Consider the following 57,671-nt stretch of genomic DNA (forward strand, 5'->3'; position numbering starts at 1 on the left):
TTCACGGACAATGGCATCAAGCTGTTCGGTCCGGACGGGTTCAAGCTGTCCGATGCCGTGGAGGAAGAGATCGAGGCCCTGATGATGGAAGACCTGACTGGCCAGCTGGCATCGCCTTCTGCCATAGGTCGTGCCTCCCGCCTGAATGATGCTGCCGGACGTTATGTCGAAAGTGTCAAGTCGTCCTTTCCCCGGGGCCTGCGTCTGGATGGCCTGAAGATCGTGCTCGACTGTGCACATGGCTCGGCCTACCGTGTGGCTCCGGCGGCCCTGTGGGAGCTGGGGGCGGAGGTCATCACCATCGGGGCCTCACCAGACGGGCTGAACATCAATGATGGCGTTGGTTCCACCCATCCTCAGGCTCTCTGTGAGGCGGTACGGACCCACGGAGCGGATTGCGGCATTGCCCTGGATGGTGATGCGGACCGTGTTCTGGTGGCCAACGAGCGGGGAGAGCTGGTGGATGGCGACCAGATACTGGCCCTCATCGCCACCCTGTGGAAGCGGATGGGCTGGCTCAAAGGGACCGAGGTCGTGGCGACCGTCATGTCCAACATCGGGCTGGAGAAATATCTCGAGACACAGGGGCTGAGCCTGTATCGCACGGCGGTCGGAGACCGGTATGTCGTGGAGCGGATGCGTCAGACCGGGGGCAATCTTGGTGGCGAGCAGTCCGGGCACATGGTGCTGTCGGATCATGCCACGACGGGAGACGGGCTTCTGGCTGCCCTGCAGGTTCTGGCCGTGCTCGTGGAAACGGGGAAACCCGCCAGCGAGCTGTGCCATCTTTTTGATCCCTACCCCCAGACCCTGAAGAACGTGCCCTATGGCGGCACGAATCCCATGAAGAATCCTGCTCTGGCTGAGAGTGTCCGCTGGGCGGAAGAACGGCTGGCCGGGCGGGGGAGGCTGGTCCTGCGGGCAAGCGGGACGGAACCGCTGATCCGTGTGATGGTCGAGGCGCAGGACGAGGCCCTAGTTGCTGAGGTTGTCGGGCGGGTCAGCAGCCATATCCGGGAACTGGCCGCCGGATAGTTTTTCCGTCTTTCAGGGAGTATGGAAAAGGCCCCGAAGGCTCCGCCTGTCAAGGGAGGGAGAGCCTCTGGGGCCTTGTCTGTCCGGGGCGGGGCGATACCCGGGGATGGTACGCCCCGTTCCGGCTGCCGTCTGTTAGCCTGCCTGACGTAGGGGAGCTGAGGGACCGTCAGGAAAGCTCTGTGTCGTGGAGTGGTGGGACGCAGCCGACGTGGCGGCAGGATCCTGAAGAATGTAGCCACGGCCCCAGACGGTCGTGATCATGTGCTCCGCACCAAAACGCTGGAGCTTGCGACGCAGCTTGCAGATGAACACGTCGATGATCTTCATCTCCGGCTCGTCAATGCCACCATACAGATGGTTCAGGAACATGTCCTTGGTCAGCACCGCACCCTTGCGCAGCAGGAGCAGCTCCAGGATGGCGTATTCCTTGCTTGTCAGGTGCAGGAAGTGGCCGTTGACGCTGACCATCCGGCTCTCGAGGTCCAGCTCCAGCGGGCCGACACGCAGACGAGGTTCCGAGATGCCATAGGCGCGGCGTGTCAGGGCCTGGATGCGGGCCTGTGCCTCGCTGATGTCGAACGGCTTGGTGACATAGTCATCGGCCCCGGCAGAAAAAGCGGCAACTTTTGTCTGGGAATCTGTTCGGGAGGACAGCACCATGATGGGCGTGGAAACCCGGGAGCGGCGGAGCTGGCGGATGAGTTCCTCACCCGGCAGATCGGTAAGCCCCAGTTCGGTTATGAAAAGATCATAATCATAGTGCTTGAACAGGTTGAGGGCTTCATCAGCGGTTTTCACATGGTCAACCGTATAAGAGGACTTCCCCAGTACCTTTATCAGATGGCCTACAGCGACGCTGTCGCTATCAGCGATGAGAATACGCATAATTTCAACTCCCTTGAACTGGTTGTATTATGAGAGTGCATTTTTATAAAATGCAACCATTGATTGTTTTTATGGTAATTCACACAACTAAAAGCATGTTTACCTATGTGGCTTACGTGTGGCTTTTTTATGTTAAGTGGGTGATTTTTTGGTGTCATACTTGCTCATATGGTGAGGTATAGGTGATCCTATACTTGATAATTATTGTAATGTTAATTTTCTACTACAGAAAATTTTTTTTGTACTTATATAAGTAAACTCTATATCTGTGATTTTTTTTGCGAAAAATATTAAGTTAAAGCAACCTTGGTATAGAATTAAATTGTTTTGTTTTAGATATATTTAATCATGTCAGAAGGGTTCTATATTATGACAATTACTTCTCATTATTTCTGAGAAGTTAATGGGAGTGTTTTTATCCTGTTTAGAAAGAATGAGGCAGCCGCAGGGGCGATTCCGGGTCACGAATCGTCCCTGCTCCGGTTTCCGCCGGGTGGAGTCAGGCCTGTCCGCTTTCCGTTCCGCTGGAAGCCAGAAGCTGCGTGATCTGTTCTGGCGTGCCAATCAGGGCACAGGCGACGGGATGGGTCCTGTCCGCCACCAGAACGATGCGTGTCTCTGATGAGCTGGGGAAAAGGTCGGTCTCGACCGTGAAGACGGAAGCATCCTGCTTCCGCTGGGTTTCCGCCTCACGGGCGGCCTCGCCAAGAAGACGGCTGCTGATGCGTTCCAGCGCAGGGAGCAGGCGGCTGGCCGTCTGCTCCTCCGTTTCTGCCGGGCCATTTCCGTCATGGGCGGGGCGGCGGTGATGGGCGATCAGTTCATTCCATCCCGCACGGGTCAGGAAGCTGGGGATGCCCGTTTCTGGCGTTTCCCGTTCGGCCCGGAGGATGAGTCCATCCCGGGCCATGGTGAGAATGTCCAGCCTCGGCAGGCGGGAGGGATCAAGAGTTATGGCCATCAGATCCATTCACCGGAGCGCATGAGTGGCGTGCGCTGGCCATCCTTCAGGCCGTCAATGTCGATCCTGTCGGACCCGATCATCCAGTCGATGTGAATGATGGAATGGTTGGCGCCACGGGCGGCCAGCTCTTCTTCGCTCAGCCCTTCGGGGTTGGTCATGCACTTCGTGTAGGCCTGGCCGAGGGCGATGTGGCAGGCGGCATTCTCGTCGAACAGGGTGTTCTGGTACAGGATGCCACTCTGGGAGATGGGGGACGAGTGGGGCACGAGGGCGACCTCGCCGATGCGGCGGGCCCCTTCGTCACTGCCCAGAATACGCTGGAGCACATCCTCGCCCTTGCTGGCGTGGGCTTCCACGATGCGGCCCTTCTCGAAGCGGACCTGGATGCCGTCGATGAGTGACCCCTGATGGAAGAGCGGCTTGGTGCTGGAGACGGTTCCCTCCACACGGGCACGGTGCGGCGTGGTGAAGACTTCTTCCGTCGGAATGTTCGGATTGCAGACGACGCCGTTTCTGGCTTCTTCGGAGCCACCGGCCCAGAGGTGTCCATCCGCCAGCCCGACCGTCAGGTCCGTGCCCGGCCCGGTGAAGTGCAGGGCGTCGAAGCGGCGGTCATTCAGCATGGCGGCCCGGGCGTGGAGGGTCCTGTTATGGTCCGCCCAGGCCGCCACCGGGTCGGCCACGTCCACACGGGAGGCGTGGAAGATTCCGTTCCACAGAGCTGTCATGGCCTCGTCTTCCGGCAGGTCGGGGAAGACCTGCCGGGCCCAGGCTGGCGTGGCGCAGGCGATGATGTTCCAGTTGATGTCAAAGTTTGTGATCCGCTCCATGGCCGGGCGATAGGCCGTGGAGTTTGCCCGGCTGACACGGGAGATGTGATCCGGATTCTGGTCCTTCAGCAGGGTCGGGTTGCCCCCCGTGATGGCCATGCGGGCGGCTCCTCTGCCAAAGGCGTCCGCCATGCCGCTGGCCAGCCAGTCCGCTGCCGTGTCGAAGCTGTCTTCATGACCGTGCCGGAAGCGGGCCAGCGTGGTTTCATCGTCCTGATACAGGGTGGTGACCAGCGAGGCTCCGGCCCTGTACGCATGGGCCGTGATGTGCCGGATGAGGGGCACGGCCTCCAGCCCCGCCGTGATGATGAGCTGCTGGCCGGGCGTGATGTTCAGCCCCGTGCGGACGGAGACTTCGGCCAGACGGTCCAGAAGCCGGTCATGTGTGAAAGAGGATGTGGGCATGGGTCTGTCCTGTTAATTTGTAAAATGATGAGGGGGCTGACGTTTCAGTGGGGCAGGAGGTCATCCAGTGCGGCCAGCAGGGCGTCCATCTCTTCATCCGTGCCGATGGTGATGCGGAGCCAGTCGCTGATGCGGGGGCTGCCGCCCTGATGGCGGACGATGATGGCCCGTTCCCGCAGGCCGGTGAAAAGCGTGTCAGCCGGGCAGGACGGGTGATGGGCCAGAATGAAATTGGCCGTGGAGGGCAGGACCGTCATGCCACGTTCCCGCAGGGCTGTCACGGTGCGCTCCCGTGTGGCGATGATGCGGGTGGTGGTCCGTTCCAGCCACGCCGTGTCCCGTATGGAGGCTTCCGCCCCGGCCTGCGCTGGACGGGACAGCGGATAGGAGTTGAAGCTGTCCTTCACCCGTGTCAGCCCTTCCACCAGCTCCGCCGAGCCGATGGCATAGCCCACGCGCAGTCCCGCCAGACCGGAGGACTTGGAGAAGGTGCGGACGATGAGGAGGTTCGGATGACGCTGTGTCAGGGCCACGGCACTGGTCCCACCGAAATCGACATAGGCTTCATCAATGATGACGGTCTGGGTGGTGAAGCGTTCCAGAAGCCCCTCGATGGCTGACAGGGGCAGGCTGATGCCGGTATTGGCATTGGGGTTGGCGATTATGACACCGCCCGCCGGGCCGTCATAATCGTCCGGTGCGATGGTGAAATCATCCCGCAGGGGAATGGTACGGTAATCCAGCCCGAACATCTGGCAGTAGATCGGATAGAAGCCATAGGTCACGTCGCTGAACAGGACCGGTGCATCGTCACGGAAGAGGGCCCGGAAGGCATGGGCCAGGACCTCGTCGGAGCCGTTCCCGGTGAAGACGCATTCGACCGGAACTCCTTCCCGTTCGGCAATGGCCGTGCGCAGGGCCAGGGCCGTCGGGTCCGGATAGAGGCGCAGGTCATCATTCACGCTGGCCCTCATCGCTCCCAGCGCACGGGGAGACGGGCCGTAGGGGGACTCATTGGTGTTCAGCTTGACCAGATTGGTCATGCGGGGCTGCTCGCCAGGGATGTAGGGCTGGAGGTCGTGGACCTGCCGGTTCCAGAAGCGGCTCATGGGGCGGGGGTCTCCGCAAGGAGGCTGCCGAGGCCCTGCCGGTGGGCGAGGTCCCGGGCCGAAAGACCCTCGGCATCCCGTAGGTCGGGGTCGGCCCCACGGTCCAGCAGCAGGCGGGCCATGCCCTGTCGGCCGAACATGATGGCGAACATGAGCGGCGTGCGCCCGGCATGGTTGGCCCGGTCGATCTCCGCCCCACGGTCCAGCAGCATGCGGGCGATGGCTTCATAACCCTTGAAGGCGACACCGGAGAGGGCGGTGGCCCCCTTGGCGTCCGTTCCGTTCGGGTCAGCCCCGCTGTCCAGCAGCAGGCAGGCCGTGTCGAGCTGGTCGTTGTAGGTGGCGACGATCAGCGGGGTGTAGCCCCGGCTGTCGGCACAGTCCGCCGGCATCCCGGCCTCAAGAAACTGCTTGACCAGATCATTCTCACCATTGCGGGCCGCATCGATGAAGAGAACGGTGATCTGCTCCGGGGTGAAGGACATTTCGGGCTGCGTCATGGATGGGCTGCCTTTACGGTAAAGGAATGGTGTCAGAAGAGGCCACCGAATGTCCTGCCTGATGACGGTCAGGTCAAGGGGCGGTTTCCTGTGGTCTGCTGGATATGTGGTGCGGGGAGGGTGGATGGAAGAGGCCCTGCTGGCCGGAACTGGCTCCGGACTCTGACAGGTGTGGCCTGTCTGTGGAAGGGGCGCAGGAATTTTGCCCTTTTTGTCTGTTGAGCATTGCGTTCTTTCACAGGATAAGGCCAGTTGTGAAACATCCGGACCATTCCGGGCCGTGTTAAGGGGCACGGGCCTGGGCTGGGAGACCGGATGATTGTTTGAAGCGAGGACGTTAGATCAGTGAACAGTATGCTGTCGAAAATTAGCATAGACACGATCCGTACATTGGTGATGGATAGTGTAGAGCGCGCAAAGTCCGGTCATCCGGGTACCGCAATGGCTCTGGCTCCGGCCATGTATGCTTACTGGCAGTTTACGATGTATTATAACCCGGCCGATCCCTTTTGGCCGGGGCGTGACCGATTTATTCTGTCGGGTGGGCATGCGTCCATCCTTCTTTACGCCACGGTTTTTCTGGCCGGGGTGAAGGATGTGGAGAACGGGCAGGTGGTGGACCGCCCCGCCCTGACGCTAGAAGACCTGAAAAATTTCCGCCGTTTTGAGTCCCGCACGCCGGGTCATCCCGAATATGGCCTGACGGCCGGTGTGGAGATCACGACCGGGCCGCTGGGGCAGGGATGCAGCAGTGCCGTGGGCATGGCCCTGGCCGGGCGGTGGCTGGCCACCCATTACGGGCGGCCGGGGTTCGACTTGTTCGGGTATCATGTCACCTCTTTCTGTGGGGACGGAGACATCATGGAGGGCGTGTCCGCCGAGGCCGCCTCTCTGGCGGGTCATCTGAAACTGGGGAACCTGACATGGGTCTATGACAGCAACCGCATTTCCATCGAAGGCTCCACGGACGTGACCTTCACGGAGAATGTGGCCATGCGGTTTGAGTCCTATGGCTGGCAGGTGCTGGAAGTGGAGGACGGCAATGACGTTCCGGCCATCTGCGAGGCCCTGAAACAGGGACGGGAGGAAACGTCACGTCCGACCCTGATCATTCTCAGGACGGTCATCGGCTATGGTGCACCGGGCAAGGCGGGTACGGCCTCCGCTCATGGTGAGCCGCTGGGTCGGGAAGAGCTGCTCGGTGCCAGGAAGGCCTATGGCTGGCCCGATGATGCTCCGGATTTCATGGTTCCGGATGGCGTGCAGGAGCATTTCGAGGAGCTGGCCGGGCAGCGTGGCCGCAGGGCGCAGGCGGAGTGGGACAGGCAGTTTGCCGCCTACTGTGCGCAGTACCCTGAAGAGGGTGACGAGCTGCGGCACATCTTCGCAGGGACCCTGCCCGAGGGCTGGGAACGTGACCTGCCCGTCTATCCGGCGGATGAGAAGGGACTGGCCTCCCGGCAGAGTTCCGGTGAGGTGCTCAATGCCGTGGCGTCCCAGTTCCCGTGGCTGGTCGGTGGGGCGGCGGACCTCGCCCCATCCACCAAGACGCTCATCAGGGGGGCACGGTCGGTGCAGGCTCCCTCGAACATGGTGCAGGAAGGGGGCGGCTATGATGGCCGCAACATGCATTTCGGCGTGCGTGAACATGCGATGGCCGCCATCTGCAACGGCCTTGCCCTGAGTGGCCTCAGGCCCTTCTGTGCCGGGTTCCTGATCTTTTCGGATTACATGAAGCCCGCCATCCGTCTGGCCGCCCTGATGCACCTGCCGGTGATCTATGTCTTCACGCATGATTCCATCGGCGTGGGGGAGGATGGGCCGACCCATCAGCCCATCGAGCAGCTTGCCCAGTTCCGGGCCATGCCGGGCCTGACCATGCTGCGTCCGGCGGATGCCAACGAGGTGGTGGAAAGCTGGCGTGTGGCCATGCAGCACCGTGCCGGCCCCGTGGCCCTGGCCCTGACACGCCAGAACCTGCCGACGCTGGACCGTACCCGCTATGCCCCGGCGGATGAAGTGGCCCGTGGGGGCTATGTCTTGGCGGACTGCGAGGGTGAGCCGGAGATACTGCTCATGGCCTCCGGGTCGGAAGTGTCGCTCGTGGTCGGAGCCTATGAGCGGCTGATGGCCGAGGGTGTCCGTGCCCGTGTGGTCTCCATGCCCAGTTTTGACCTCTTTGATGGTCAGGACAGGGCCTACCGTGACGCTGTCCTGCCACCTTCTGTCCGTAGGAGGGTTGGTGTAGAGATGGCCTCCGGTTTCGGCTGGGACCGTTATGTGGGGCTGGACGGGGTCGTGATGGCCATGAACAGCTTCGGTGAATCCGGGGCTGCGGCGGAACTCATGGCGAAGTTCGGCTTCACGGTACAGGCCGTTTATGAACAGGCCCGCCAGCTGCTACACCCGGCTGCGGACTGACTGGAGAGGAGTAGGGGATCATGGAGAGCACTCTGCCGGAGACACCGCTGACCCGTCTGGCCGATTATGGGCAGTCCATCTGGCTGGATTTCATCCGGCGGGATTTCATCGAGGATGGGCGTCTGGCTGCCATGGTGAAGGAGGACGCCCTGAAGGGGGTGACCTCCAACCCGGCCATATTCGAGCAGGCCATCGGGCACGGTGCGGAATATGAGGAGGCCGTCCAGGTCCTCCTGTCCAGAGGCAGCCTGACGGCAGGTGAACTCTATGAGACCCTGGCGGTCGAGGACATCCGTCAGGCCTGTCAGGTCCTCCGTCCCGTCTTTGACAGGACGGAAGGGCGGGATGGCTATGTCAGTCTCGAGGTCTCGCCCTATCTGGCCTATGACGCCGAAGGCACGCTGGCGGAGGCCCGTCGCCTCTGGCAGCAGGTCGGGCACCCTAACGTGATGATCAAGATTCCGGCGACGGAGGTGGCCATTCCGGCCATCGAGCAGGCCACTGCCGAGGGCATCAACGTCAACGTCACGCTGCTTTTTGCGCTGGGCCTGTATGAGAAGGTTCTGGACGCCTATCTGCGGGGGCTGGAAGCCCGGGTGAAGGCGGGGCAGCCCGTGGCGCATGTCGGCAGTGTCGCCTCCTTCTTCGTCAGCCGGATCGACGGGCGCATTGATGGACAGATCGACCGCCGGGTGGCCGCCGGGGACCCGGAGGCGGAGGCCCTGAAGGCCCTGCGGGGCCGGGTGGCCATCGCCAATGCCCGCATGGCGTACCAGCATTATCTCAGCGTCACGGAGAGTCCCCGCTGGCAGGCACTGGCGGCGAAGGGGGCGCAGACGCAGCGTCTCCTCTGGGCCAGCACCAGCACCAAGGACAAGGCCTATCGTGACGTGCTGTATGTGGAAGAGCTGATCGGCGAGGACACCGTCAACACGCTGCCCCCCCGCACGCTGGAGGCCTTCCGGGATCACGGAATTCCTGAGGCCCGCCTGAAAGGGAATGTTGAGGAAGCCCGCAAGATTCTGACGGAAGCGGGGCGATTGGGGCTTGATCTGGACGCCGTGACCACCACCTTGTTGGAAGAAGGGGTGGCTGCTTTCGAGGTCGCTTTTGATGGATTGCTCGGTGCGGTTGCGGCCCGCCGGGAAGCTGTTTTGGGGGAACGTCTTATGCGAGTATCCTTGGCATTATCGGATGAGCTGGAAAATGCCGTTGTCGCTGCCGGCAAGAGCTGGAGCCGGGACGGAAAGGTACGACGCCTCTGGGACCGTGATGCGTCCGTCTGGACCGGCGGACCGGAAAGCCGGTGGCTCGGCTGGCTGGATGTCGTCCGGAATGGCCGTGCCGCCCTGGCCTCCTATGAGGCCCTGGGCCGTGAGGTGAAGGAGCGTGGCTACAGCGACGTGCTGCTGCTGGCCATGGGCGGGTCCAGCCTCGGGCCGGAAGTGCTGGAGGAGACCTTCGGCCAAGTTGCCGGTGGGCCGAAGCTGCATGTTCTGGACAGCACGGACCCCCAGCAGGTGGCCAGCTTTGGCAGGGCCATCGACCCTGCGAACACGCTGTTCATCGTGTCCAGCAAGTCCGGCAGCACGCTGGAACCGAACATCCTCTTCGCCTATTTCTGGGATCAGGCGGAAAAGGCTCTGGGCCGCAGGCCCGGTGACCGTTTCATTGCCGTGACGGACCCCGGTTCGTCCCTGGAGACCGTGGCCAGGGAACATGGCTTTGCCCACATCTTTCACGGCAACCCGGAGATTGGCGGGCGGTATTCCGTCCTTTCCGCCTTCGGTCTCGCCCCGGCCGCTGCCGCAGGGTATGACGTCCGTGCCCTGCTGGACAGCACGCAGCTGATGATCGAGGCGTGCGATGCCTCCGTTCCCCCCGTGACGAATCCTGGCGTCAGTCTGGGGCTTGCCCTCGGTGTGGCGGCGACCAGCTTCCGGCGGGACAAGGTCACTTTCGTGGCCTCGAAGAAGATCGCGTCCCTGGGGGCATGGCTGGAGCAGCTTCTGGCCGAGAGCACGGGCAAGAACGGCACGGGCCTGATTCCGATTGATGGTGAGGAGCTGGGTGCGCCGGATGTTTACGGTGACGACCGTGTGTTCGTCGAGCTGCGTCTGGGCCATGAACCGGTCAGCCCGGGGCTGAAGGCCCTGAGGGAGGCCGGACATCCTGTCATCACCCTGCATCTGGAGGATGTCGGGCAGATCGTGCAGGCATTCTTCGTGTTCGAGTTTGCCACGGCCGTGGCCGGGTCCGTTCTGGGAATCAATCCGTTCGACCAGCCGGACGTGGAGTTCAGCAAGGTCGAGACCCGCAAGCTGACGAAGGCCTATGCCGAGACGGGCCAGCTGCCGGAGGAGAAGCCCTTTGCCGAGGATGGCAGCCTGTCCTTCTATGCGGATGAGCGCAACCGTGAGGCTCTGGGCGGCGGCAGTGCAGAAACCATTCTGAAAGCTCATTTTGACCGTGTGGGCAAGAACGACTATATTGGCCTCCTGGCTTATATTGAGCGGAACAGAGCTCATATCGCCTGGGAGCAGACGGTGAGGACAGAGTTGAGGGACCGGCTTCATGTCGCAACGGCGGCGCAGTTTGGCCCACGTTTCCTTCACTCTACAGGCCAGGCTTACAAGGGAGGCCCGGACAGTGGCGTCTTCTTGCAGGTGACGGCCGATGATGCGGCCGACCTGCCCATACCGGGGCACGCTTACAGCTTTGGTGTCGTCAAGGCCGCCCAGGCCCGGGGCGACTTCGACGTTCTTGCCTCCCGTGGACGCCGTGCGCTGCGCGTGCATATTGCCGGTCCTCTTCAGGCCGGGCTGGACCGTCTCGCTCAGCTGGTGACAGATAGTGTAAAAGGAGCTTGAGGATGCGTATCGGAATTATCGGACTTGGCCGCATGGGTGGCAACATTGCCGTCCGTCTGACCCGCAAGGGGCACGATGTTGTCGCGTTCGACCGGACACCTGCTGTCACCGAGAAGATCGTCGCACGGTCGGAGAAGGGCCGTGCCAGGGGGGCTGCGACCTTCGAGGAAATGGTCGAGCTTCTTTCCGGTGAGGAGCGGCGTGTCATCTGGGTCATGCTGCCAGCCGGTAAGGTGACGGAAGACTGCATCCAGAAGCTGGCCCCTCTGCTGGGCAAGGGTGACATCATCATTGATGGTGGCAACACTTATTACAAGGAAGACATCCGTCGGGCGAAGGAACTGGCCGAACGTGGCATCGACTACATCGATGTCGGCACGTCCGGTGGCGTCTGGGGGCTGGAGCGTGGCTACTGCATGATGTATGGCGGCGAGAAGCACGCTGCGGATTATGTGGACCCCATTCTGGACGCTCTGGCGCCGGGCATGGGCGACGTTCCCCGTACGCCGGACCGTGAGGATGATGGCCGTCATGACCCTCGGGCCGAAAGGGGATATCTTTACTGCGGTCCGGCCGGGGCCGGCCATTTCGTGAAGATGATCCATAACGGCATCGAGTACGGCATGATGCAGGCCATCGCCGAGGGCTTCGATGTTCTGGCCAGCAAGAACTCCGAGAAGCTGCCGGAGAACGAGCGTTATGACCTGCATCTGGCGGACATTGCCGAGGTCTGGCGTCGTGGCAGTGTCGTGTCCTCCTGGCTGCTGGACCTGACGGCCGAGGCCCTGGCCCGCTCCGGCGATCTGAACGAGTTCAGTGGTGAGGTGCAGGATTCCGGTGAGGGCCGCTGGACGATCGAGGCCGCCATCGAGGAGGCCGTGCCCGTTCCGGTGATGACCGCAGCCCTCTACACCCGTTTCCGGTCCCGCACCGGCAACAATTTTGCCGAGAAGGCCCTGTCCGCCATGCGGTATGGCTTTGGTGGTCACACCGAACGCAAGAAATAAGCTGTCCTGAAAGACTGGGGGATGCGGTAGGGGGCCGCACCCCGCTCTTCTCCCGGAGAGGGAGAAAGAGAGACATGACAGAAACATCCCCACCCATCAGACTGGTGCTGTCCGACATGGATGGCACCATTCTTGATTCCGACAGGAGCATTTCTGCCGGAACATGTGCCGCCGTGAGACGGCTTGAAGAAAAAGGCATGGCCCTGGCCCTTGTCAGTGCCCGCATTCCGGCGGCTGTCCTGCCATATGTCCGTCAGCTCGGGCTGAAAGGCCCGTGTGCGGGGTTCAATGGCGGAGTCTTCTTCATGCCTGACGGTACCATCCTGAAAAGTCATCATTTCGTGACGGAAGACCTCGTGGCCATCATGGAGGCTCTGGCGTCCCTCCCTGTGGAGGTCTGGTGCCAGACGGAACGGGAATGGCTCCTGCGTGACGGGCGGACGAAGCTGGCCCTGCGGGAGCAGGAGCTGACAGGTATCACCCCGAGGGAAGTACCGTCCCTTCCTGTTCGGTCAGGGGAGGTGAACCGCCTGATCGTCTGTTCTGACGATACGGTCCTCATCGCCCGGCTGGAAACGGAACTGGCGGAACCTTTCGCAGGGCGGGCCAGCATGTTGCGGTCGGCTCCGCATAAGCTGAACATCACACCGGCCAGAGCCACGAAGGGTGAGGCCGCGGCGGAGCTGGCCAGACTTTACGGCGTGACACCGCAGGAAGTGGCCGCTCTCGGTGATGCTCCCAATGACGTGCCGATGCTGAGGGCGGCCGGCATGGGAATCGCCATGGGGCAGGCTCAGGATTCCGTGAAGAGGGAAGCCACCCATGTGACCGGAAAACCTGATGAAGGTGGCTGGGCATACGCAGCCGAGACGTTCATTATACCGGCAGGCCCCTGCTAGCCAGGGGCGATGAAGTGATTCGGAGGGTACGGGTATGACGACAGACATGCGCCATGCGATTGTGGATGTTCTGGAGACTGCAGATGCGGTGGCCATGAGGATGGCCGAACTGTTCATCAGGACAGTGAAGGAAAAGGCTGAGGGCAAGGCGCGGATCGCCCTTTCGGGCGGGTCCACGCCCAAGAAGCTGTTCACCATTCTGGCCCGTCCCGACATGGCCGGGCAGGTGGACTGGTCCCGTGTCGAGCTGTTCTATGGTGACGAGCGTTATGTGGCGGAAGGCCATGCGGACAGCAACCATGCCAGTGCCCGGGAGCTCCTGCTTTCCAGGGTTTCCATTCCGGCAGGGCAGGTCCATCCGATGCCGACGGCCACGACAGCGGCCGAGGATGCCGCCCGCTATCAGGGCACGCTCCAGAAATCCTATGGGGCGACGGAGCTGGAGCCGGGCCGTCCCCTGTTCGACCTTGTCATGCTGGGGCTGGGGACGGATGGCCACACGGCGTCCCTGTTCCCGGGAGAGCCTGTGCTGGATGAGAAGACGGCCTGGGTTGGTGTTGCCGCCCCCAGCACGGCCCCGCATGAACGCCTGACGCTGACCTATCCGGCCATCGCCTCCAGTGCTCTGGTCGTCTTCCTTGTCACGGGGGAGAATAAAGTACCAATGCTGGCCCGTTTGCGTCAGGGTGATGGCAGCATCCCATCAGGGCGTATTGTTTCCGAGGGGAAAATACTGATACTGGCGGACAGAGCTGCTGCTGGAGAGCTTTCATGAATGTAGATGACTGTAAACGTGCTGCTGCCCATCTCGCTGCAAGTTTCGTCAAGCCAGGAATGGTTGTCGGACTGGGAACCGGGAGCACTGCGGCATTCATGATCGAAAGGCTCGGTGAGCGTGTCGTGAAGGAAGGGCTGGACATACAGGCCATCCCGACCTCCGAGGAATCGACAAGGCTCGCCCGTGCAGCAGGAATTCCGATCACGACGTTTGCAGATCATTCAGCGGTCGACATCACCATTGATGGTGCGGATGAGGTGGAACGCAGGACACTTCATCTCATCAAGGGGCTGGGGGCTGCGCTGCTGCGTGAGAAGATTGTTGCTCAAGCGTCACGACGTTTCGTCGTGATCGTGGACGTGACCAAACCGGTTGACCAGCTTGGCCAGCGGGTGCCCGTGCCGGTGGAGGTTGTTCCATTCGGTTACGAGGCAACGGCAGCACGCCTGGAGGCCATGGGGGCCGACATCATCCGCCCCCGCAGACTCCTCACGGGTGAGCTGCTGACTACCGACAACGGGAACAGGATACTTGATTGCGCTTTTGGTCCGATCAGTGACGTGCAGGCTCTTGCGGCACGGCTTGACGGCACTGTGGGCGTGGTGGAGCATGGGTTGTTCCCCAATATGGCAACCGACGTGCTGGTTGCCACTGAACGGGAGGTTGAACAATGGACGCCATGACAGAGAAAGAAGCCGCCAAGGCAGCATCTGGTATTGCTCCGCATTACATTGTGGTGATGGGTGTTTCCGGTAACGGTAAGACCACTGTGGCCGAGCTTCTGGCCAAGAGTCTTGGCTGGCCGTTTCAGGAGGGTGATGACCTGCATCCCAAGGCCAACGTGGAGAAGATGCGCAACGGCCACCCGTTGACGGATGAGGACCGTGCCCCCTGGCTGGAGCTGTGCCATGACTGGCTGGCCAGCTGCGCCGAGAAGGGAACCGGTGCCGTGCTGACATGCTCTGCCCTGAAGAAGAAATACCGCAATGCTCTGGCCAAGCATATCCCGGTTCAGTTCGTCTATCTGAAGGTGGACCCTAAGATCATAGAGGACCGGCTGAAGCACCGTACCGGCCACTACATGCCGCCTTCCCTGCTGCCGAGCCAGCTGGCCACTCTGGAGGAGCCGACCGATGACGAGCCTGTCATCCGTGTTCCCGGTGATGCCACGCCGGAGGAACTGCGTGACCGTGTGATCGCCCGTCTGCGTGTCGTTCCGCCGCCGCAGGTGGTGGACTGAGACAGGTCCGCCTGCTGAAGGCATGAATGATGGCGGGGCCTGTCCCCGCCATTTTTTATGGGTCGTCCGTGTCCTGTCTGGCCGCCCTGGTGGGAGGCCGTCAGGATGTCACAGGGTGGCTGCCGTCTGCCAGCCCGGGCCGATGATGGCGACACGGCGGTGGCGGCCCGTGCCCTGGAGGATGATGGCCTCGCATTTTTCAAGATAGGTGAGCTGCCGCCGTGCCCGGCCCAGAGAATGCGTGCCATAGGCCCGGGCCAGCGCAGCGTCGTCGGGGCAGGGTTTTTCCTGCATGGCGGCGTGGGCCAGCAGGAAATAGACGGGCTGCATGTCATCGGGCAGGCGGCTGGCCCGCTGCTGGATGTCCTGCCACTCCTCGCTTTCGGCCTGTTCACGGGTGATGCCACAGCGGATGGTGCTCAGCATGGTCTGAAACTGGGGCATGGTCAGGATGTTGCGGGAGAAACCCGCCAGCCGTGCCCGCATCTGGAAGTCCTGATACAGGGTGGCCAGTGGGCGGTAGGCTGCATCCTCATCCTGTCCGGCCTCGGCGACCAGGTCCCACAGGGTGTCCGGGTCCGGTGCCTCCATCTGCTGGGCCTGCTGCTGTTCCTGCGCCTCCCGGGAGGAGCCGTAGGCATCCAGCTGGGCCAGGAGGTCCGGCTTGGGAGCTGCCGGTTCCTTGCGGGGACGGGGAGCGGGTTCCGGCGGGGCCTCGAGAATGAGGTCCCGCAGTTCCTCCACGGGAATGTTGGGCTGTTCCAGCGGCGTGAGGGCGGGGCCACCGGCATGGCTGGCCGTCTCGACGGGACCGATGGTGACATGCTGGGGGCGGCGGGCAAGGGCAGGCCCCAGGGCCATGAACTGCCCTCGGGAGAGGTCCCGGAAGCCTTCGGCCGCCCGACGGTCCATCCCCAGCAGATCGGCTGCCCGGGCCATGTCGATGTCCAGGAATGTCCGGCCCATCAGGAAGTTGGAGGCCTCTGCAGCGACATTCTTGGCCAGCTTGGCCAGACGCTGGGTGGCGATGATGCCCGCCATGCCCCGCTTGCGTCCACGGCACATGAGATTGGTCATGGCATTGAGCGAGAGGCGGCGTGCCTCGTCGGACGTGTCCCCCCCGGCGATGGGGGCGAAGAGCTGCGCCTCGTCCACCACGATAAGGACCGGGTACCAGTAGGCCCGTGGGGCCTCGAACATGCCGGTCAGGAAGGCCGCCACGGAGCGGAGCTGACCTTCCGGCTCGCTCTGTTCCAGATTCAGCACGACGGAGGCCCGGTGCATCCGGACACGTTCTCCGGCGGTACGCAGGCTGGCTTCCGACTGCGTGTCCGTTTCTATGACGAGGTGGTCATATTTTTCAGCCAGGGTGACGAAGTCCCCTTCCGGGTCGATGATGACCTGCTGGACGAGGGTTGCGCTCTGCTCCAGCAGGCGGCGGAGCAGGTGGGACTTTCCGGAGCCGGAATTGCCCTGCACGAGCAGGCGTGTCGCCAGCAGTTCGGGCAGGTCGACATGGGCATTCTCGCCACGGGCCGTGGTGCCAAGAAGAAGGGGGCCGAAATGTGATGAACTCATGGCTTCATCTTACCGGTCAATGGATGTGAGAGCCAGTGATGAACGCCGTCCGCACAGTGACGGGCGGTGGAGAAACAGGCCTGGAGCAGATATCCCCCCGTGGGGGCGTCCCAGTCCAGCATCTCACCACAGGCGAACAGGCCGGGCTGGTGGCGGAGCATGAAGGTCTCATCCAGAGCGTCCCGTTTCAGCCCCCCGGCGGTGGAAATGGCCCTGTCCAGCGCAGCGGGAGCCACGAGGCGCAGGGGAGCCTGCGTGACGGCCCGTGTCAGCTCGTCAGGCGTCCGGGCCTCCGGGCAGAGCTGGGAAAGCAGCTCCCGCATGGTACGGTCCAGCCCCAGAGCCTTGCGGAGCCTGTTGCTCCGGCTTTCATGGAGACGCTGGCGGGCGAGGCGGTCCAAGATGCGGGACGGTTCCAGGGTCGGGCGCAGGTTCAGGCTGACGGTCACGGCTTTTTCACCCGGCTGGGCCAGGGCCTGCCGGAGGGGAGCCGACAGGGCGTAGAGGGGGGCCCCTTCCAGCCCCCGTTTCGTGATGATGAGATCGCCACGGTGCGTCTGGTCCGCAAGACCGAGCGTGATGCCCCGCAGGGTCGCTCCTTCATGACGGAGCAGGAATTCTTCCGGCCAGTCCGGCATGAACCCGCAGTTGGAAGGGGCGAACGGAGCGCAGCGGTCGGGCAGCAGGGCCGCCCATTGCCCGTCACTGCCCAGCCGTGCCCAGCTGCCGCCGCCCAGGGCGAGGATGACCGCACGGGGCGTATGGTGGACGGAACCTTCCGGTGTCCGGAAGGTGAGGGACAGGCCCTGCATTCCTGTCAGCCTGTGGCGGGGGAAGAACCTCACGCCCTGTTCCTGGAGGCGGGCCAGCCAGCGGCGCAGCAGGGGGGATGCTTTGAGGGATGTCAGGAAGACCCTGCCGGAACTGCCGGTGAAGCAGGGTTCGCCCAGCCCTTCCGCCCAGTGACGAAGGGCCTCGGGCGGGAACTGGCGGATGGCGGGTTCCAGCCAGTCCCGTGCCGTGCCGTAACGCTGGAGGAACTGTTCCAGCGGTTCGCTGTGGGTGAGATTCAGGCCGCTGCGGCCCGCCATGAGGAATTTCCGGCCCGGTCTGGCCATGTGGTCGAACAGATGGACCTCATGACCTTTCCGGCTCAGGCATTCGGCGGCGAACAGTCCGGCCGGACCGGCACCGATGATGGCGATGGGGGGTGGCTGTGCCGTGCTGGTGTCAGGCATGGGCAATCCGTCCGGGCTGCATGATCTGTGGGAGTGAGCTGTTGTTAGCCTGTTCCGGCCCGTCGGGGAAGACGGGAGCGGGGCGCAGGCTCCTCATATGGTGTCCCGGCGGCAGACACGGTATGGAAGGCGGGTGGCCGCCAGACGGTCATCCAGAGAAAGGAACGGTATGAAAATCTGCACCACGGTTCAGGAGATGCGGCAGGCACGGGCACGGCTTGGCAGCGTGGGGTTCGTTCCGACCATGGGGTTCCTGCATGAGGGGCATCTCTCGCTCGTCCGCCGGGCCAGGGAGGAAAACGAGGCGGTCGTCGTGAGCCTCTTCGTCAATCCCATCCAGTTCGGGTCTCCGGATGATCTGGCCAATTATCCCCGTGCGCTGGAGCGGGACATTGCCCTGCTGAAGGAGGAGGGCGTGGCCTGTGTTTTCACTCCCGAGGCGGCGGGGTTCTATCCGGAGGACTTCGCCACGCAGGTGGATGTGGGTGGCGTGGCCCTGGAGCTGGAGGGGCCGTCCCGTCCCGGCCATTTTGCGGGTGTGGCCACGGTGCTGGTCAAGTTCTTCAACATCGTCCAGCCGCAGCGGGCCTATTTCGGGCAGAAGGATGCGCAGCAATGTGCGGTCGTCCAGCGTTTCGTGCGGGACCTGAACATTCCGGTGGAAATCGTCACGATGCCGACATGGCGGGAGGCGGACGGTCTGGCCGGGTCCAGCCGCAACAGCCGCCTGACGGAAGCGGAGCGGCACCGGGCACCGGTCCTGCATCAGGCCCTGTGTCGTGCCCGTGATCTGGCACGGGCTGGCGAGCGCAGGCGTGTGGTGCTGGAAAAGGCCATGAGGGAGGTGCTGGCGCAGGCCGGGCTGACGGACATCGACTACGTCACCGTCGTGGACCCCGGAACCTTTCAGGCCAGGGATGTGGTCCCGGATGATGCGCTGGCCCTGCTGGCCGTGAGGCTGGGAGCCGTGCGTCTGATCGACAACCTGCCTCTGGGCTGAAAAGCACTGGAGCCGGATGCAGTAATCCGCATGAAGACGGTCTGTTTTACAGGTGAATTCTTTTCCGGGAAACAGGGCTGTATTTGTCCTGTTACTGGAGGTGATGTAGTTCAGGACAGGCCGTCATCTTGACCCATGCATGACAATACATGCTGGCATGTCGGGAAATGCTCTGATGGCTCTGGTCAAGTCACGGTCAAGGGCGTAGCGTGACGGGGTAATGAGCCATTTACAGAGGCTTGTAAGGAGATATCGAGCATGGTTGCGAAGACCCCACGCACTGTTTCTGCCCCCAAGAAATTCATCATCGGTACGGGCCTGTTGGCCCAGATGCATGACTATGTGAAGGATTTCGGCGACAACGCTTTCATCATCAGTGATGAGTTCTTCGTGGAGCGTGTGCAGAAGGAATCCGTCGCAGGGCTGGAGAAGGCAGGGCTGAAGGGCACGGCCGAGAAATTCGGCCGTGAATGTACGGATGCCGAGATCAAGCGTCTTGGGGAGCTGGCCAAGAAGCACGGTGCCAATGTCATCGTGGGCATCGGTGGCGGCAAGACGCTGGATACCAGCAAGGCCGTGGCGCATTATTACAAGCTGCCGCTCATCCTTTATCCGACCATCGCCTCCACCGATGCCCCCTGCATTGCTCTGGCCGTCATCTACACGGAGAAGGGCGAGTTCGACCGCTATCTCTTCCTGCCGCAGAATCCTGATGTCGTGGTGGCGGACACGGGCGTGATCGCCGGGGCACCGGTCCGCTTTTTCGCCGCCGGTATCGGTGACGCCCTCTCCACCTATTTCGAGGCCCGTGCCTGCTACCGGTCCGATGGGGTGAACCTCTCCCGCAAGCGTCCGTCCCGCACGGGGCTTGGTCTGGCCCGCATGTGCTATGATCTGGTCTGTCAGAACGTCGATCTGGCCATGGATGCCGTCCGCAACAAGGTGCCGACCCGTGCGCTGGAAGAAATGGTCGAGGCGACCATCTATCTCAGCGGTACCGGTGCCGAGACGGGCGGTCTGGCCGCAGCCCATGCCGTGCATAACGGCATGACGGTCATTGAGGACCTTCATCATGCCCAGCATGGCGAGAAGGTGGTCTTCGGCCTGATGACCCAGCTTGTGCTGGAGAATGCTCCGGAGGCGGAAATCGAGGAGGTGCTGCGTGTCGTCCGGGCAGCCGGCCTGCCGATGACCCTTAAGGAGCTGGGGGTCCGGGAATTCGTGGAAGCCGACTGGCGCAAGGTGGCGGAGATCGCCTGCGACAAGGATGACACGATGGGCAACCTGCCCTTCAAGGTCACGCCAGATGATGTCTACCATGCCATGGTGGCGGCCAACGCTCTGGGTGAGCGGTACCGTGCAGCCCATCAGGACTGAGGCGGACTGACCGGAAAAGAGGCCCGGGGCTGCGGCTCCGGGCTTTTTTTATGTTTTCTTAATCATTAGAACGTGGAGGCAGTTCAGGCCGTTGCAGGAGAGTCGCAGGTCATGCCCCACAAGGTTGCCGTCATCGTCAGGACGAAGAACCGCCCCCTGTTTCTGGCCCGTGCGCTGGAATGTCTGGAACGGCAGAGCTTTCAGGGGTTCCGGCTTTATGTCGTCAATGATGGCGGGGACCCTGATGAGGTCTTCCGGGTCCTGTCCATGTATGGCCCCCGTGAGGAGGACCGTGTCGTGCAGGTGGACCTTCCCCTTTCAGGCGGCAGGGCGCAGGCCATGAGCGTTGGCCTGGGGCTGGTGAAGGAAGACTACGTCCACATCCATGATGATGACGATACGCTGGAGCCTGACTTCTATGCCCGCACGGTCGCCTATCTGGATGGTGACGGGGCGAAGACCTTTGCCGGGGTGACGACCAGCAGCTACGACATTGTCGAGCACATGAAGGACGGGGCCATCGTCTTTGACAGACGGTTTGACACGTTCGGCCGGAAGGAAGGGTCGATCATGGATTACGGCCAGTTTCTGGCCCATGTCTCCCTGCTTGCGCCGATAGCTACCCTGTTCCGTCGTTCAGCCATTGCCGGGTCCAACGGGGTGGATACGACCCTGCCCTATGTCGAGGACCAGGATTTTTTCCAGCGGCTTATGATGGCGGGGGAAGTGGGGATCATTCCGGATTTTCTGGCCAACTATCATCAGAGACCGCTGGTGACCGGTGGCCCGGAGGACAAGAGCGAGGCCGAGTTCGATTACGACGCCATCGTGGCCTACACGAATAACGTCCTGCGGGAGGCGATCCGGGGCAGGGGGAAGATGCGGGACTTCCAGGCGGCCTTCATTCACGGGGCCAGGCAGGGGCACAGCCAGACGGCCCCCATCGCCCGGCAGGCGGCCCAGCTTCAGGAACAGTGCAGCCGCCTGACGCAGGAGGTTGGCGAGCTGCGGCAGGACCTTGGCCGCCTGTCCCGCTTCATGGTGCAGTTTGCCGACAGGCTGGAGAAACGCTGAGCCTTTCCTTCGGCCCCTTACCGGAGGATGAACTCGCCCAGCAGTTCCTTGAGCTGCCGGGTGCGCTGGGCCATGTTGGACGTCGCTGCGGAGGTCTGTTCCACCATGGCGGCATTCTCCCGGGTGCCCTGATCGATGGTGACGACGGCCCCGTTCACGTCCCTGAGGGCGGAAGCCTGCTCCGACGTGGCCTTGGAGATCTCCGTGAGATGCGTGCCGATGTTGGCCACGCTGGAGATGATGGTGTCGATGGCCTCGCTGGCATCCTTCATGATGGCGGAGCCGGAGCTGACATGGGTCTGGGATGTGGTGATGAGGTCTTTCACCTCCTCCGACGCATCGCCGACCCGGTTGGCCAGCTTGCGGATTTCCTGCGCCAGAACACGGAAGCCGCTGCCCGCCTCACCCGCATGGGCGGCTTCCACGCCCGTGTTGAGGGCCAGAAGGTTGGTCTGCGTGGCGATGTTGGAGATGACGTTGGTGATCTTGTTGACGGCCTCGGCAGAGCGTTCGATCTCCTCCATGGCGGTGGTGGCACGGCGGATCATGGTGCCGAAACGCTCCGTGATGGTCTGGCACTCGGCCACGAACCGGGTGGCCTCACCGACACGGGATTCCGTGGAGGTGACGGTGGCCGTGATCTGTTCCACGGCTGCGGCCGTCTTTTCGACGGAGGCCGCCTGCTTCTCGGTGCGCTGGGCGAGGTCCTGTGCGGCACTGTTGATCTCGTCCGCCGTGTTGTCGATACTTTCCGTCGCCTCGCTGATGGCGTGCAGCGTCTGGCACAGGGAGGAAATGGCGTGGTTCAGGTTGTCCCGCATGGGGAGATAGGTGGTGGGGAAGTCCCCCTCGACGGTATGGGACAGGTCCTTGCCGGCGAGGGCATCAATGATGCGGCCAAAGCGTTCCGTGACGAACTGGCGTTCCTTCTCGATGGCCTCGTCCAGCTTGGCCATTTCCTCCTTGTTGAGCTTCTTGGCCTCATCAATGTAGATGGAAATGGTAAGGTCCATGTCCAGGAACACGGCTTTGCAGAGGCTGGCAAGGGATTCCGTGAGTTTGGAGAAGGACATCCTGGGGGGCATGAGCGGCATGGGAGGAGCCAGCTGGGCCGTGACGTCATGGATGATGGAGGCCAGCAGCAGGGCGTAGCCGCTGATGTACCAGCGGGGTTCCAGCCCGATCATGGCGTGCGTCCGGCCGATGCGGCGCACGGTATTGGCATATTGCAGGCCGAAATTGGCGGAGGAGATGCTCTTCCAGTAGCCAAGCTGGGCATTCTTGGCCTGCTGTATGTGGGCCTCCGAGGAGAAGAAGGCCTTTGTCCTGGGTTCCCGGCGGACGGTGTCGTAAAAGGCGTCTAGTGCCTTGGGCAGGGCCCTGTTGACGTAGGCTTCGATACGGCGGATGGCCAGACAGTCATGCTCTTCCAGCTGGAGGAAGTGCAGCCGTGATTTCAGGTCGTCAATGTCCTCAAGGGTTTCCCCCGGGTTTTTTATGATGGCTGAAAATTTGGACATGGTGGCCTCGCAAAGTCTTTACATCATGCGATGGGATACGGGGAACTGAAGTGTCTTGAAAAGTCTTGTGGCCATTTTGATGTTTATGAAGCATTGCATTTAGCCAAACTTTAACATGAAAAGAAATCCATTCCTGATTTTTTAAGTATTTATCAAGGACATGTTGACCATTTACATGTCGTGTTCATCGAGAGTCTCCGGCAGGAGGAAGCTATGGACGGGCATGGGCCTCTTTATCTGCCGCGTAACCTTTCAGGACGGACCTGCAATGGCGGAACGGACGGAGATGTTGTATCATGTTACGATTTTGTAACGTGACCTCATCTTCCGGTGAGCATCCTTAATTTTTCCAGCATTCGGAAGGAAAAACAGCCTGTTATTCGGCCGTGCCGAGGCCTAGGGGTGAGGGCGGGGGGGATGTGCGGCGCAGTGTATTTTGATAGGATATAGCTTGGCACATTTTTCATCCAGGAGGACGCCATGGCCACAACCGCCAAAATCAGTATTACTCTTGACCGTTCCAAGATGCTGAATTTCAACTCATCCATGTATGGGCCTGAGTTCCTCGAGCGTATCTTGGAGGCTGTCCAGAAGGTGGCTCCTGAATCCTATCAGGTCCAGGCCAACTTCGGGTCCGACATCGCCACGGTGGAGGTCACCACGACGGAGGACGTGGAGGAATTCCCGGACATCTCGCAGGTCTATGCCGCCATCCGGAAGACCTATGAGGACTGGAACCACGCCGTCCGCCAGATTGATGAGGAGAAGCTGGCCGATCTTCCGTTCGCCAAGAATCAGCAGCTGATGAAGACGGAAGAACATCGTGGCGAGGGTGAGCCGTCCGACCGCTTCCTCGTCATCGACGTCCATTATGACGATGAAGGCTTTGTCGTCTACGAGATCGAAAAGCTGGATCATGAAGGCAGGCCGCTCCCTGAGACCCGGGAGGCCGTGTCCCTCGAATATCTGGAAGAAATTTTCACGGAAGTTAAGTGAGGCAGCGGGGGAGCCTCACGGTCCGCCGCCGCCGGTGAGGCTCCCCCATGATTTGGCCTAGGGAGGAAAGGTCACTGACATGTTGCGGTTTTTGTCTCATGAATTGTCGCAGCTTTTTGCCCAGGCCCCGGAGCTGGCCTTTTTCCTCTCCATAGGCTTCGGATTCTGGGTCGGGCGCATCAGGATCGGTGCGTTCCAGCTGGGTGGTGTTGCCGGTTCGCTGCTGGTGGCGGTGCTGCTGAGCCAGTTTGGCGTGCATGTCGGCTCCATTCTCAAGGACGTCCTGTTCGTCCTGTTCATCTATGCCGTGGGCTATGAGAGTGGCCCCGGCTTTTTTCGCTCCCTGGGGCGGCAGTCCCTGCGGGAGATCGCACTGGCGGTCATCATGGCTGTCAGTGCGTTCGTGACAGTGGTCGGGGTGGGATGGGGTTTCCATCTGGACAAGGGGACGGTGGCCGGTCTGGCGGCAGGGGGACTTACACAGTCCGCCATCATCGGCACGGCCTGTTCCGCTCTGGAGAAACTGGGCCTGCCCGTGGCACAGGTGCAGCAGATGCAGGCGGATGTCGCCGTCGGCTATGCCGTGACCTACATCTTCGGGACTATCGGGACCATCATTTTCTGCACCGACATCCTGCCGCTCTTCATGCGCCGCAAGATGCGGGATGACGCCGTGGCGGCCGATGAGGCCGCACCCGGAGAGAGCACGGAGGGAGAGGTCTCATCAGCCCTGTCGGGTGATCCCTCCCCGCAGGTGGTCGTCCCCGTGGTGACGGACCTTGTCTACAATATGCTGGGCGTGGCGTCGGGGCTGCTGGTCGGTCTCGTGGCCGTCCAGCTGGGGGGTGTGTCCGTGACACTTGGCAGTGGCGGAGGAGCGTTGCTTTCCGGCCTGCTGTTTGGCTGGTGGCACGGGCGGCATCCCGGTTATGGGGACATGCCTTCATCCGTCTGTGCTCTCTGGGGCAATTTCGGTCTGGCTGGGTTCGTGGTCGTGATGGGCCTGCAGACGGGCGGGAAGGTCGTGTCCGCCATCGCCCAGCATGGTCTGGCCCTTCTGCTGCTCGGCGTGGTGGTCACTCTCGTGCCGCTGGTGGTGACGACCCTTGCCGGACGGTTCCTGCTGGGCTATCGCAATGTTGCTCTTTTTGCCGGAGCCTTGGCGGGTACCCGCAGTGCCAATCCGGCACTTGGTGAGATTCTGGCCAAGGCTGGCAACAGCAGCCCCACCATTCCCTTCGCCATCACCTATGCTGTGGCCAACGTGCTGTTGACCTTGCTGGGGCCGCTTATCGTGGCGTTTGTGTAAGAAAAGGTTTCATTCATGACCATCCGAGACACCCTGAACAGTCTGAAGTCCCATGCGGGGGCGCAGCGTTGCCTGAGGACGGCCTGGTCCGCCCTCCGGGTGCTGCCGCTGGGGGCCGGGCTGATGACGGTTCAGCCGGCCTCGGCTGGTGAAGGGCAGGCAGCGGCGGGTCTGCCCCGCGTGCTCGTCCTTGCCACGGGTGGAACCATTGCGGGGAAGGCCGACCCACGCTCTGCCATCGGGTATGATGCGGGGTCTGCCACGGGGCAGCAGCTTGTGGAGGCCGTGCCCGGGGTGGACAGGCTGGCCCATCTTCAGGTGGAGCAGATTTCCAACATTCCATCCCAGGACATGAACCATAAGGTATGGTTCCGTCTGGTGGAACGGATCAACACGGCCTTTGCCCGTCACGAGGCTGATGCGGTGGTCATCACGCATGGTACGGACACGATGGAAGAAACGGCCTTTTTCCTCGACACCGTTCTGCATCATGAGCAGCCCGTGATCCTGACGGGGTCCATGCGGCCCGGTTCGGCCATCAGTGCGGATGGCCCCGCCAACCTCTATGAGGCCGTCAAGGTGGCGGCAAGCCCGCAGGCCAGGGGGCGTGGCGTGCTGGTGGTGCTGAACGACACCATCCATGCCGCCCACTGGGTCAGCAAGGCGGACAGCACGGCCCTCCAGACATTCGTGTCCCGCAATGCGGGACCTGTCGGGATCGTGGATCCGGCCGCCGTACGTTTCTACGGCCCGGCCCGTGTCCGCCTTGCCCTGCCGCTGCCTGCCGGTGAGCAGCTTCCGGCCGTGGACGTGATCTATGCCCATGCGGACATGGATGGCCGCCAGATCGATGAGTCCGTCCGGGCTGGCGTGAAGGGGCTTGTCATCGCCGGCATGGGTGATGGCAACGTTTCGGCTCCTGCCATGCAGGCCCTGGACAGGGCCGTGAAAGCGGGTCTGGTGATCGTGCGGTCCAGCCATGTCGGAGACGGCTTCGTGAACCGCAACGTGGAAGTGGATGATGACGCCCATCACTTCGTGGCGTCCTATGACCTGAACCCGCAGAAGGCCCGTCTGCTGCTCCAGATTCTTCTGGCCGGTGGCGTGCAGGATGTGGCGGCCGTGCAGCAGGCCTTCGCCTTCGGGTACTGACCGTGATGTCATGGCAGGGTGAAGGAAGGAGCGGGTCATGGGTGAACTGACTTCAGGGAGAGGGAAGGTGCATGGGCGTCCGTCACTGACCGGCCTCTCACGTCGTGGCCTGCTGGGAGGGCTGGCAGGTCTGGCCGCTGCACCGGTGGCGGGCCGGGCGATCGGTTCCATTGCCTCAGGGCCGAGCGTGATGTCCTCGCCACCACGGAGCTGGGGTGCCGAGGATACTCCGGTCAATCTGCCGGACCCGGACGTGCTGGCTCTGGACCCGTCCTTCGGGCTGGTGAATTACGGCAATTCACCCCTCAGGCGGCTCTGGCAGGGAGGCGGCTGGCTGGAAGGCCCCGCCTGGTGCACGGTCGGGCGGTTCCTGCTGCTGAGTGACACGATCACGAGCCGCCAGTACCGTTACGACCCGGAGGATGGACCGCAGGGCCATATGAGCCTGTACCGCCGGGAAAGTTTCAATGCCAATGGCAACACGTTCGATGCCGAAGGGCGTCTGGTTACGTGTGAGCATGGCATGCGCAGGGTCATCCGCTGGGAGCATGATGGCAGCGTCACCGTTCTGGCGGATCATTACCGTGGCAGGACGCTCAATTCACCCAATGATGTCGTGGCGGCTCCTGACGGGAGCATCTGGTTCACCGATCCCGCCTATGGTGACGGGGTGGTGGAAGGCCATGCGGATGTGGATGGTGCGGCCAATCCCCAGCGTCATCTCAACCCCCATCTGGATGCGGAGCTGACGACCCAGTATGGCGGGCTGCGACGGCAGGAGGATCATACGTTCCGTGTGGATGGCCGGACGGGCAAGGTCGAGGCCATGCTGTCCCAGCATGACGTGGCGGGGCCGAACGGCCTGTGTTTCTCCCCGGACGGGACGAAGCTCTATGTGGCGTCGTCCGGCGCTGCCCCCGGTTCGCAGCCGCCTTTGCCGGATCATGGAATTCATGTGTTCGACATGAGACAGGGGCGGCCAGTCAATGGTCGGCTCTTCACGGACTTCACGCTGGCGGGCCGGGCCATGCGCCCCGATGGCATTCGTGCCGACGTGGAGGGCAACCTCTGGTGCGGGGCGTGGGGGCCACTGGGACTGTGCGGCGTGTTCATCTATAGTCCTCATGGACAGATGATCGGTCGTATCAGGCTGCCGGTTGGCTGCTCCAACCTCACCTTTGGTGGGCCGAAGCGCAATGTCCTCTACATGTGCTGTGGCACGGCCCTGTTCAGCCTCATCACCGCCACGCAGGGTGCTGGCCGCAGCTGACATCATCAGAGGTTACCCACAGTTCCGGCGGATGGAATGGTGGAGGAATCGGGGACGATGGTGTGAATAGAGGGTACGGAGTTAGGAAGGTAGTGCAGGGATGTCGAAGAAGGGTGGTTTTTGGCAGGGCTTTAAAAGTGAAAAGTCCTTTCGGCGGGCATTGGCTGGGTCGCGTGTTGGAATAGGGTTTGGTGCGGCTTTTCTCGTTGCCTGTCTTGGAAGTTATCCGACTTATAATGTATTGGAAGCGGATAATACCAAAGACGGTTTGTTATGTACTTTGGCCTCCGTAGCACATCATGCCTATGTGTGGACTTTTTGTTATCTTATAACGGGTGTATCGCTTTCGTTATTATCCTTTTTCATTTTGATTTCTGAAGAAGAATATTTAAAGAAAGAAAATTGTTCTATCATGCGATCAGTGGGTTGCATGATTCTGGATACGCTTTTCCCATGTTCAGATTCTTTCACAAAGAGAAAAAATAGAGTTGATAGTTGGCCAATAAAATCATTTATTGTTTTTGCTTTAGATGGATTTTTGTTTCGAAAAAAATGGTTTAGGGAGTTTTTTAATAGGAATTGTTTTTCTGTTATTCGTTCTTCGTCTCCACTTATTGTGGAGTCATTATTTTGTTTTCTTGATAAGAAATTTAATATCTTTGATAGGAAACGCCATTATATTTCATGGTGGAGTGTGTTTTTTGCGTATGGTTTTCTTTGTTTTTCAGTTGGTTTTTATTTTTGTGCAGTGAGAGAAATGGCTTCTTTTATGGGAGGTAGTTCTCAGCCTGCTCTTATAGCTACGGTAAAGCCATTGAGTGGCTATACATGTCCTCCTTCAGAGTCGAAAAAATCTCATTAAAAAGCGGACGTTCCATTACTGAGATTGTCATAGGTGGCCCATCTGCTTCACCGTCCCAGCTTCATTCACTCCATAAACCAGAGGCGTGCCTGTCGGGATTTCCAGCGTCTGCGTTTCCTCGGGGGACAGGCCGTCCAGATGGCTGATGAGGGCACGCATGACGGTTCCGTGCGTGACGACGAGCAGGGAACGGCCCCGCCGCAGGTCGGGTAGCAGCGTGTCCTGCCAGTAGGGGCGGACACGCTCCAGGGTCATGGCCAGACTTTCTGCACGGGGAAGATCAGCGTCTGGGATCATGGCGTAGCGGGGATCGTTCCCCGGGTGGTGGGGGCTGTCCGGCTCCACCTCTGGCGGGATGACCGCAAAACCTCGCCGCCACTGCTGCACCTGTTCCTGCCCGTAACGGGCGATGGTGTCTTCCCTGTTCAGCCCCTGCAGGGCACCGTAATGGCGTTCATTCAGCCGCCAGCTTTTATGTTCCGGCAGCCAAGGCTGGTCCAGCCCGTCCAGACAGTGGTGCAGCGTGTGGATGGCCCGTCTGAGCATGGAACAGTGGGCGGCATCAAAGCGGAGGCCGTGCGCCCGCATCAGGCGGCCTGCCCTCCGGGCTTCCTCGTGACCGCAGGCAGAAAGGTCCAGGTCATTCCATCCCGTGAACAGGTTGGCCTCGTTGCCCAGACTTTGTCCGTGCCGCATCAGTACCAGCCTTGCTCCTGCCATGATGGTCCCCTCTTAATTCTCAGGTAGCTGCACTTTCCACGCAGACACTGTGAAACAGGATTGCAGGGTATGTCGAACGAAGTAAAGCCACCACGCTCCCAGCGTGATGCATGGCATGTGATACTTGTCAGAATGATGAATCTACGTCATGCCTTGAGGGGTGATTATGGAAGGGATCAGGTCATGATTGATAACCAGCAGAAAATGTTGCTGAAACGGGAAGGTAATTCCGGAATCATCATGGGGGCGTTGATCGTCCTTACCGGAATCTTCATGGCCATGGCCCCCGTGCTGACGGTCGTTTCCCTCACGGCCCTGATGGCGATGGTGCTGCTGGTGGTGGGGATGTGTACCCTGGTGGACGTGTTCCGCCGGACGGGCATGGAACGCCGGATGCTTGACGGGCTGCTCGGCGTGTTCTTCGTCATTCTGGCTTTCCTGATCTTCTTCAACCCGGTCGGCTCGGCTGTCGGGCTGGTGCTTTGGGTGGCCATATGGTTCATCGTGCGTGGCGTGCTGGAACTGGCCGGGATGGGGGCCTCGCCTTACGGGCGCAGTTTCATGGCTCTGGATGCCATCGTCAACATCGTGCTGGGGGTGACCCTGTTCTGCATGAATCCGCTCATGGCACAGGCGGCCCTGGGTTATTATGTGGCCATCAGCCTCATGTTCTGGGGGTTCTCCCTGATCCATCGCAGCATCCTGCTGAAGCATCTGGGCTGAGCTCCGCTGCCGTTTCAGAGATTGCGGAAACCCGGTCACAGGGATGGCCGGGTTTTTTCATGGGGGCATTCCGGGTTTGCTGGTGATGTGAAGACGGGTTGGTGTTACGGTGCGGGCAGACCCGCAGGAAGGAGAAAGAAATGATGTTCAGACCCTCTCATGCCGTCATGGCAGTGGCAGTTGGGCTGCTGTCCGCCGTACCAGCGTCTGCGGCCGGGCCGGGTGATGGCAGGGCGGCGGCCGTGGAAGCCGTGACGGAAAAAGGGGGTGGCCTGCCGGAGATCATGGCGGCTGAACATCCGGGGGTGACGGCACGCTCCGCTTTTGCCGGGCCATGGCGTTATGGCTGTGCCTATCCGGCCAAGGGAAGCCGACAGGGGACGCAGTTCTGCACCATCCAGCTGGAACACATGATGGGGACGACGATGGACAGCGGGTTCTTCCTGCTAGCTCATGCCACGCCAGACCTTGTCAGGAAGCCGCTGGCCCAGCAGCCTTGGCAGATCAGCCTGAACCTGCCGACTCATCTGCCGTTCGACATGAAGGCCGGTCTCCAGCTGGTCGTGGATCATGGAACGCCCGTGTCCCTGCCTTTGCAGTCCTGTGACGAGACGGGTTGCATGGCCCAGCAGGAGCTTCCGGCCGGTGTCGTGCAGTCCCTGTCCTCGGGGAAGACGGCACAGCTGACGGCGAAGACGAAAACGGGCGAGACGTGGGCCTATGAGTTTCCGCTCTCCGACGTCCAGACGGGGATGCAGCAGATCGCAGGCTGGCTGGAGCGGGGCGAGCTGAACCCGTAAGAAGCGGACCGGCCTTCAGCCCTTCCTGCCGTCACGGATGAGCAGCAGGAAGGCGAGGCTGAGCAGCGAGGCCATGCAGATGGTCGTGGCCATGGGGCGGGGTGTGGCGTCAGCCAGAAGCCCCACCAGCCCGGACCCGATGATGCCGCTGCCATAATGGACGGCTCCCGTCATGGCGGAGACGGTGCCCGCATGGGTGGGGTCATCATGCAGGGCACCGGAGAGGGAATTGGCCACGATGAATCCGGCCATGGCGACATAGAGGAAGAGCGGCAGGAACAGCCCCCACAGCCCGCCATAATCAGTCCAGACATCAGCGACCAGCCAGAGCGAGACCAGAACGCTGATGATGACCCCCATGACGAGCAGCCTGTCGCTGCCCCATGCGTGGACCAGCCGGGCATTGATCATGTTGGCCGTCATGATGCCCACGATGCCCAGTCCGAAGAGCAGGGCATAGAGCAGGGAGGAGGCATGATGGTAGCTGATATAGGCAAAGGGGGAGCCGGAAATGTAGGCGAACGTCCCCGCATAGTAACAGCCACCGACACAGGCATAGCCCAGCAGGCGGGGGCGGCGGATGAGGTGGGCATAGTGTGAGAAGGCATGAAGGATGGAGTGGGGGCGTCCATCCCGCTTTGGCAGGGTCTCCGGCAGGAAGAACAGGCTGCCAAGCATGATGAGGCCCACGCAGACCAGACTGACGAAAATGGCCCGCCAGCCCCAGAAGGCCAGAATCTGCCCGCCAATCAGCGGGGCCAGCAGAGGCGTGATGGCCGTGACGGTCATCAGCGTGGAGAGCATCTGGGCGGCACGGTGGCCGTGGTAGAGGTCCCGCACCATGGCCCGGGCGATCACGACATTGGCGCAGGCTCCGATGGCCTGAAGAAGGCGGAAGGCGATGAGCGTCGTGATGGACCCGGCAGCGGCACAGCCTGCCGACCCGAGGGTGAACAGGACCAGCCCGATGGCAATGGGCAGCCGTCGGCCATGATGGTCGCTGACCGGCCCCCAGATGAGCTGGCCGAGACTGAACCCCACCAGATAGCCGGAGATCGTCCAGGCCATTTCACCGCCCGGTGCCCGCAGGGCCTGTGCCATGGTGGGCATGGCTGGCAGGTAAAAATCGGTGGAGATGGCCGCAAAGCCCATCAGGATGCTGAGGATGCCCAGCAGGCGCAGGGAATGGACGGCCATCGGTTGTGTGGAGCTGGAGGACATGCCTCAAGAGATGCGGGGCCGGTGTCGGCCTGTCAAGCAGGGGCGGTACACAGCCACGAGGGGTTTCACATCTGTCTGGCGACCGTCTCCCCCAGGAGCAGCAGGGCAATGCCTGTCATGGAGCATCCCGAAAGTCGGCTGACCAGCCCTGCCATTCTGGGGCGTGAGGAGAGAAGCCAGTGCGCCCCGTACCCCACGGCCAGATAGACGCACAGGCAGGTCAGGCAGTGGATGAGGCCAAGACAGCTGATCTGCCAGCAGGTGCCCAGTGAGGAGGTGGGCCGGAGGAACTGGGGCAGGATGGCCATTATGATCATCATGACCTTGGGGTTGAACAGGCTGACCGTGACGCCCCTGGCCAGCCAGTGCAGGGACGGACCGGAAGCGGCCTGCATCGCACCGGGCAGCGCCGCCTCTGCCCGGAGCTGCCCGATCCCCAGCCAGAGCAGGTAGAGTGCACCGCAGATGGTGATGGCGGGCAGGGCAAAAGGGGTCGTCCTGATGAGTGACCCGAGGCCTGCGGCAGCCAGAAGGATGATGAGGCCGTGCCCCAGAACCATGCCGCTGACGGCAGGCACGACACGGCGGCCCGTGCTGCCTGCGGTGATGGCATAGGCCCAGTCCATGCCCGGAGACATGATGAAGAGGAAGGAAACAAGCCAGAAGGCGGACAGCAGGCTGAAGGGCATGGCAATTCTCGTTCTTGCGGATGACGGAAGAGACGATAGACTTTCGGCTGCGGGAATATCTTGCAAATCATCCTGCCTGATGAGGGAAAGATGGAAGGAAATGTGGAATGGATGCGCTTGACAGGAAGATTCTTGCTGAACTTCAGAAGGATGGTCGGCTGAGCGTCACGGAGCTGGCCGAGCGTGTCGGCCTCAGCCTGTCGCCCTGTCACAGGCGTGTCCGGGCTTTGGAGACCAGCGGGGCCATCAGGGCCTACAGGGCGCAGATCAACCCGGCGAGCGTGGGGCTGGAATTCTCCTCGCTCGTGTTCGTGACGTTCCGGGACATCACCCAGAGCGTGCTGCGGGCGTTCGAGGAAGCCGTCATCGCCATCTCCGAGATCACGGAGGCAAGACGGCTTTTCGGAGACCCCGATTTCATGCCGGAAGTCATGACGAAAGATCTGCCCGCCTATCAGCAGCTGTATGATGACCGGCTGACGGCCCTCCCGGGTGTGCAGCGGCTTACCTCCACCCTCATCATGAAGGATGTCGTGCGGGACAGGATGTTCCCCCTGTAGGAAAGGTCAGGAGCGGGTTTCTGCCGGGGTGACCTTGCCATGCCGTTCCAGATCGGCACGATGGGGCTGGTGATGGATGGTGCGGATCATCCGGCAGCGGGAGGCCGGGCCGGTGGAGATGGAGGAGAAAGCCCCATGCCGACAGGAACGCAGACGGACGCTCACGTCCCGCCCATGCATGCGCTGGCACGGCGTGCCCGTGAGGCATCCGGGATTCTGGCCGTATGTCCGGCAGGGCAGCGGACGGCGGCACTGCGCCATGTGGCCGCAGGCCTGCGGGATGGAACGGAGGCCCTGCTGGCTGCCAATCGCCGGGACCTTGAGCAGGCCAGTCTCAGCCCGTTCTTTCAGGAACGGCTGACCCTGACGGCGGAACGGCTTGAGGGTGTGGCCCGCAGCGTGGACGCCCTTGCGGGCATGGAAGACCCGGTCGGGCAGGTTCTGGCCGCATGGCAGCAGCCGAATGGCCTGAAGCTGCGCCGTGTGGCCACGCCACTTGGCGTGCTGGGCATGATCCATGAGGGGCGGCCCACCGTCGGGGTGGATGCGGCCACTCTGGCCATCCGGTCCGGCAATGCCCTGCTTCTGCGGGGCGGGCCGGAGAGTTTTCACAGCACGCAGGCCCTGCATCATGTGATCCAGCAGGGGCTGGCTCGTGCTGGCCTGCCGGAGGATGCCGTGCTCATGGTGCCGGATGCCGGGCCGGAGCATTTGGGGGACATGCTCCGTGCGGCAGGGCTGATCGACGTGACCGTGGTCCGTGGCGGGCGTACGCTGGTGGAGCGTGTGCAGGCCGAGGCACGGATGCCGGTTCTGGCCCATGCGGCGGGGCTGTGCCACAGCTACGTTCATGCGGCGGCGGATCATGAGCTGGCCCGGAAGGTCGTGCGCAATGCCAGGCTGCGCCGTCCCGGCATCTGTGGGGCCACGGAAACGCTCCTGATCGACGCTGCCATCGCTCCGGGTCTCCTGCCGCAGATTGTGGCCGATTTGGCAGCGGAGGGCTGCACCTTCCGGGCTGATGAGGCCGCCCGCAGCATCCTGCCAGAACTGCCCGCTGCCACGGAGGAAGATTTTGCCACGGAATGGCTGGACCGGGTCCTGAACATTTCCGTCGTGGAAGGGGTGGATGCGGCCCTGGCGCATGTCGTCCGCTTCTCGTCCCGTCATACGGAGGCGATCCTGACGGAAGATGAGGCCGTGGCGCAGTATTTCATGCAGCGTGTCCCCAGTGCCATCGTGATGTGGAACACTTCGACGCAGTTCAGTGACGGTGGCGAGTTCGGACTGGGCGGGGAAATCGGCATCATGTCAGGCCGACTGCCGCCCCGTGGCCCGGTTGGTCCAGCCCAGCTCATGACATGGCGTTATGAGGTGCACGGAACAGGGCAGCTGCGCCCTTGACGGATCGGGATGTCCCTTCCAGACCATTTCTGAACCGGAACGGACCGTGCATGGTCACGTAAACGGATCGTGACGTGAAACCGCCTGATGCGCTCCGGGAGGGCGGTGGGGCAGAAGGTGGTTTTCATCAGGAAGAGCTGCTGAACTGAAACAGCTTGACGTGATGGCCGATATTCGCAGAAGGTAGTCTTCATCAGGTAGAGCTGTTGAACAGGAGAGGCCCCATGTCCCGAGATGAGATGGATACGACCCGGTCAGGTGAGATCGCTGCCAGCCATGAAGGCGGGGGCGTGTCATCCGTGGGCAGGCGGACGTTTTTCTTCGGTGTGGCGGTTCTTGTCATTGGTCTGCTTCTTGCCACTCCTGTAGCTGCTGAAGCTGCTCCCGTCTCCATTCCTGCCACCATTACCATGACCATGCCCAAGGGTAGCGAGACAGTCATGGTCTGTACGTCCAAGCTGAATCTCTCGGACGTACAGGTTGCCTGTCATCCTACTGAGAAGGTCGTCAAGAAGTTCCTGATAATGGGAGGGATTGTCGAAGTGGTTGGCATCGTCCTTCTTGTTCTTCTGGTCGAGGGCGTCGCCTTCTTTCTTCGGAGGCTGTGGTCACGAAGGAAGTCATGAAGTTCCTGTGTGAACACTGGCATCATCTCGTTCCCAGTCTGCTGGACCCGGTGACCCGTTATCCGGCCCCGCTTTTCCCCAGCAGCCTCAGAAATGGCCGGGCCTTCAGAGTCAGGTGACGCCCCGTTCGGATTGTGGGGAGGAGCATTAGGGGGTTCGGCTGTGTTCTGGCTTGTCAGGGCGGCCGTGCCGCATATGCCGAAGGGCGGCGCGATCATCAACACGGCCTCCCGCAGTGTCTGTTAGCCGAACTTCATCCTTGTCGATTACGCCATGACGAAGGCCGGAATTGCCAACATGACGCACAGTCTGGCCCGGCAGCTCCTGCCCTAGGGCATCCGGGTCAATGTCGTGGCTCCGGGGCCGTTCTGGACACCGTTGCAGGTCTGTGGTGCCCGGCCGCAGTCCGTCGTGCAGCATTTCGGGGAGGAGACGCTCTATCACCGTCCCGGACAGCCCGGTGGAGATTGCACCGGTCTATGTCACCCTGGCCTCTCAGGAGAGCAGCTACGTGACCGGGCAGGTCTGGGGCATCACCGGCGGTGACGGCGTGCCGGGCTGAGGGAAGCCGGGCTGCCTGTGGAGAAGACGAGGCACAGGCTCTCCCGAGACTTTTTCCGAGACCGTAACATTTTCTGGATTATGCGTCGGACATGAGGTAATAAGCCGCCAGAACAGCCTGAGAATAAGGATGGTCATGGCGGCAAGGGTGCGGAAACTGCTTTGTACGGCTGCAATGTCGGCTGGTGTTTTTGCCGCTTCTGAAGCATCTGCGGATGTGACCCTGTTTTCCCGCAAGGATATCACCCTGAATGCCGCCCTCGATATCGGGGGGGATGCGTTTTATTTCCCGAATGCCAATTTTGGTACGGGGTCCTATGCGCCGCACAAGGCGGGTTACTATACACGTACGAAAAATGTTGGCCTTGGCGAGCTGTATGGCCAGCCCATGCTTTCAGGGAGATGGAAGACCCCGTGGGGTTTCTCGGTGTTCGGGCTGGTGTCGGCCATTGGGTCCACGACGCTGGGTGATGGCGATGCGGAGAGCGTGAGCCAGACCTCCGGCACGCCCCGGCAGGTGAATCTTGAGGACGCCAATCTGGGCGTGAAAATTCCCTTCAGCGAGAAAAGACGCCTGATCATCGCAGGAGGGCGGCAGAAATTCCAGATTGACGATGGCTTCCTCATGGGGAAGGGGGCCTACAGCTCCGGGGAGCGTGGGGCCTGGTGGTATGCGCCCCGGTTTGCCTTCTCCGGGCCGGGGGTCATCAAGTATGAGGGAACATCCATCCGGTCCGACGTGTTCATGCTGGAGAACAACAGCAACAACCGGCAGACCTATGGCAATGACAAGCCGGAAACGAAGTTTGTCGGGTTTGACGTGACGCTTTTCCACAGTCGTCCGGATGGAGATGGCGGGTCGTCCTACGGGGACCGGGCGGCCTATGTCACGCTGACCTATTTCTACGTCCGTCATGCCGACAAGGGAGCGGCCTACGATTATTCCAACAGGGCGGACCGGCAGGGCATGAGCGTGACGGCCCTGAGCTGGGGAGGCACGCTCTTTGCGATGAAGAGACATCCCTTCACGAAGAACATCACCTTCTATGGCAACTTCGTTTCCGAGCAGAACAGTCATGCGGGCAATGGCTATAAGGGTGTCAGTGCCTACGCCGTTTATGTGGAGCCGGGCTATACTTTCTCCCGTGTTCCGTGGCGGCCTCATGTCTTCTACCGGTACACCCGCTTCAGCGGGGGGCGGGACCTTCACAGCCGGACGAAGCACAATTACGACACGTTCTTTCTCTACGACGGTGCCCGTTATACTTATGGTGGATACTGGCCTGGCGAGATCGTGGGGAACAACATGTCACCGCTGTCCAACATGGAGGTCCATCAGTTTGACATCACGGCCGTTCCGCCCGTCCATCTCCTTAAGAAGGATGACGAGCTGAAGCTGGGGCTGCATTTCTACGACCTGGCCTATCTCTATCCCACGGGGGCGGGCCTGCCTGCCGGAACGAAGCGGCACATGTCCGATGAGGTCAACATTTCCGCCGAATATGCGTTTGATGCCAACACATCCGGGGCAATTGCGGCCGGGGCGGCTTTTTCCGGTCCGGCAGGGCGGGCACTGGCAAAGGCTGGCGTGCCGGACGGACAGGTCATTCCGCCCGTTCATGGGGCGTCCGGCGTGATGGAAGTGTACTTCTATAAACATTTCTGAAATTTTTTTTCATGGTTTCTTCCAGGCGGCTGCACGGTCCCGGCAGTGGGGGCGGTCCATGCGCCAGAAAGGGTCATAAACTGCCAGTCCGGGCGTGATGGCGGGTGACGGATTTCCGGAAATAAAAACCAAGAACAGTCTATATATAAATTACAAATAATAGATGATATTGATAACATGAAAAGTCCAGATATGGACATGTGAATGTTATTCTGTAATAGAATGGTGAAGAACATTCCCAAAAGGTTTTTCATATGTCCTCAACACTGCGGAAACTTCTTGTTTCGTTGACCGCCTTGGGCAACGTCTATGCTGTTTCTGACGCTTATGCTGACCAGACACTTGTCGCCACCCGGAATGTTTCGATCAAGGCCTCTCTGGATATTGGAGGAGATGCATTTTTTCTGCCGAATACCAACTTCGGCACAGGCTCCTATCGTGAGCGGCGTACGGGTGGCTATGCTCTCATCAAGGACACGACCTATGCGGAGCTGTACGGCAAGCCCATCCTTGCCGGACAGTGGAAGACCCCGTGGGGGTTCAGCGTGTTCGGGCTGGCTTCGGCTGTCGGCTCCACGACACTGGGGGATGGTGATGCCGAGAGCATTTCCCAGACCACGCGGACTCCCCGCGCGGTCACCCTCGAGGAGGCCAATCTGGGCATAGACCTGCCCTTCAGCAAGGAGCGGAAGCTGATCATCGAGGGGGGACGGCAGAAGTTCCAGATTGATGACGGCTTCCTGATGGGGAAGGGTGCCTACAGTTCCGGGGATCGTGGAGCCTGGTGGTATGCCCCCCGTTTCGCTTTCTCCGGCCCTGGTGTCATCAAGTATCAGGGCAAGAAGCTGCGGGCGGACGTCTTCATGCTGGAGAACAACACCAACAACAAGCAGACCCGCAACAATGACCGCCCGGAGACGAAGTTTGAAGGGTTCGACGTCACATGGTTCCGCAGCAAGCCGGGTGGGGATGGCGGCTCCGTCTATGAGGACAGGGCGGCCTATGTCACGCTGACCTATTTCCATGTGCGGAAGGCGAACATCGGTTCGGCCTATGACTACGCCAACCGTGGGGACCGGCAGGGCATGAACGTCACCCAGCTGAGCTGGGGCGGGACGTTCGTTCCTGTCAGGGCACTGGGCATATCGAAAAACTTCACCCTTTATGGCACGTTCGTCTCGGAGCAGAACAGCCATGCGGGCAATGGTTACAAGGGTGTAAGTGCGTATGCGACTTACATAGAGCCGGGCTATACATTCACCACACTGCCCTGGAAGCCCCATGTCTTCTACCGGTACACACGCTTTAGTGGAGGAAAGAATCCGCAGAGCCGTACCAAGCACAATTACGACACATATTTTCTTTATGACGGACGCCGTTATACTTATGGTGGCTACTGGCCGGGAGAGATTACGGGCATGTATCTGGCTCCTCTGTCCAACATGGAGATCCATCAGGTTGACCTGACGGGCGTTCCTTCTGTCCATCTGCTGCGCAGGGGGGATGAGCTGAAGCTGGGGCTTCACTTCTATGACCTGTCCTGCCTCTATCCCTCAGGCTCGGGCCTTGCGAGCAATGTGGGAAGCCACATCTCCGACGAGCTTGACTTCTCCGCCGAGTATACATTTGATGCCAACACGTCAGGTGCGATTACCGGCGGGGCCGCCTTCGCAGGGCCTGCGGGCAAGGCGATGGCACGGGCGGGGGTCCCGGGGGGCATGGCCGTGCCGCCCGTCCACAAGACGGCGGGCGTGCTGGAACTGTATTTCTACCGGCACTTCTGAGGGAGCCACCGGGGCTTTTATTCTGTTCCGACTTCCATTTTGTCAGTAGATGTTACAAAATGGGAATGACTTAGCAGAGCGTTCGTCTGTCCCGGAGGGACGCCCTGCATAGCGCAAAATGCATAAGGACCTTTTCATGACGGAACCCACCACTGATCAGGCTCAGTCCGAAGATAAAGGACTATCGAGTCGTCATATTGCGATGATCGCCCTTGGCGGCGTGATCGGCGCTGGACTGTTTGTAGGTAGCAGTGCTGCTATCGCCAAGGCCGGGCCGGGTATTGCGTTTGTTTTCGTGGCCGTCGGATTCCTGATCATGGGGATCATGCGGATGCTTGGCGAGATCGTCGTCAGCGACCCCGGACGTGGCTCCTTCGTGGAGTATATCCGTCTGGCCCACGGTGACAGGATCGGCTTCGCCTCCGGCTGGCTGTACTGGTTCTTCTGGGTGGTCGTCATCGGCTCCGAGGCCATCGCCGGTGCCATGATGCTGCGGGACTGGATCCATCTGCCGGTCTGGCTGCTGTCGGTCATCCTCATCATCAGCATGAAGCTCGTGAACTTCTTTGCACCGAAGGTCTTCGGTGAGTGCGAGTTCTGGCTGTCCAGCGTCAAGGTCTTCACCATCGTGGCCTTCATCCTGCTGGCACTGCTGTATGTCCTGCACGTGTTCGGGGGCGGGGTTCCTGTCCACCACAACCTGTTCGGCCGTCGTGGTCTGTTCCCCAACGGCATCGTGCCGTTGCTGGCTCTGGTGCCGACCGTGCTCTTCACCATGATGGGGTCCGAGATCTCCACCGTGGCCGCATCTGAGACCTCCGACCCGGGGCAGAATGTCTCCCGCGTGACACGGACGCTTGGCCTGCGCATCATGATGTTCTACGTCTCCTCCATCTGCCTGATCACGATGATCGTGCCGTGGTGGAGCCTGTATCCGGGCAAGTCCCCCTTCGTGGCCGTGCTGAAGATCATGGGCGTGCCGGGTGCTGCACTGATCATGCAGATCGCCATTCTCAGTGCCGTGCTGTCCTGCCTGAACTCCAGCATGTACATCACGTCCCGCATCCTGACGGAGCTGGCCATCCAGGGTGACGCCCCGGCCTTCCTCGTGCGGACATCTCCGGACAAGGCCCCCCGCATGGCCATCACGATCAGCTCCGTGGCCGGTCTGCTCGTGGCCTTCTCCTCCATCTTTGCCCCGAGCGAGATCTTCGGCTTCCTGCTGAACTGCAGTGGCGGGCTTATCCTGCTGACCTACGCCCTGATCTCCACGACGTACCTCGTGCTGCGCCGCCGGAGCAAACGGGCAGGGACGAGCAAGCACTTCACACTGCCGCTTTTCCCGTATCTCAGCCTCCTGTGCCTGGGTGCCATCATCCTGGTGTTCGTGGCCATGCTGATCAATCCGGGTGAGCGTGATACGGCTTTCGCCTCTCTCGGTACGGCGGTTGTCTGCTACCTGATGGCCTGCAACTTCGCCAGCCGTCTGGCTCCCGTGACGACGGAAGAGCCGGCTGCGGCGGAAGAAGAAACGGAAAAGGACGGCGAGTAATCCCGGCGGGGAGGAGGGCCTGTCTCTCCTCACTGTGGGATGACTTACGGAAGAATGGATCCACCTCTGGTGGGTCCATTCTTTTTTTATGGTCAGGGGCCGGAAGCGTGTCTCAGCCGAGGGAGACCAGAATGGCCCCCAGCCCGATGCACAGGATGCCCAGCCAGCCCTTGAGGGAGAGGTGTTCCCCGAGGACGGTGACACCGAGCACGGCCACGAAGACGACGCTCAGCTTGTCGAGGGGAGCCACACGGGCGGCATCTCCCAGCTTGAGGGCACGGAAATAGCAGAGCCATGAGGCTCCCGTTGCCAGACCGGAAAGCAGAAGGAACAGGCAGGCCCGCTGGCTGAAACCTCCTGTTGCATGGAACTTTCCTGTCGCCAGCAGCATGATCCCCAGAACGCCGAGTATGACCAGTGTACGGATGAAGGTGGCCAGGTCGGAGTCAATGCTGCTGACGCCGATCTTGGCGCACAGGGCCGTCAGTGCGGCAAAACCGGCTGAAAGCAGAGCCCAGAAAATCCATGAGGTTGAGAGCATGGTGGCGTGTTTTCCCGATGATATGGAGGGGCTGTTTGGGATGATGGGCTGGGGGAAGGTTACCGGCCGATCATGATCGGCGGAGAGAAGAAAGGCAATCCTGCGGGCGGGGTCAGGAGGTTGCCTCCATCAGTCTGATGGCTGACGCCAGAAGGTCACTGTCTTCTTTCACATGAGGCTGGTCCTTCCTGCAGGAGGCTGGACTGGTGGGAGATACTCCGGACACTAGTTGAGAATGAGAATCAATTTTTAATTGAAAGGGAAGGTTTTGCCTATATTAATAATAAGAATCACTAACAGTTGGCAGAGCCGTCATGTCCGTTCATACTTTCTTCAGAAGACTGTTCATCCGGTCGTATCACTGTGCGGCAGGGGTGGCGGTGGCTGGTGTCATGTCCCTTGTGGTTGCCAGCACGGCCCAGGCCCGTGCCCCCGTGGTCAATCTGGGCAACGCCGCAGCGGCTGGTGATGAGAGTGCGGACGGACCTTTCGGTTTCCTGTCAAACTGGAAACGGGATTCCAATCTGCTCGGCAGCATGTGGGGCCTGCGGACGGCACTGGGGAAGGCAGGACTGGTCTTCGCCCTTCAGGAAACGTCGGAAATTTTCGGCAATGTCACGGGGGGAACACGGCGGGGAGCCGCCTATGACGGCCTGACCGTTGCGGTGCTCCAGCTGAATACGCAGCGGGCCTTTGGCTGGTATGGCGGCACCTTTCAGGTCAACATGGAACAGATACATGGACGCAGCCTCAGTGACGACAATCTTCAGGTGGCCCAGACAATCAGCGGGATCGAGGCAGACCGTTCCACCCGCCTGTGGGAAATGTGGTTTGACCAGAAATTTCTGGACCAGCAGGCCCTGGACATAAAGATCGGCCAGCAGAGCCTGGACCAGGAATGGATGGTGAGCAGCAATGCGCTCGTGTTTGCCAACACCATGTTCGGCTGGCCCATGGTACCTTCGGCGGACATGCCCGGTGGCGGACCGGCCTATCCGCTCTCCTCGCTGGGGGTGAGGGCGAAATACTGGATGGCCACACCATTATATGTGCAGGCTGGCGTGTTCAGTGGCAGTCCTGCTCACAATGTCAGTGTGGATGCCCAGAAGAGCAATCCGTCCGGGACGAGTTTCGTGCTGAACCGGGGCGTGCTGGCTCTTATGGAGTTCCAGTATGTCTATCCTGCCCTGGGGGCCATGGTCTCGCCGGATCAGGCCGATGCGCTCTCACGGGTCTATCGCATCGGGGCCTGGTATGATTCCGAGCCTTTTGCGGACCAGTACTGGGACAACATGCACGTGCCGCTTGCGTCTCCGGCCAGCAGTGGCATGGCCCGCCGTCACCGTGGCCTTTTCAGCCTGTATGCGGTGGTGGACCAGATGCTGTGGCACAGCCATTACGATCCCAACCGGACATTCAATGTCTTTGGCCGGGCGATGGGGACGCCGCAGTCCGACCGTGCGCCCAATGATTTCAGCCTGAATTTCGGCTTCACGTTCAAGGACCCGCTGCCATACCGGCAGGATGACACGCTGGGGCTTGCCATGGGCTACACGCATTTCAGCAAGGCACTGGCCAAATTTGACAGGGCGACCCGGTTCTACAACGGGAGCTACATGCCGTCCCAGAGCGGGGAGACCTACATGGAGCTGATGTATCAGTGCCAGATGACAGGCTGGCTCCAGCTCCAGCCGGACTTCCAGTACATTTTCAATCCGTCAGGTGGGGTGTCGAACACCCTCCACCCTGACAGGCGCGTGAAGGACATTGCCGTCCTTGGTCTGCGTGCGATCATTGCCCTGTAGGAGGTGCTTCATGAAACAGTTTCTACGTAGAGTGCTGCCCGGCCTGGCCTGCTTCGCTTTCGCTGCCGTGTCTGCTCCACAGGGAGGGGAGGCTGCTCCGAAGGGATTTCTGGAGACCATCCACCGCCATGCCATGCTGGCCTCCACAAGTCCGGGCAATGGCGATCTCAATCCCTATGCGATTTATCTGGTGCCGCAGGACATGGGCAGCCTGAAGAAGGATGAAGTGCTCATCACCAACTTCAACAATGTGAACAATCTTCAGGGAACCGGCACGACCATCGTGGCCTATTCGCCCGTGACAAAAAACATACGTCTGTTTGCCAGTGCTCCGGCCAATCTGGCAGCCTGCCCGGGGGGGATCGGCTTCACGACGGCCCTGACGGTGCTCAAGGCGGGCTGGGTCATTGTTGGCAGCACGCCAAGCAAGGATGGGACAACAGGCACGAAGGGGGATGGCTGCCTTCTGGTTTTTGATGCCAACGGAAAATTCGCCACGGCGTGGAAAGGACCGGACATTACGGGGCCGTGGGGGAATATTGCCAGCATTGATAACGGAGACACGGCCACGCTTTTCATCTCCATGGCGGCGGCGGGGCTGCCAAGCCCCTATGTTCTGGACCCGGCAACGCATTATCCACCCATCCTGCACAATGCGACGGTCATGCGTTTCAATCTGCATGTTCCGCCGGGTAAGCCCCCTGTGCTGGACAGACAGTCAATCATAGCGACCGGGTTTGCCGGTCGTGCCGATCGTGACAATTTTCTTTTTGGGCCAACCGGACTGGCTCTGGACAGTGACGGCACGCTGTATGTCACGGATGGCTATGATGAGGAGGTCACGGCCATTGATGATGCCGTGAACCGCACGACCCCCGTGACACGTCAGAATGATGCCGTAGGGCGCATCATCACCAGAGGGCAGCTGCTCAACTGGCCACTGGCGATGATCTGGGTGCCGGGGCATCACCTGCTGGTGGCCAACGGGCGCAACGGGCAGGTTGTCGAGATAGACCCCGTGGCGAAGAAGCAGCTTTATGCCCAGTGGGTGGACAATGACCAGGCCCAGCAGCCCCCGGGCAATGGTGACCTGTTTGGTCTGGCGATGACCCCTGACAACAGGGGATTCTATTATGTCGAAGATGACATGAACACGCTCAATGTGGCCCTTCCGTGAAAGCAGAACCATGACATTTTCTCTTTCCCGCCGCACACTTCTGGGGGGTGCGCTGGGGCTGACAGGGATGGAGCTGATGCGCCCCGCTGCCAGTCCTGCGATGGCCGCCTCCCTGCATCATCAGCCCGGCATCATGCTGCCGCAGCTGCCGTTCCTGTATTTCATCACGTTTGATCTCACGGCGGAGAAGAAGGCCGATGTGGCCGACATGATGAGGGCATGGACGGAGGCCGCCGAGGCCCTGATGGCGCACCGGCCCGCCCCGCACCTTGTTGATTCCGGTGATGTGGATGGTCTGGAGCAGGCGAGCCTGACCCTGACCTTCGGCTTCGGGCCGGGGCTGTTCACGAAGGAGGGGAAGGACCGGTATGGTCTTGCGGACCGGCGTCCGGCTCCGCTGGCCGACCTGCCCCGCTTTACGGGGGATCAGCTCGTTCCGGCCCATACGGGGGGTGATGTCTGCATCCAGAGCTGTGCGACGGATCCGCAGACGGCCTTTCATGCCATCCGCATCCTGGCCCGTCTGGCGGATGGCAGAGCGACCCCACGCTGGGCACAGACCGGCTTCTCACCGGAGTTTGGCCGACATCAGACACCCCGTAATCTGATGGGTTTCAAGGATGGCACCATACAGCCTGATATCGCCAATCCTGCCGTGGCGAAGCGGGTCCTCTGGGCGGCCCCGACGGACGAACCGTGGATGCAGGGGGGAACCTATCTTGTGGCCCGCATCATCCGCATTGCCCTGGAGCATTGGGACCGCACGAGGACGGGCTTTCAGGAGGAGACGATGGGGCGTCAGAAGCAGAGTGGTGCCCCCATTGGTGGCCATCATGAGAATGAGCCGCTGACTCTCAGCCAGACCGACAAAGACGGGAATCCTGTCACGTCTGAAAATGCCCATGCCCGCCTTGCCGCCCCGCAGGAGAATGGTGGTGCGGAGCTGCTGAGGCGGTCTTATTCTTATGATAACGGCCTGAGCTACATTGCAGAACGTTGGCCCCCGTGGCGGCAGGGCAACGAGTTTGATGCTGGGCTGATGTTCCTCGCCTATCAGCAGGACCCCCGCACGGCCTTCACCAGGATATTCGAGCGTATGTCGAAATTCGACATGATGAACCAGTACACGACTCACATAGGTAGTGGCCTGTTCGCCTGCCCGGGGCGTCTTGATGGCCATTACATAGGTCAGGAGCTTCTGGGGTGAGGGGCTGGTTCCTCCTTTGTGTGGGGAGGCTCCAAGACTGAGGCACAATCTGGAGGGTAACAGTTTTCGTGTGGATTAAGCGTAGGGTGTCATCTGGAGTAGGAGACGGCAGAGATTTGTCGTGTCACGGGGAAGGATTTTTCTGAAATTCGTAATGATGAGGATAGTGGGCGTATTTTTGTCATCCCTTAATTTTATGGATAGTCAGCAGGGTGAGGTGGCTTAAATTCCATCATCATTAACGATTAAGTCTTCTTGGAGATCAAAAACTTTAAAGGTTTATTTCTGTTGTTTGAGAAGGTGATGCATGTGATACTTGGAGATGAGAAAGATGTTGGGTATCTTTTTGAAAGTGAAATCGTAGAGGAGGGAGTTTCTTTCTTCTTCATGTTTGTATATTTTCTGATAAAAAGTACGGAATGAAAGAAAAGTAATACAGTTAAGAGGCCGAGAGACTGACAGTGAAAATTCATGAAATTGAATCTCGCTTACAGAAATTATTGAACACGAATCCTAGAGAAGCGATTCGTGAAGCGAAAAAACTAAAATTAACAGTTAAAGATTCTATAGATTATTTTGATCTGGAATATGTGAAGGCCTGTATTTTGGTTAATGCTGGAAGTCTCATAGGGGAAAGGAACGTTATTGAAGAAGGCTTAAGAGTATTCCAGACGTGTCATGAAAAACGTCCCAATCCTGGAACGGCCTACAATTTAGCAAATGGCATATGTGCCATGGTTGGTACGCCGCCACATGATGAAGGTTGGTTGGATCATCAGGAAAGAACACGGCATGACCGTAACAAAATACGTCAATATTTTTGGAGTGCAGCAGACGGCGGAAAGTTTCACAATAAACTCAGATCAGTTGCTTTGACAAATCTTGGAAATCAATTTTCCGCTAGTTTCCGATATGGAGATGCGCAGGATGCATGGTCTTTTGCTCTGAAGGCAGACCCGGAGAATGGGGTTGCGGCCTGTTGTGCGGCGCAGAATCTATTTTATCTGTACCGACAGGGGATGGGGTCTGGTGCGACTCTCGAGCAGATAAGGAGACTGAGCAGAATTGTAAGGCTGAATAAGGAGAGATTGACTAAATACACCAGTCAAAAAGCAGCTGACGATATCCTGAATTTTGCGAATCGGTGGGATGAACCTTTGTCTCAATCCTCATCCGAGAGTCGTTACGTGCAGTGGGTGAAAGATGAACGCCTTGCCCTTGCGCCGGTTTTGGAGGCCACGAATTCTACCCCAAAAACTTTGGATTGGCTGTGTTTACCCGGAATCGTAGTCCCAGCAGGTGAAGGCCAGCCAATCATATTTTCCATGTTTAATATGCTGAAAAGTGATTATATTCTGGCGCGTGATCTGACATGGAGGGCCTTAGATAGAGATCACTGGGCAGATATAGAAGGGTTTGCCAGTACATCCGATGGTGCTTTATATGGAGCGGATGTATCGGCCCTTATTTTGGCCCATCGTTCTGTGTTAGATATTTTGGACAAAATATCCGTTTTTATTAACAGATATTTTGAAATTGGCGAGAATATGAAAGGTACAAATTTTAGCAAGCTGTGGCGTGTTCCTAAAGGTTCAAATGGAGAGTCTTCTCTAAAAGATAAATTTAAAGAAATAATCAATTCTGGTGTTCGAGCCCTTTATGGTCTGGTTGAATTGTCAGGAGATTATAACTCTGGAAATGGCATTTTTAATGCACACAAAAACATACGAAATTCCTCAACGCATCGTTTTATGATATTGCATGAATATTTGTTTCCTGAGTTTCCTGAAGAAGAAAGAGTTTTTGATGAGATAAAAAGATACGAATTTTCACAATTTCAGGATGAGGTCCTTCAGGCACTTCGTATTGCACGGTCTGCGTTGCAGATACTTGTTTTGTCGATAAAACAGAATGAGGATATATTATCGAAAAATAGAGAGGGTCTTTGCTTGGAAATTGATGTTCCTGATTTTAGAAGAATGTAGCTGTGTTTTTTCATTTTATTCGACAATTCATGGGGGAGCATAATCCCACCTGCTCTAGTGTGGGAATGGCACGCTCGTCCCTGATTTTTTTGATACCGTCATTCTAACTCTTGTCCAACTTTTAGTAATAATTGTTTTTTGCTGTATTGGGTTGGACGAGGACGGATAAGCGTACCAAGAGCTATCAGGATAGTGGTCCGATCGGGACAAGGGAGGCCTCATAGCTCAAGTCAAGCTTGAGTCAATTCTTTGTGGCACTGTATTTGCCTTCGACGGCAAAAAACACCAGAAAATTGGGAAAATCCTTGGTGGACCCGGCGCGATTCGAACGCGCGACCTTTGCCTTCGGAGGGCAACGCTCTATCCAGCTGAGCTACGGGTCCCCGTTGGCGGTACTTTTAACGGCAAGTGGCGTGCTTGCCTAGCCCTTGCGGCACTCTTTTTTCATCCATGTCAGCGTGTCTGTTCCAGCCAGAGCCACATGGTGGCGGCACTGTCTCCACCAGAGGGGAGAAAACGGTCCGGCCATTCGATCCATGAGATGATGTCTCGGGCCGGACGGTCCTGCGGTTCACGGGTGATGAGGTGATACCCACGGGGCAGCTCATCCAGCCGGAAGAGGGATGGCGGGGCCTGCCGTATCAGCCGACGTGTGGCAGAGGCGGGCACGAACTGGTCCCTGTCTCCCCAGACGAGCAGGGTCGGTATCTGTACGGAGGGTGCCTGCTCCAGCGCACGGGCCATCAGATGCGTCAGCCCTCGCAGGGCGTGCACGTTCGTGCCGTGGCGGGTCAGCGGGTCGAAGAACATGCGGCGCATGGCCCTGAGATTGGCCGTGGCGACATGATGCCCCGGCATATGCGCACCCGTCAGCCGTGCCTGTGGCGTGATGAGGTTCCAGCCTTCCAGAAGGGTCTGCCACGGCTCACCAATCGTCATGATGGCCGGGGCCAGAAGGATCAGCCCATCAGGGCGGGGAGCCGTCAGGGACGTGCTGGTCAGGAGGGCCAGGGCACCCCCCATGCTTTCTCCCATCAGATGGAGGGGCTGGCCGGGCCAGTGCTGCTGGCACCAGCGGGCTTCCTCCACAGCATCGGCAACCATCCTGTCGGTCGTGCTCCATCCCCCCGTGGCGGGGAATTCGCCAAAGCCCCGCACGTCCGGTGCGACGATGAGAAAGCCCGCCCTGTTGAGGGCCGGGGCCATGACCTCCCAAGCGTCCCGGCTGTCTCCAAAGCCATGAAAGGCCAGAATGACACCACGCTGGGGAGCAGTTGCCGGGTAGAGCCGTACCGGTGCTCTGCGGCCATCGGAGAGGGCAACCGTCACGCTGGCTGGGATGTAAGCCGCCTCGACCGGGCGGTGGGGCAGGCTCCGGGGGGCAGGGGGTGTCTGGCATCCTCCAAGCAGGCCCATGAGCAGAAATGCGGACATGACGGACAGGGAGCCGTTTTTAAAACGGCGGAAATCGGCTAGAGAAGAAAGCATCTGCAAGACTGATCTGCCAGCACGGGCAGGGGAGAAAGACGGCGTGACGTCAGAAAACACACATCTGGTTCTGGTGGATGGTTCGGGGTTCATTTTCCGTGCCTTCTTTGCCATTCCCCCCATGAGCAGTCCGGAGGGTGTGCCCGTCAATGCTGTCTATGGCTTCACCAACATGCTCTCCCGGCTCATCAAGGAGCATGAAGGCCAGCCGATGGCCGTGATCTTCGATGCAGGCCGCAGGACATTCCGTAACGACATTTACCCCGATTATAAAGCCCATCGCCCCGAACCGCCGGAAGACCTGCGCCCCCAGTTCGACCTCATCCGTCAGGCAACTGACCAGTTTGGGATTCCGGCCATCGAGCTGCCGGGTTGGGAGGCGGATGACCTGCTGGCGACCTATGCCCGTCTGGTCGTGGAGCAGGGCGGCAGCTGCACCATCATCTCGTCAGACAAGGACCTGATGCAGCTTGTCCGCCCCGGTGTCTCCCTGAAAGACCCGATGAAGCAGAAGCCCATCGGTCTGGCCGAGGTTGAAGCCAAGTTCGGTGTCACGCCGGACAAGGTGGTGGATGTGCAGGCCCTCATGGGGGATTCCACCGACAACGTGCCGGGTGTGCCGGGCATCGGCCCCAAGGGAGCGGCGCAGCTGATCAATGAATATGGATCGCTGGAGGCCGTTCTGGCAGCAGCCCCCGGGATGAAGCCTTCCAAGCGGCGGCAGAATCTGATCGATCACGCCGAAGGTGCCCGCATCTCCCGGCGGCTTGTCCTGTTGGCGGATGATGTGGCCGTGCCGACACCTGTCGATGAGCTGCGGCCCCGTGAGCCGGACGCCGAAACGTTGCGGAGCTGGCTGGAGAGCATGGGGTTCTCTTCCATTCTCCAGCGCATGGGTTTTGGCGGCAAGGCCCGCCACCCGGCACAGCGCAGGCCCGAGGCTAGCCCGGCCTCGGCGACGGCAGAGGGGCAGGATGCCGGGGAGATGCCCCGCAGTGAGGCTCCTTTCGGTCCCTATGAGACCGTCACGGACAGGGACACGCTGGCCCGGTGGATCGACGCCGCCCGTGTCGCAGGGCGTGTGGCCGTGGATACGGAAACGACCGGCCTGAACGCCCGCACGGCCGAGATTGTTGGCCTGTCTCTGGCCGTGGCTCCGGGCAGGGCCTGTTATGTGCCGTTCCGGCATGAAGGCACGCTGGAAGCTCCCGTGGGTGAGCAGCTGGACGTGAAGGCCACGCTGGATCAGCTGGCTCCGTTGATGGCCGATGAGGCCGTCCTGAAGATTTTCCAGAATGCAAAATATGACCTCACCATCCTGCGGCAGGCCGGTCTGGAGGTCATTGCGCCGCTGGATGACACAATGCTGCTGTCCTACGCCCAGTCCGCCGGAGCGCACGGGCAGGGCATGGATGAACTCTCCCGCCTGCATCTGGACCATACCCCCATTCCCTATGATGACGTGACGGGCAAGGGGCGCAACCGGGTGCCTTTCACGCAGGTTCCGCTGGATAAGGCGACTGCCTATGCGGCGGAGGATGCCGACGTGACGTTGCGCCTCTGGGAGGTGCTGCGTGTGACGCTGCCCCGTCAGAAGGCTACAGCCCTGTATGAGGAAATGGAACGCCCGCTCATCACCGTTCTGGAGCGCATGGAGGAAGTCGGCGTGCGGGTGGACGCCGATGAGCTGCGCCGCCTGTCGGAGGATTTCGCCACCCGCATGGCGGAGATGGAACAGGGGATTCATGATCGTGCGGGGCGGCCCTTCAACATCGGGTCGCCCAAGCAGCTGGGGGAAATCCTGTTTGATGAGATGGGCCTTCCCGGTGGCAAACGCACCAAAACGGGCTCGTGGGGAACGGATTCCCGTGTGCTGGAGGAGCTGGCCGAGCAGGGCCATGATCTGCCGACGGCCATCCTGAACTGGCGGCGTCTGGCCAAGCTGAAATCCACCTATGCGGATGCGCTGCTCAAGCTGATGGACCCGAAGACCCAGCGTGTGCATACGACCTTCCAGATGACGACCACGACCACGGGGCGTCTCTCCTCCAACGAGCCGAACCTCCAGAACATTCCCATCCGCACGGAAGAGGGGGCACGCATCCGTCAGGCATTTGTGGCGGCTCCGGGGCACAGGCTTCTGTCTGCCGATTACAGTCAGATCGAGCTGCGCCTTCTGGCCCATGTGGCGCAGATTGAGCCGCTGCTGGATGCCTTCCGTCACGGGCAGGACATCCATGCCCGTACGGCGTCCGAAGTGTTCGGCATCCCGCTGGAAGAGATGGACCCGCTGACAAGGCGACGGGCCAAGGCCATCAATTTCGGCATCATTTACGGCATTTCGGCTTTCGGGCTGGCCCGGCAGCTTCAGGTACCGCAGGGCGAGGCCAGACGCTATATCGAGGCCTATTTCGACCGTTATCCCGGCATCCGGGATTACATGGAAAAGATGAAGGAAGAGGCCCGGGAGAAGGGCTATGTGCTGACCCCCTTCGGTCGCCGCTGCTATGTGCCGGGGATCACGGCAAAGCAGGCAGCGCAGCGGTCCTACGCAGAGCGTCAGGCCATCAATGCTCCCCTGCAGGGTGGAGCGGCGGACATCATCAAGAAGGCCATGGTCACCCTGCCGGACCGTCTGGCCGAGGCCGGGCTGAAAGCCCGGATGCTGCTTCAGGTGCATGATGAACTGCTTTTTGAAGTCCCGGAAGCCGAGGCTGAGAAGACGGCGGCCCTCGTGAAGGAGGTCATGGAATCCGTGGCTAGGCTGGATGTGGCTCTCTCCGTGGAAACGGGGCTTGGCCAGAACTGGGCTGAGGCACACTGATGCAGCCGGACAGGAATGAGGAGACAGGAACAGGCATGACGGACCGTTCGAAGACCGGGGCAGGCCCGGAAACTGATCCGAAGAAGACGACCGTCCGCCGGGCCGGGTTGGTCGTTCTGGGGCTGATCATTCTGGCAGGGCTGCTGGGCTATGGCGGTTACTGGCTCTCCACAGGGGCGGATGAAGGGGCACGGGTCCATGCACAGGGCAATGTGGTGGGCGGCTCCTTCCGGGTCTTTTCCCTTGGTGGTGGCATGGTGACGGAAGGTGACTTTCGGGGCTCATGGACGATCGTCTGGTTCGTGGACCCACGCTGCCCGCCGGAACGCTGCCAGCCTCCGCTCAAGGCTCTGGACCAGACCCTCGTGACGATGAAGCGGAAAGGCCAGCCTGTCCTGCCTCTGGTCGTCTCGCTGGATGCCCGGGCGGAGGACCCGGACACGTTGAAGGATTATGTGATGGGGGTGGCCCCGCACATCTTTCCGGTTTTTGCGACCCCGAACATGACACAGGCCATGACACGCCTTTACCATGCGCCCTATGCGCTGGAGCCGGGGCAGAGTTACTATCAGTCGGCTCCATCTTTTGTGGTCATGACACCGGAAGGTCATTACGCTGGCATGCTGCCCGTGACGGAGGATGCAGCCGGTCTGACGGCGGGTCTGGAACAGATCATGGCCCGTTCAGGCCAGAACCGAGAGTAAGGAACAGTTCATGTTACGCTACCCCATTCTTCTGCTGGACTATGATGGCACTCTGGCCGAGACCCGCCCTGCCATCCTGCGGAGTCTGGAGGAAGCCTTCACGGATATTGGCCGGACGCCACCGCCCCGTTCCTACCTGAAGGAACGGCTGGGCAAGGGGGATGCGCTACAGGGGTTCTATCAGAGCATCGTGGATGAAGGGGCCTCGATGGACGAGGCACAGCGTTATGTGGCCGCCTACCGCCAGCGTTACGCCCAGGCCGACGAGGAAGAGACCTATCTGTATGACGGTGCCCATGAGGTGCTGCATATCCTGAAGGAGAGAGGATACAGGCTGATTGCCGTGAGCAACAAGCACGGCCCGACCCTGCGGCACAGCCTTGCCCGGTTTCATCTGGAAGACTGTTTCGAGGCTTCCCTGGGGGCTGAGGAAGGTCTGCCCCGCAAGCCGGAGAGGGAGGTTTTCACCCAGCGTCTGGCCCATCTGCTGCCAGGGTGGGAGGCTGGCCAGTTCCTCATGGTGGGAGACACGACGGCAGACATTGATTTTGCGCAGACGCTTGGCATGGATGTCTGCTGGGCAAGCTATGGGCATGGCGTGGCCGATGTCTGCAAGGCCCTGAAGCCAAACTATCAGCTGGACAGTCTGTGGGAGCTGCCGGCCCTGCTGTCCAGGACGGAAAGCTAGGGAGCAGTCCTTCCGATATAAAACAGGCTCCGCCCATGACTGGATGGGCGGAGCCTGTTTCATGTGTAACGTATTTCTTATAGCCCGATGTCGCTACGGAGCATCTTGTCATCCCACTGGATGGTTGCTGCGGCCTCATAGGCACGGGAGCGTGCCTTGGCTGCCGTGGGGCCTGTGGCGCAGATGGTCAGGACACGGCCGCCATTGGCCAGCAGCCTGTCACCATCCTGTTTCGTTCCTGCATGGAAGACGGACACGCCGGGAAGCTGTTCCGTCCGGTCCAGCCCGGAAATGACACCACCCTTGACGGGCGCATCCGGGTATCCCTTGGCGGCCAGCACCAGAGAAATGGACGGCTTGTCCGAAAAGCGGATACTGTCCTCGGACAACGTGCCCTCCGCCAGAGCCTTGAGGGCCGGGAGAAGATCGCTTTCCAGACGGATGAGCAGGGCCTGTGCTTCCGGGTCACCGAAGCGCACGTTGTATTCGATCAGCTTCGGCCCTTCTTCCGTCAGCATCAGGCCAGCAAAGATGACGCCACGGAACGGCGTGCCACGGCGGACCATCTCGGCCAGCATCGGGCGGACGGTGAGGTCCAGTGCGGCTTCCTGCGCCGCCCGGTCAAAATCGGGCGGTGGGCAGATGGCTCCCATGCCGCCGGTGTTTGGCCCGGTATCGCCATCACCGACCCGCTTGTGGTCCCGTGCAGCCCCGATCAGGCTGGCCCTGTCATCCGCACAGAAAGCGAAGAGGGAGACTTCCCGTCCGACAAGACATTCCTCGATCACCAGCGGCAGGCCGAGGCGGTCGATGGCTTCCAGAGCCTCATCCACGCTCTGGGCCACGACCACGCCTTTGCCGGCGGCCAGACCATCCGCCTTGATGACGATAGGAGCACCCTGTTCACGGACGTAGGACTTGGCGGCCTCCTTGCTGCTGCTGGCGTCGAAACGCTGCCAGAGGGCGGTGGGGATACCGGCAGCATCGGCCACTTCCTTGGTGAAGGCCTTGCTGCCTTCCAGAGCGGCGGCAGCCTGGGAGGGGCCAGCGCAGGCGATGCCCGCTTTCTGGCAGGCATCGGTCAGCCCTGCCACGAGGGAGACTTCTGGCCCCGGTACGACGAGGTCGATCTTTTCCTTCCGGGCGAACTCGACAAGACCGGCAATGTCATCAGCCGCAATGGGAACACAGCGTGCGCAGGCTGCCATGCCGGGGTTGCCGGGGGCGGCAAAGAGTGTGTCCAGCAGAGGGGACCGGGCAATGGCTGTGGCAAGGGCATGTTCCCGCCCACCTGAACCCACCAGAAGTACGCGCATCCTGTTTCCTTTTATGTCTCGTGCGATGCAGATAGCCGCTTTCACGTCATCCGTCATTTAGCATAGAATGGCCGCATGATGGAACGAGAGAGCCTTCTTTCTCCCGCCGGGCCGCAGGGCGGTACGGGGCCGGGGAGCAGCAACATACCGGAATATTCCGTAGGAGCCATTTCCTCGGCGATCAGACGTGTGCTGGAAGGAACGTTCGGGCGGGTGCGTGTCCGTGGCGAGATCACGGAGATGAAGCGGTATTCCTCCGGCCATGTCTATCTCTCCCTCAAGGATGAGGGCGGGAAGATATCGGGTGTCATCTGGCGGGGGAACGTCTCCCGGCTGGGCATGGTGCCGGAGAATGGAACGGAGGTCATCGCCACCGGGAAGATTTCGTCCTATGGCGAACGCTCGAACTATCAGCTCATCATCGACAGCATGGAGTTTGCCGGGGAAGGTGCCCTTCTGGCCCGGATCGAGGCTCTGCGTGTGCGCCTGCGGGATGAGGGGCTGTTCGATCAGGAACGCAAGAAGGCCATTCCGTTCCTGCCCCGCTGTGTGGGGGTGGTGACGTCCCGGTCCGGGGCGGTGCTGCACGACATCTGCACGACCATTTCCCGCCGTTTCCCACGGGATGTCCTGCTCTGGCCCGTGGCGGTGCAGGGGGAAGGGGCTGCCCGTCAGATCGCCCACGCCGTGCAGGCCATGGGGAACCTGCCCGGTCCGCCCGACGTGCTGATCGTGGCCCGTGGTGGCGGCTCGCTGGAGGACCTGATGGCCTTCAATGACGAAGCCGTGGTACGGGCCGTGGCGGCCTGCCCTCTGCCGGTGATTTCTGCCGTGGGGCATGAGACGGATACGACCCTCGTCGACTACGCTTCAGACCGCCGTGCACCGACACCGACCGCCGCCGCCGAAATGGCGGTGCCCCTGCGGTCCGAGCTGATGGCGGACCTCGCCCATCGGGCGGCACGGCTCTCCGGTGGGCTGGCGGGGATATTGCAACGGCAGGGACTGCGGCTCCAGGCCGTGGCGGCCCGGATGCCGGACCTTCCGGGGCTGCTGGACACGGCCAGGATGCGTCTGGATGACCGTGCCCAGAGGCTTGAGCTGGCCCTGCCGGGATTCGTGATGCGTGCCCGTGCCCGGCTGGGGCAGGCCGTCTATCATCTGCCAGCGGTGGAGACCGTCCTGGGGCAGCGGCGTGGCCTTGTGGAGGCGCAGGCCGGGCGGTTGCAGTCCGGCTGGGAACGGTATCTGAATGGCTGCCAGATGCGTCTGCTGCGTGCGCCGCTGCGGATGGAGACGGTACAGTCCCGGCTTGCCCTCCAGCGGACGAAGCTGGAAGGCATGACCCGGCATCTGGAGGCCGTCTCACCCCTTGCCATTCTGGAACGTGGCTACGTTCTGGTGCAGGATGAGGCAGGCCAGGCCGTGACATCATCCGGTGCCCTGCCAGCAGGGAGCCATGTGCAGCTTTCCTTTGCGGATGGTGTCCGGCAGGCCCGGCTTGACCCGGACCGTGAAGGGGAGGCGGTTTCACCGCCGTCGGATGGTGGCGTGCCCGGCAGGGGACGCAGGGCAGGCAGGACGGCGTCTCTTCCGGCGGAAGGGACGTCACAGGGAGAGCTTGGGCTGTAGGGCCGGTTTATGGTTCTATGGCGCATGATCGGGACAATCAGGGTGATGGAGGAGGGACAGGATGCGTAGCATCATGAAATATCGTGGGGTATGGGGTTATGGTCTGATGCTGGTGATGGGGGGCGTGCTGGCGGGATGTGCCAGCGACCAGACGTCACGGCAGCTGGAAGCGGCACAGCACCCGGCCATCCAGAGTTTTGCGGGGGCACCTTCCGGTGGGGGAAGTGACGGGGCCTACTCTCAGCAGACGAAGACCAATCTGCCTTCCGCACCGGTGGATACGCCGCTCTGTGGGACGGCCCTGCATGAGCAGGCAGCGACGGGAGCCGGGGTATATGGCAGCAGTCTGGCAACCGGCAGCAGCTGCACCCGTAATGCCTGTTTCCAGCCACTGACGGGCACGTTCATCGCGCAGGATGGCAGCAACAGCGTCTGCCGTTGACAGGACTGCGGCCATCAGGATGGAAAAGGGGCGGCCAGATCATTCCGGCCGCCCCTTTTCTGTTCAGTCCATGAGGAGGGTGGATGCTTAACGCTTCCACCACCCGGCACGCCGCTTCTTCGGCTTGGCCTCATCAATATTGATGGGCTGGGGAGCTGCGGAATTTTCGGCCGGGGCCGGTTCTTCCGGGGTGCTGGCGGCGGGTGTCGCCTCGGCGGCGTCCTCGGCCTTCCTGCGCCGGGCAGGACGCCGTCTGCGGGCCGGTTTCTCATCCGCCGGAGCGGCTTCCTGCGGCTCCGGTGACGGCTCAGGAAGGGCCTCGGCTGACGCCCTGGTTTCTTCCTCGTGGACGGCTGCTTCGGCAGGCTCGGCAGCGGTGCTCCGTGCGGGACGACGGCGGGGACGGGGACGCCGTGTTGCACGGCGGGCTGCCTCGTCATCATCGTCCGAAGGGCGGGACGGGATTTTGACGACCTGATTGTCGTCATCATCCTGATCCTGGTCCACCACGATGCGGCTGCGTGTCGTGGGGCGACGACGGGGACGACGGGCTGGCCGCTCATCTTCCTGCTCCGTCGGGGCTTCCTGTGCGCTCACCCGTGCTGCCGGGCGGGTGGCCCGCTGACGGACGGGCACGTCCTCCATTTCGGCGGCTTCAGGCTCATCCGTGCGGGACGTGTCCTGACGGCTCTGGCGGGCCTCCTGCTGCTCCATGATGTCGAAGATGTCGACGCCAGCCCCCTGGAACGGGTTGGCCGGTGTCGGCCCCTGATAGGTGGAGAGTTCCTGCGCCGGGCCCTGTCCGTCCTGCTGACGGGCCGGGCGGCGGCGGGCCGGACGCTCACGACGGCGGCTGGCCTGCTCTTCTGCCTCCCGCTGGGGAGCGGCTGCCGGACGGGTAGCTGCCGAGGAGGAGGTGACACGCCGTGTTCTGGTGCGGCGGCGGCCGGGCATGAGAGCCTGATCGTCCTCGTCAGAGGCCTTCTCATCGCTGCCGGTGTCGACCGGTGCGGCGGCCTGTTCGGTCAGGTCCGTGGACTGCTCTGGCGTGTCCTGTTCCGTCCGGCGGCGGCCACCACGGCGGCGACGGCGACGGCGGGACCCGCTGTCGGAACCGGCTTCTGGCTCGCTCCGGCTTTCCTCGGTTTCGGGTGCGGGAGAGGCGTCATCCGGGGTGACGGCGGGAGCGGCTCCCTCCGTAATGTCGATGGTACGGACGGTACTGACGGGATTA

49 protein-coding genes and 1 tRNA gene (2 of these 50 running past the window's edge) are annotated in these 57,671 nt (G+C 61.0%); 34 read left to right on the forward strand and 16 right to left on the reverse strand.

Features of this window, described 5'->3' with window-relative positions:
- A protein-coding gene (gene glmM, locus CPA56_RS01030) for a phosphoglucosamine mutase (RefSeq protein ID WP_182040195.1) crosses the window boundary here: on the forward strand, positions 1-1,035 show its 3' portion. The gene continues 336 nt to the left of window position 1, outside the view; only the last 1,035 of its 1,371 coding nucleotides appear in the window; the start codon falls outside the window, past its left edge; it ends in the stop codon at positions 1,033-1,035.
- A gap of 135 nt (positions 1,036-1,170) precedes the next feature.
- On the opposite strand, the gene CPA56_RS01035 is transcribed toward glmM, so the two are convergent.
- From CPA56_RS01035 to CPA56_RS01055, 5 genes are all read right to left on the reverse strand, one after another.
- Positions 1,171-1,923 carry a response regulator transcription factor gene (locus CPA56_RS01035; protein WP_182040196.1) on the reverse strand — a complete coding sequence of 251 codons (753 nt, stop codon included), beginning with the start codon at positions 1,921-1,923 and terminating at the stop codon, positions 1,171-1,173.
- A gap of 499 nt (positions 1,924-2,422) precedes the next feature.
- Positions 2,423-2,884, reverse strand: coding sequence for a hypothetical protein (locus CPA56_RS01040; protein WP_182040197.1), 462 nt, complete (start codon positions 2,882-2,884; stop codon positions 2,423-2,425).
- Complete coding sequence (locus CPA56_RS01045) at positions 2,884-4,122, reverse strand: aminopeptidase (RefSeq protein WP_182040198.1); 1,239 nt, start codon at positions 4,120-4,122, stop codon at positions 2,884-2,886. The genes CPA56_RS01040 and CPA56_RS01045 overlap by 1 nt, the downstream gene beginning before the upstream one ends.
- Before the next feature lie 44 nt (positions 4,123-4,166).
- On the reverse strand, positions 4,167-5,231 hold the full coding sequence (gene hisC, locus CPA56_RS01050; RefSeq protein WP_182040199.1) for a histidinol-phosphate transaminase: 1,065 nt from the start codon (positions 5,229-5,231) through the stop codon (positions 4,167-4,169).
- Positions 5,228-5,731, reverse strand: a complete 504-nt coding sequence (locus tag CPA56_RS01055) for an ankyrin repeat domain-containing protein (RefSeq protein ID WP_182040200.1) — start codon at positions 5,729-5,731, stop codon at positions 5,228-5,230. The genes hisC and CPA56_RS01055 overlap by 4 nt, the downstream gene beginning before the upstream one ends.
- Before the next feature lie 354 nt (positions 5,732-6,085).
- Here CPA56_RS01055 and tkt point away from each other — a divergent pair, with 354 nt between their 5' ends.
- The 7 genes from tkt to CPA56_RS01090 all read left to right on the forward strand — a co-directional run bounded on the left by tkt (position 6,086) and on the right by CPA56_RS01090 (position 14,946).
- Positions 6,086-8,152, forward strand: coding sequence for a transketolase (gene tkt, locus CPA56_RS01060; protein WP_182040201.1), 2,067 nt, complete (start codon positions 6,086-6,088; stop codon positions 8,150-8,152).
- Positions 8,153-8,172: 20 nt separating this feature from the next.
- Positions 8,173-11,022, forward strand: coding sequence for a bifunctional transaldolase/phosoglucose isomerase (locus CPA56_RS01065; RefSeq protein ID WP_182040202.1), 2,850 nt, complete (start codon positions 8,173-8,175; stop codon positions 11,020-11,022).
- A gap of 2 nt (positions 11,023-11,024) precedes the next feature.
- Entirely contained in the window at positions 11,025-12,029 is a 1,005-nt protein-coding gene (gnd, locus tag CPA56_RS01070; RefSeq protein WP_182040203.1) for a phosphogluconate dehydrogenase (NAD(+)-dependent, decarboxylating), read from the forward strand.
- A gap of 74 nt (positions 12,030-12,103) precedes the next feature.
- Positions 12,104-12,928, forward strand: a complete 825-nt coding sequence (locus tag CPA56_RS01075; RefSeq protein ID WP_182040204.1) for an HAD family hydrolase — start codon at positions 12,104-12,106, stop codon at positions 12,926-12,928.
- A gap of 34 nt (positions 12,929-12,962) precedes the next feature.
- Entirely contained in the window at positions 12,963-13,703 is a 741-nt protein-coding gene (gene pgl / locus CPA56_RS01080) for a 6-phosphogluconolactonase (protein ID WP_182040205.1), read from the forward strand.
- The gene (gene rpiA, locus CPA56_RS01085) at positions 13,700-14,389 is read left to right on the forward strand and encodes a ribose-5-phosphate isomerase RpiA (RefSeq protein WP_182040206.1); all 690 of its coding nucleotides are present in this window, start codon (positions 13,700-13,702) and stop codon (positions 14,387-14,389) included. Before pgl ends, rpiA begins: the two co-directional genes overlap by 4 nt.
- The gene (locus CPA56_RS01090; RefSeq protein WP_229707254.1) at positions 14,386-14,946 is read left to right on the forward strand and encodes a gluconokinase; all 561 of its coding nucleotides are present in this window, start codon (positions 14,386-14,388) and stop codon (positions 14,944-14,946) included. Before rpiA ends, CPA56_RS01090 begins: the two co-directional genes overlap by 4 nt.
- A 108-nt stretch (positions 14,947-15,054) precedes the next feature.
- On the opposite strand, the gene CPA56_RS01095 is transcribed toward CPA56_RS01090, so the two are convergent.
- Both CPA56_RS01095 and CPA56_RS01100 read right to left on the reverse strand, forming a co-directional pair.
- Positions 15,055-16,524, reverse strand: a complete 1,470-nt coding sequence (locus CPA56_RS01095) for an ATP-binding protein (protein ID WP_182040208.1) — start codon at positions 16,522-16,524, stop codon at positions 15,055-15,057.
- The gene (locus CPA56_RS01100) at positions 16,521-17,762 is read right to left on the reverse strand and encodes a TIGR03862 family flavoprotein (RefSeq protein ID WP_182040209.1); all 1,242 of its coding nucleotides are present in this window, start codon (positions 17,760-17,762) and stop codon (positions 16,521-16,523) included. Before CPA56_RS01100 ends, CPA56_RS01095 begins: the two co-directional genes overlap by 4 nt.
- A gap of 169 nt (positions 17,763-17,931) precedes the next feature.
- On the opposite strand from CPA56_RS01100, the gene panC reads away from it, so the two are divergent.
- From panC to CPA56_RS01115, 3 genes are all read left to right on the forward strand, one after another.
- Positions 17,932-18,762 carry a pantoate--beta-alanine ligase gene (gene panC / locus CPA56_RS01105; protein ID WP_182040210.1) on the forward strand — a complete coding sequence of 277 codons (831 nt, stop codon included), beginning with the start codon at positions 17,932-17,934 and terminating at the stop codon, positions 18,760-18,762.
- 258 nt (positions 18,763-19,020) lie between these two features.
- Positions 19,021-20,139 (forward strand): glycerol dehydrogenase, encoded by a 1,119-nt coding sequence (locus tag CPA56_RS01110; RefSeq protein ID WP_182040211.1) that lies wholly within the window; start codon positions 19,021-19,023, stop codon positions 20,137-20,139.
- A 111-nt stretch (positions 20,140-20,250) separates the two neighbouring features.
- Positions 20,251-21,213, forward strand: coding sequence for a glycosyltransferase family 2 protein (locus CPA56_RS01115; protein ID WP_182040212.1), 963 nt, complete (start codon positions 20,251-20,253; stop codon positions 21,211-21,213).
- Positions 21,214-21,230: 17 nt separating this feature from the next.
- Here CPA56_RS01115 and CPA56_RS01120 read toward each other — a convergent pair whose 3' ends face one another.
- Complete coding sequence (locus CPA56_RS01120; RefSeq protein ID WP_182040213.1) at positions 21,231-22,733, reverse strand: globin-coupled sensor protein; 1,503 nt, start codon at positions 22,731-22,733, stop codon at positions 21,231-21,233.
- 480 nt (positions 22,734-23,213) lie between these two features.
- Here CPA56_RS01120 and CPA56_RS01125 point away from each other — a divergent pair, with 480 nt between their 5' ends.
- From CPA56_RS01125 to CPA56_RS01145, 5 genes are all read left to right on the forward strand, one after another.
- Positions 23,214-23,729 (forward strand): hypothetical protein, encoded by a 516-nt coding sequence (locus tag CPA56_RS01125; RefSeq protein WP_182040214.1) that lies wholly within the window; start codon positions 23,214-23,216, stop codon positions 23,727-23,729.
- A 79-nt stretch (positions 23,730-23,808) separates the two neighbouring features.
- Complete coding sequence (locus CPA56_RS01130; protein WP_182040215.1) at positions 23,809-25,038, forward strand: aspartate-alanine antiporter-like transporter; 1,230 nt, start codon at positions 23,809-23,811, stop codon at positions 25,036-25,038.
- 15 nt (positions 25,039-25,053) lie between these two features.
- The gene (locus tag CPA56_RS01135) at positions 25,054-26,190 is read left to right on the forward strand and encodes an asparaginase (RefSeq protein ID WP_182040216.1); all 1,137 of its coding nucleotides are present in this window, start codon (positions 25,054-25,056) and stop codon (positions 26,188-26,190) included.
- A gap of 37 nt (positions 26,191-26,227) precedes the next feature.
- On the forward strand, positions 26,228-27,460 hold the full coding sequence (locus CPA56_RS01140) for an SMP-30/gluconolactonase/LRE family protein (RefSeq protein ID WP_182040217.1): 1,233 nt from the start codon (positions 26,228-26,230) through the stop codon (positions 27,458-27,460).
- A 100-nt stretch (positions 27,461-27,560) separates the two neighbouring features.
- The gene (locus CPA56_RS01145) at positions 27,561-28,322 is read left to right on the forward strand and encodes a hypothetical protein (protein ID WP_182040218.1); all 762 of its coding nucleotides are present in this window, start codon (positions 27,561-27,563) and stop codon (positions 28,320-28,322) included.
- Positions 28,323-28,349: 27 nt separating this feature from the next.
- Here CPA56_RS01145 and CPA56_RS01150 read toward each other — a convergent pair whose 3' ends face one another.
- On the reverse strand, positions 28,350-29,042 hold the full coding sequence (locus tag CPA56_RS01150; protein ID WP_182040219.1) for a 2,3-bisphosphoglycerate-dependent phosphoglycerate mutase: 693 nt from the start codon (positions 29,040-29,042) through the stop codon (positions 28,350-28,352).
- 183 nt (positions 29,043-29,225) lie between these two features.
- Here CPA56_RS01150 and CPA56_RS01155 point away from each other — a divergent pair, with 183 nt between their 5' ends.
- Together CPA56_RS01155 and CPA56_RS01160 are read left to right on the forward strand one after the other, a co-directional pair.
- Positions 29,226-29,765 carry an HdeD family acid-resistance protein gene (locus tag CPA56_RS01155; protein WP_182040220.1) on the forward strand — a complete coding sequence of 180 codons (540 nt, stop codon included), beginning with the start codon at positions 29,226-29,228 and terminating at the stop codon, positions 29,763-29,765.
- Positions 29,766-29,905: 140 nt separating this feature from the next.
- On the forward strand, positions 29,906-30,565 hold the full coding sequence (locus CPA56_RS01160; protein WP_182040221.1) for an invasion associated locus B family protein: 660 nt from the start codon (positions 29,906-29,908) through the stop codon (positions 30,563-30,565).
- Positions 30,566-30,580: 15 nt separating this feature from the next.
- Here CPA56_RS01160 and CPA56_RS01165 read toward each other — a convergent pair whose 3' ends face one another.
- Both CPA56_RS01165 and CPA56_RS01170 read right to left on the reverse strand, forming a co-directional pair.
- Complete coding sequence (locus tag CPA56_RS01165) at positions 30,581-31,786, reverse strand: multidrug effflux MFS transporter (RefSeq protein ID WP_182040222.1); 1,206 nt, start codon at positions 31,784-31,786, stop codon at positions 30,581-30,583.
- A gap of 65 nt (positions 31,787-31,851) precedes the next feature.
- Positions 31,852-32,475 carry a LysE family translocator gene (locus CPA56_RS01170; protein WP_182040223.1) on the reverse strand — a complete coding sequence of 208 codons (624 nt, stop codon included), beginning with the start codon at positions 32,473-32,475 and terminating at the stop codon, positions 31,852-31,854.
- Between the two features lie 107 nt (positions 32,476-32,582).
- Here CPA56_RS01170 and CPA56_RS01175 point away from each other — a divergent pair, with 107 nt between their 5' ends.
- From CPA56_RS01175 to CPA56_RS01200, 7 genes are all read left to right on the forward strand, one after another.
- Positions 32,583-33,035, forward strand: coding sequence for an Lrp/AsnC family transcriptional regulator (locus CPA56_RS01175; RefSeq protein WP_182040224.1), 453 nt, complete (start codon positions 32,583-32,585; stop codon positions 33,033-33,035).
- 135 nt (positions 33,036-33,170) lie between these two features.
- Positions 33,171-34,439, forward strand: coding sequence for a glutamate-5-semialdehyde dehydrogenase (locus tag CPA56_RS01180; RefSeq protein ID WP_182040563.1), 1,269 nt, complete (start codon positions 33,171-33,173; stop codon positions 34,437-34,439).
- A 224-nt stretch (positions 34,440-34,663) separates the two neighbouring features.
- Positions 34,664-35,065, forward strand: a complete 402-nt coding sequence (locus CPA56_RS01185) for a hypothetical protein (protein ID WP_182040225.1) — start codon at positions 34,664-34,666, stop codon at positions 35,063-35,065.
- Positions 35,062-35,184 (forward strand): hypothetical protein, encoded by a 123-nt coding sequence (locus CPA56_RS09515; protein WP_268235070.1) that lies wholly within the window; start codon positions 35,062-35,064, stop codon positions 35,182-35,184. The genes CPA56_RS01185 and CPA56_RS09515 overlap by 4 nt, the downstream gene beginning before the upstream one ends.
- 659 nt (positions 35,185-35,843) lie before the next feature.
- The gene (locus tag CPA56_RS01190; RefSeq protein WP_326831278.1) at positions 35,844-37,292 is read left to right on the forward strand and encodes an alginate export family protein; all 1,449 of its coding nucleotides are present in this window, start codon (positions 35,844-35,846) and stop codon (positions 37,290-37,292) included.
- Positions 37,293-37,546: 254 nt separating this feature from the next.
- Positions 37,547-39,076, forward strand: coding sequence for an alginate export family protein (locus CPA56_RS01195; RefSeq protein WP_229707256.1), 1,530 nt, complete (start codon positions 37,547-37,549; stop codon positions 39,074-39,076).
- A gap of 136 nt (positions 39,077-39,212) precedes the next feature.
- Positions 39,213-40,628: an amino acid permease gene (locus tag CPA56_RS01200; protein ID WP_182040226.1), complete on the forward strand. Its 1,416-nt coding sequence runs from the start codon at positions 39,213-39,215 to the stop codon at positions 40,626-40,628.
- Between the two features lie 112 nt (positions 40,629-40,740).
- Here CPA56_RS01200 and CPA56_RS01205 read toward each other — a convergent pair whose 3' ends face one another.
- A complete protein-coding gene (locus tag CPA56_RS01205; RefSeq protein ID WP_182040227.1) occupies positions 40,741-41,169 on the reverse strand; it encodes an EamA family transporter in 429 nt (142 codons plus the stop codon).
- Positions 41,170-41,483: 314 nt separating this feature from the next.
- Here CPA56_RS01205 and CPA56_RS01210 point away from each other — a divergent pair, with 314 nt between their 5' ends.
- From CPA56_RS01210 to CPA56_RS09535, 4 genes are all read left to right on the forward strand, one after another.
- Positions 41,484-42,974 carry a carbohydrate porin gene (locus tag CPA56_RS01210; RefSeq protein ID WP_182040228.1) on the forward strand — a complete coding sequence of 497 codons (1,491 nt, stop codon included), beginning with the start codon at positions 41,484-41,486 and terminating at the stop codon, positions 42,972-42,974.
- 10 nt (positions 42,975-42,984) lie between these two features.
- Complete coding sequence (locus CPA56_RS01215; protein ID WP_154981623.1) at positions 42,985-44,151, forward strand: NHL repeat-containing protein; 1,167 nt, start codon at positions 42,985-42,987, stop codon at positions 44,149-44,151.
- Positions 44,152-44,161: 10 nt separating this feature from the next.
- On the forward strand, positions 44,162-45,358 hold the full coding sequence (locus tag CPA56_RS01220; protein WP_182040229.1) for a Dyp-type peroxidase: 1,197 nt from the start codon (positions 44,162-44,164) through the stop codon (positions 45,356-45,358).
- A 461-nt stretch (positions 45,359-45,819) separates the two neighbouring features.
- Complete coding sequence (locus CPA56_RS09535; RefSeq protein WP_182040230.1) at positions 45,820-47,343, forward strand: LA2681 family HEPN domain-containing protein; 1,524 nt, start codon at positions 45,820-45,822, stop codon at positions 47,341-47,343.
- 306 nt (positions 47,344-47,649) lie between these two features.
- Here the strand turns inward: CPA56_RS09535 and CPA56_RS01230 are convergent.
- Together CPA56_RS01230 and CPA56_RS01235 are read right to left on the reverse strand one after the other, a co-directional pair.
- A tRNA-Arg gene (locus CPA56_RS01230) sits at positions 47,650-47,726 on the reverse strand.
- A 70-nt stretch (positions 47,727-47,796) separates the two neighbouring features.
- Positions 47,797-48,777, reverse strand: coding sequence for an alpha/beta fold hydrolase (locus CPA56_RS01235; protein WP_229707257.1), 981 nt, complete (start codon positions 48,775-48,777; stop codon positions 47,797-47,799).
- Between the two features lie 97 nt (positions 48,778-48,874).
- On the opposite strand from CPA56_RS01235, the gene polA reads away from it, so the two are divergent.
- The 3 genes from polA to CPA56_RS01250 are packed head-to-tail and all read left to right on the forward strand — an operon-like array spanning position 48,875 to position 53,047.
- Positions 48,875-51,655, forward strand: coding sequence for a DNA polymerase I (polA, locus tag CPA56_RS01240; protein WP_326831279.1), 2,781 nt, complete (start codon positions 48,875-48,877; stop codon positions 51,653-51,655).
- A gap of 35 nt (positions 51,656-51,690) precedes the next feature.
- On the forward strand, positions 51,691-52,359 hold the full coding sequence (locus CPA56_RS01245; RefSeq protein WP_182040231.1) for an SCO family protein: 669 nt from the start codon (positions 51,691-51,693) through the stop codon (positions 52,357-52,359).
- A 10-nt stretch (positions 52,360-52,369) separates the two neighbouring features.
- A complete protein-coding gene (locus CPA56_RS01250; RefSeq protein ID WP_182040232.1) occupies positions 52,370-53,047 on the forward strand; it encodes an HAD family hydrolase in 678 nt (225 codons plus the stop codon).
- Positions 53,048-53,124: 77 nt separating this feature from the next.
- Here the strand turns inward: CPA56_RS01250 and purD are convergent, their stop codons facing one another.
- The gene (gene purD / locus CPA56_RS01255) at positions 53,125-54,363 is read right to left on the reverse strand and encodes a phosphoribosylamine--glycine ligase (protein ID WP_182040233.1); all 1,239 of its coding nucleotides are present in this window, start codon (positions 54,361-54,363) and stop codon (positions 53,125-53,127) included.
- Positions 54,364-54,438: 75 nt separating this feature from the next.
- Here purD and xseA point away from each other — a divergent pair, with 75 nt between their 5' ends.
- On the forward strand, positions 54,439-55,995 hold the full coding sequence (gene xseA, locus CPA56_RS01260; RefSeq protein WP_182040234.1) for an exodeoxyribonuclease VII large subunit: 1,557 nt from the start codon (positions 54,439-54,441) through the stop codon (positions 55,993-55,995).
- Between the two features lie 61 nt (positions 55,996-56,056).
- Positions 56,057-56,437: a hypothetical protein gene (locus CPA56_RS01265; RefSeq protein ID WP_229707258.1), complete on the forward strand. Its 381-nt coding sequence runs from the start codon at positions 56,057-56,059 to the stop codon at positions 56,435-56,437.
- Positions 56,438-56,524: 87 nt separating this feature from the next.
- Here the strand turns inward: CPA56_RS01265 and CPA56_RS01270 are convergent, their stop codons facing one another.
- A protein-coding gene (locus tag CPA56_RS01270; RefSeq protein WP_182040235.1) for a ribonuclease E/G crosses the window boundary here: on the reverse strand, positions 56,525-57,671 show its 3' portion. 1,688 nt of this gene lie beyond the right edge of the window; only the last 1,147 of its 2,835 coding nucleotides appear in the window; its start codon lies off the right edge, out of view; its stop codon occupies positions 56,525-56,527.

Origin of the sequence: Bombella mellum (assembly GCF_014048465.1) — a bacterium.
GTDB classification, from domain to species: Bacteria; Pseudomonadota; Alphaproteobacteria; order Acetobacterales; family Acetobacteraceae; genus Bombella; species Bombella mellum.

Coding starts and splice junctions, on each gene's coding strand:
- CPA56_RS01035 (WP_182040196.1), bottom strand. CDS start 1,923: ATGCGTATTCTCATCGCTGATAGCGACAGCGTCGCTGTAGGCCATCTG.
- CPA56_RS01040 (WP_182040197.1), bottom strand. CDS start 2,884: ATGGCCATAACTCTTGATCCCTCCCGCCTGCCGAGGCTGGACATTCTC.
- CPA56_RS01045 (WP_182040198.1), bottom strand. CDS start 4,122: ATGCCCACATCCTCTTTCACACATGACCGGCTTCTGGACCGTCTGGCC.
- hisC (WP_182040199.1), bottom strand. CDS start 5,231: ATGAGCCGCTTCTGGAACCGGCAGGTCCACGACCTCCAGCCCTACATC.
- CPA56_RS01055 (WP_182040200.1), bottom strand. CDS start 5,731: ATGACGCAGCCCGAAATGTCCTTCACCCCGGAGCAGATCACCGTTCTC.
- tkt (WP_182040201.1), top strand. CDS start 6,086: ATGCTGTCGAAAATTAGCATAGACACGATCCGTACATTGGTGATGGAT.
- CPA56_RS01065 (WP_182040202.1), top strand. CDS start 8,173: ATGGAGAGCACTCTGCCGGAGACACCGCTGACCCGTCTGGCCGATTAT.
- gnd (WP_182040203.1), top strand. CDS start 11,025: ATGCGTATCGGAATTATCGGACTTGGCCGCATGGGTGGCAACATTGCC.
- CPA56_RS01075 (WP_182040204.1), top strand. CDS start 12,104: ATGACAGAAACATCCCCACCCATCAGACTGGTGCTGTCCGACATGGAT.
- pgl (WP_182040205.1), top strand. CDS start 12,963: ATGACGACAGACATGCGCCATGCGATTGTGGATGTTCTGGAGACTGCA.
- rpiA (WP_182040206.1), top strand. CDS start 13,700: ATGAATGTAGATGACTGTAAACGTGCTGCTGCCCATCTCGCTGCAAGT.
- CPA56_RS01090 (WP_229707254.1), top strand. CDS start 14,386: ATGACAGAGAAAGAAGCCGCCAAGGCAGCATCTGGTATTGCTCCGCAT.
- CPA56_RS01095 (WP_182040208.1), bottom strand. CDS start 16,524: ATGAGTTCATCACATTTCGGCCCCCTTCTTCTTGGCACCACGGCCCGT.
- CPA56_RS01100 (WP_182040209.1), bottom strand. CDS start 17,762: ATGCCTGACACCAGCACGGCACAGCCACCCCCCATCGCCATCATCGGT.
- panC (WP_182040210.1), top strand. CDS start 17,932: ATGAAAATCTGCACCACGGTTCAGGAGATGCGGCAGGCACGGGCACGG.
- CPA56_RS01110 (WP_182040211.1), top strand. CDS start 19,021: ATGGTTGCGAAGACCCCACGCACTGTTTCTGCCCCCAAGAAATTCATC.
- CPA56_RS01115 (WP_182040212.1), top strand. CDS start 20,251: ATGCCCCACAAGGTTGCCGTCATCGTCAGGACGAAGAACCGCCCCCTG.
- CPA56_RS01120 (WP_182040213.1), bottom strand. CDS start 22,733: ATGTCCAAATTTTCAGCCATCATAAAAAACCCGGGGGAAACCCTTGAG.
- CPA56_RS01125 (WP_182040214.1), top strand. CDS start 23,214: ATGGCCACAACCGCCAAAATCAGTATTACTCTTGACCGTTCCAAGATG.
- CPA56_RS01130 (WP_182040215.1), top strand. CDS start 23,809: ATGTTGCGGTTTTTGTCTCATGAATTGTCGCAGCTTTTTGCCCAGGCC.
- CPA56_RS01135 (WP_182040216.1), top strand. CDS start 25,054: ATGACCATCCGAGACACCCTGAACAGTCTGAAGTCCCATGCGGGGGCG.
- CPA56_RS01140 (WP_182040217.1), top strand. CDS start 26,228: ATGGGTGAACTGACTTCAGGGAGAGGGAAGGTGCATGGGCGTCCGTCA.
- CPA56_RS01145 (WP_182040218.1), top strand. CDS start 27,561: ATGTCGAAGAAGGGTGGTTTTTGGCAGGGCTTTAAAAGTGAAAAGTCC.
- CPA56_RS01150 (WP_182040219.1), bottom strand. CDS start 29,042: ATGGCAGGAGCAAGGCTGGTACTGATGCGGCACGGACAAAGTCTGGGC.
- CPA56_RS01155 (WP_182040220.1), top strand. CDS start 29,226: ATGATTGATAACCAGCAGAAAATGTTGCTGAAACGGGAAGGTAATTCC.
- CPA56_RS01160 (WP_182040221.1), top strand. CDS start 29,906: ATGATGTTCAGACCCTCTCATGCCGTCATGGCAGTGGCAGTTGGGCTG.
- CPA56_RS01165 (WP_182040222.1), bottom strand. CDS start 31,786: ATGTCCTCCAGCTCCACACAACCGATGGCCGTCCATTCCCTGCGCCTG.
- CPA56_RS01170 (WP_182040223.1), bottom strand. CDS start 32,475: ATGCCCTTCAGCCTGCTGTCCGCCTTCTGGCTTGTTTCCTTCCTCTTC.
- CPA56_RS01175 (WP_182040224.1), top strand. CDS start 32,583: ATGGATGCGCTTGACAGGAAGATTCTTGCTGAACTTCAGAAGGATGGT.
- CPA56_RS01180 (WP_182040563.1), top strand. CDS start 33,171: ATGCCGACAGGAACGCAGACGGACGCTCACGTCCCGCCCATGCATGCG.
- CPA56_RS01185 (WP_182040225.1), top strand. CDS start 34,664: ATGTCCCGAGATGAGATGGATACGACCCGGTCAGGTGAGATCGCTGCC.
- CPA56_RS09515 (WP_268235070.1), top strand. CDS start 35,062: ATGAAGTTCCTGTGTGAACACTGGCATCATCTCGTTCCCAGTCTGCTG.
- CPA56_RS01195 (WP_229707256.1), top strand. CDS start 37,547: ATGTCCTCAACACTGCGGAAACTTCTTGTTTCGTTGACCGCCTTGGGC.
- CPA56_RS01200 (WP_182040226.1), top strand. CDS start 39,213: ATGACGGAACCCACCACTGATCAGGCTCAGTCCGAAGATAAAGGACTA.
- CPA56_RS01205 (WP_182040227.1), bottom strand. CDS start 41,169: ATGCTCTCAACCTCATGGATTTTCTGGGCTCTGCTTTCAGCCGGTTTT.
- CPA56_RS01210 (WP_182040228.1), top strand. CDS start 41,484: ATGTCCGTTCATACTTTCTTCAGAAGACTGTTCATCCGGTCGTATCAC.
- CPA56_RS01215 (WP_154981623.1), top strand. CDS start 42,985: ATGAAACAGTTTCTACGTAGAGTGCTGCCCGGCCTGGCCTGCTTCGCT.
- CPA56_RS01220 (WP_182040229.1), top strand. CDS start 44,162: ATGACATTTTCTCTTTCCCGCCGCACACTTCTGGGGGGTGCGCTGGGG.
- CPA56_RS01235 (WP_229707257.1), bottom strand. CDS start 48,777: ATGTCCGCATTTCTGCTCATGGGCCTGCTTGGAGGATGCCAGACACCC.
- CPA56_RS01245 (WP_182040231.1), top strand. CDS start 51,691: ATGACGGACCGTTCGAAGACCGGGGCAGGCCCGGAAACTGATCCGAAG.
- CPA56_RS01250 (WP_182040232.1), top strand. CDS start 52,370: ATGTTACGCTACCCCATTCTTCTGCTGGACTATGATGGCACTCTGGCC.
- purD (WP_182040233.1), bottom strand. CDS start 54,363: ATGCGCGTACTTCTGGTGGGTTCAGGTGGGCGGGAACATGCCCTTGCC.
- xseA (WP_182040234.1), top strand. CDS start 54,439: ATGATGGAACGAGAGAGCCTTCTTTCTCCCGCCGGGCCGCAGGGCGGT.
- CPA56_RS01265 (WP_229707258.1), top strand. CDS start 56,057: ATGCGTAGCATCATGAAATATCGTGGGGTATGGGGTTATGGTCTGATG.